At 56.1% G+C, this 56,886-nt stretch carries 51 protein-coding genes, 2 tRNA genes and 1 pseudogene (2 of these 54 running past the window's edge); 26 read left to right on the forward strand and 28 right to left on the reverse strand.

The genetic code is table 11. The features are described 5' to 3' along the window. Positions 1 to 487: the 3' portion of a mevalonate-3-kinase gene (locus tag IEW66_RS01205; protein ID WP_188679623.1), read on the forward strand. It extends 470 nt beyond the left edge of the window; only the last 487 of its 957 coding nucleotides appear in the window; the start codon falls outside the window, past its left edge; its stop codon occupies positions 485 to 487. Here the strand turns inward: IEW66_RS01205 and IEW66_RS01210 are convergent. Continuing rightward, positions 471 to 1,280, reverse strand: a complete 810-nt coding sequence (locus IEW66_RS01210) for a S26 family signal peptidase (RefSeq protein ID WP_188679625.1) — start codon at positions 1,278 to 1,280, stop codon at positions 471 to 473. The two genes, IEW66_RS01205 and IEW66_RS01210, sit on opposite strands and share 17 nt — an antisense overlap. 78 nt (positions 1,281 to 1,358) lie before the next feature. Here IEW66_RS01210 and purH point away from each other — a divergent pair, with 78 nt between their 5' ends. After that, positions 1,359 to 2,828 (forward strand): bifunctional phosphoribosylaminoimidazolecarboxamide formyltransferase/IMP cyclohydrolase, encoded by a 1,470-nt coding sequence (purH, locus tag IEW66_RS01215; protein WP_188679627.1) that lies wholly within the window; start codon positions 1,359 to 1,361, stop codon positions 2,826 to 2,828. Here purH and IEW66_RS01220 read toward each other — a convergent pair whose 3' ends face one another. After that, a complete protein-coding gene (locus tag IEW66_RS01220; protein ID WP_229657410.1) occupies positions 2,829 to 3,701 on the reverse strand; it encodes a presenilin family intramembrane aspartyl protease PSH in 873 nt (290 codons plus the stop codon). It abuts the gene before it with no gap. Continuing rightward, positions 3,682 to 5,976, reverse strand: a complete 2,295-nt coding sequence (locus tag IEW66_RS01225) for a DNA topoisomerase I (protein WP_188679629.1) — start codon at positions 5,974 to 5,976, stop codon at positions 3,682 to 3,684. Before IEW66_RS01225 ends, IEW66_RS01220 begins: the two co-directional genes overlap by 20 nt. 149 nt (positions 5,977 to 6,125) lie before the next feature. Between IEW66_RS01225 and IEW66_RS01230 the strand changes: the two genes are divergently transcribed. From IEW66_RS01230 to IEW66_RS01240, 3 genes are read left to right on the forward strand one after another with little or no spacing between them, the layout of a single operon-like run. After that, complete coding sequence (locus tag IEW66_RS01230) at positions 6,126 to 6,692, forward strand: HemK2/MTQ2 family protein methyltransferase (protein WP_188679631.1); 567 nt, start codon at positions 6,126 to 6,128, stop codon at positions 6,690 to 6,692. Next, positions 6,679 to 7,767, forward strand: a complete 1,089-nt coding sequence (locus tag IEW66_RS01235; protein WP_188679633.1) for an OBG GTPase family GTP-binding protein — start codon at positions 6,679 to 6,681, stop codon at positions 7,765 to 7,767. The genes IEW66_RS01230 and IEW66_RS01235 overlap by 14 nt, the downstream gene beginning before the upstream one ends. Next, positions 7,767 to 8,042, forward strand: a complete 276-nt coding sequence (locus tag IEW66_RS01240; RefSeq protein WP_188679635.1) for an acylphosphatase — start codon at positions 7,767 to 7,769, stop codon at positions 8,040 to 8,042. The genes IEW66_RS01235 and IEW66_RS01240 overlap by 1 nt, the downstream gene beginning before the upstream one ends. On the opposite strand, the gene ilvA is transcribed toward IEW66_RS01240, so the two are convergent. Genes ilvA through ftcD form a run of 4 tightly spaced genes read right to left on the reverse strand, consistent with a single transcriptional unit; the run spans position 8,037 to position 12,149 of the window. Continuing rightward, positions 8,037 to 9,260: a threonine ammonia-lyase gene (ilvA, locus tag IEW66_RS01245; protein ID WP_188679637.1), complete on the reverse strand. Its 1,224-nt coding sequence runs from the start codon at positions 9,258 to 9,260 to the stop codon at positions 8,037 to 8,039. The genes IEW66_RS01240 and ilvA overlap by 6 nt on opposite strands. A 16-nt stretch (positions 9,261 to 9,276) precedes the next feature. Next, positions 9,277 to 10,587 (reverse strand): amidase, encoded by a 1,311-nt coding sequence (locus IEW66_RS01250; RefSeq protein WP_188679639.1) that lies wholly within the window; start codon positions 10,585 to 10,587, stop codon positions 9,277 to 9,279. 48 nt (positions 10,588 to 10,635) lie between these two features. Next, on the reverse strand, positions 10,636 to 11,247 hold the full coding sequence (locus IEW66_RS01255; RefSeq protein ID WP_188679642.1) for a cyclodeaminase/cyclohydrolase family protein: 612 nt from the start codon (positions 11,245 to 11,247) through the stop codon (positions 10,636 to 10,638). 5 nt (positions 11,248 to 11,252) lie between these two features. Next, positions 11,253 to 12,149, reverse strand: a complete 897-nt coding sequence (ftcD, locus tag IEW66_RS01260) for a glutamate formimidoyltransferase (protein WP_188679644.1) — start codon at positions 12,147 to 12,149, stop codon at positions 11,253 to 11,255. 332 nt (positions 12,150 to 12,481) lie between these two features. On the opposite strand from ftcD, the gene IEW66_RS01265 reads away from it, so the two are divergent. The 4 genes and pseudogenes from IEW66_RS01265 to IEW66_RS01280 all read left to right on the forward strand — a co-directional run bounded on the left by IEW66_RS01265 (position 12,482) and on the right by IEW66_RS01280 (position 17,392). Then, positions 12,482 to 15,118, forward strand: a complete 2,637-nt coding sequence (locus IEW66_RS01265) for a ribonucleoside-diphosphate reductase subunit alpha (protein WP_229657412.1) — start codon at positions 12,482 to 12,484, stop codon at positions 15,116 to 15,118. A gap of 13 nt (positions 15,119 to 15,131) precedes the next feature. After that, positions 15,132 to 16,184 carry a ribonucleotide-diphosphate reductase subunit beta gene (locus IEW66_RS01270; RefSeq protein ID WP_188681136.1) on the forward strand — a complete coding sequence of 351 codons (1,053 nt, stop codon included), beginning with the start codon at positions 15,132 to 15,134 and terminating at the stop codon, positions 16,182 to 16,184. A 208-nt stretch (positions 16,185 to 16,392) separates the two neighbouring features. Then, positions 16,393 to 16,752 (forward strand): annotated as a pseudogene (locus IEW66_RS08735) (DNA methyltransferase); the annotation flags it as partial. Between the two features lie 555 nt (positions 16,753 to 17,307). Next, positions 17,308 to 17,392 (forward strand) — tRNA-Leu (locus tag IEW66_RS01280). A gap of 136 nt (positions 17,393 to 17,528) precedes the next feature. Here the strand turns inward: IEW66_RS01280 and IEW66_RS01285 are convergent. Continuing rightward, positions 17,529 to 20,531, reverse strand: a complete 3,003-nt coding sequence (locus IEW66_RS01285) for an alpha-mannosidase (protein WP_188679645.1) — start codon at positions 20,529 to 20,531, stop codon at positions 17,529 to 17,531. 301 nt (positions 20,532 to 20,832) lie between these two features. Here IEW66_RS01285 and IEW66_RS01290 point away from each other — a divergent pair, with 301 nt between their 5' ends. Next, positions 20,833 to 21,846 carry a CPBP family glutamic-type intramembrane protease gene (locus IEW66_RS01290; protein ID WP_188679646.1) on the forward strand — a complete coding sequence of 338 codons (1,014 nt, stop codon included), beginning with the start codon at positions 20,833 to 20,835 and terminating at the stop codon, positions 21,844 to 21,846. Here IEW66_RS01290 and purN read toward each other — a convergent pair. After that, complete coding sequence (gene purN / locus IEW66_RS01295) at positions 21,833 to 22,441, reverse strand: phosphoribosylglycinamide formyltransferase (protein ID WP_188679647.1); 609 nt, start codon at positions 22,439 to 22,441, stop codon at positions 21,833 to 21,835. The two genes, IEW66_RS01290 and purN, sit on opposite strands and share 14 nt — an antisense overlap. A 92-nt stretch (positions 22,442 to 22,533) precedes the next feature. On the opposite strand from purN, the gene IEW66_RS01300 reads away from it, so the two are divergent. Beyond that, positions 22,534 to 23,490: a replication factor C small subunit gene (locus tag IEW66_RS01300; protein ID WP_188679648.1), complete on the forward strand. Its 957-nt coding sequence runs from the start codon at positions 22,534 to 22,536 to the stop codon at positions 23,488 to 23,490. Here the strand turns inward: IEW66_RS01300 and IEW66_RS01305 are convergent. Both IEW66_RS01305 and IEW66_RS01310 read right to left on the reverse strand, forming a co-directional pair. After that, positions 23,483 to 25,024 carry a helicase-related protein gene (locus IEW66_RS01305; RefSeq protein ID WP_229657414.1) on the reverse strand — a complete coding sequence of 514 codons (1,542 nt, stop codon included), beginning with the start codon at positions 25,022 to 25,024 and terminating at the stop codon, positions 23,483 to 23,485. The genes IEW66_RS01300 and IEW66_RS01305 overlap by 8 nt on opposite strands. 34 nt (positions 25,025 to 25,058) lie before the next feature. Further along, positions 25,059 to 26,027, reverse strand: a complete 969-nt coding sequence (locus tag IEW66_RS01310) for a hypothetical protein (protein ID WP_188679651.1) — start codon at positions 26,025 to 26,027, stop codon at positions 25,059 to 25,061. A 111-nt stretch (positions 26,028 to 26,138) separates the two neighbouring features. Here IEW66_RS01310 and IEW66_RS01315 point away from each other — a divergent pair, with 111 nt between their 5' ends. Next, positions 26,139 to 26,750, forward strand: coding sequence for a helix-turn-helix domain-containing protein (locus IEW66_RS01315; protein WP_188679653.1), 612 nt, complete (start codon positions 26,139 to 26,141; stop codon positions 26,748 to 26,750). Here the strand turns inward: IEW66_RS01315 and IEW66_RS01320 are convergent. Beyond that, entirely contained in the window at positions 26,723 to 27,586 is an 864-nt protein-coding gene (locus IEW66_RS01320; RefSeq protein ID WP_188679655.1) for an Mrp/NBP35 family ATP-binding protein, read from the reverse strand. The two genes, IEW66_RS01315 and IEW66_RS01320, sit on opposite strands and share 28 nt — an antisense overlap. Before the next feature lie 94 nt (positions 27,587 to 27,680). On the opposite strand from IEW66_RS01320, the gene metG reads away from it, so the two are divergent. Further along, positions 27,681 to 29,786 carry a methionine--tRNA ligase gene (metG, locus tag IEW66_RS01325; protein WP_188679657.1) on the forward strand — a complete coding sequence of 702 codons (2,106 nt, stop codon included), beginning with the start codon at positions 27,681 to 27,683 and terminating at the stop codon, positions 29,784 to 29,786. Here the strand turns inward: metG and lysS are convergent. From lysS to IEW66_RS01340, 3 genes are all read right to left on the reverse strand, one after another. Continuing rightward, positions 29,779 to 31,293: a lysine--tRNA ligase gene (lysS, locus tag IEW66_RS01330; RefSeq protein ID WP_188679659.1), complete on the reverse strand. Its 1,515-nt coding sequence runs from the start codon at positions 31,291 to 31,293 to the stop codon at positions 29,779 to 29,781. The two genes, metG and lysS, sit on opposite strands and share 8 nt — an antisense overlap. Before the next feature lie 9 nt (positions 31,294 to 31,302). After that, entirely contained in the window at positions 31,303 to 31,905 is a 603-nt protein-coding gene (locus IEW66_RS01335) for an orotate phosphoribosyltransferase-like protein (RefSeq protein ID WP_229657415.1), read from the reverse strand. Between the two features lie 289 nt (positions 31,906 to 32,194). Further along, positions 32,195 to 32,668 carry an HIT family protein gene (locus IEW66_RS01340; RefSeq protein WP_188679663.1) on the reverse strand — a complete coding sequence of 158 codons (474 nt, stop codon included), beginning with the start codon at positions 32,666 to 32,668 and terminating at the stop codon, positions 32,195 to 32,197. A 134-nt stretch (positions 32,669 to 32,802) separates the two neighbouring features. On the opposite strand from IEW66_RS01340, the gene IEW66_RS01345 reads away from it, so the two are divergent. Both IEW66_RS01345 and IEW66_RS01350 read left to right on the forward strand, forming a co-directional pair. Continuing rightward, positions 32,803 to 33,363 (forward strand): GNAT family N-acetyltransferase, encoded by a 561-nt coding sequence (locus tag IEW66_RS01345; protein ID WP_188679665.1) that lies wholly within the window; start codon positions 32,803 to 32,805, stop codon positions 33,361 to 33,363. Positions 33,364 to 33,390: 27 nt separating this feature from the next. Continuing rightward, positions 33,391 to 34,323 carry a radical SAM protein gene (locus IEW66_RS01350; RefSeq protein WP_229657416.1) on the forward strand — a complete coding sequence of 311 codons (933 nt, stop codon included), beginning with the start codon at positions 33,391 to 33,393 and terminating at the stop codon, positions 34,321 to 34,323. A 4-nt stretch (positions 34,324 to 34,327) separates the two neighbouring features. Here the strand turns inward: IEW66_RS01350 and IEW66_RS01355 are convergent, their stop codons facing one another. From IEW66_RS01355 to IEW66_RS01370, 4 genes are read right to left on the reverse strand one after another with little or no spacing between them, the layout of a single operon-like run. After that, on the reverse strand, positions 34,328 to 34,525 hold the full coding sequence (locus tag IEW66_RS01355; RefSeq protein WP_075057162.1) for a hypothetical protein: 198 nt from the start codon (positions 34,523 to 34,525) through the stop codon (positions 34,328 to 34,330). Next, positions 34,522 to 34,674, reverse strand: coding sequence for a hypothetical protein (locus IEW66_RS01360; RefSeq protein WP_229657417.1), 153 nt, complete (start codon positions 34,672 to 34,674; stop codon positions 34,522 to 34,524). The genes IEW66_RS01355 and IEW66_RS01360 overlap by 4 nt, the downstream gene beginning before the upstream one ends. 34 nt (positions 34,675 to 34,708) lie before the next feature. Further along, the gene (locus IEW66_RS01365) at positions 34,709 to 35,554 is read right to left on the reverse strand and encodes a thiamine pyrophosphate-dependent enzyme (RefSeq protein WP_188679667.1); all 846 of its coding nucleotides are present in this window, start codon (positions 35,552 to 35,554) and stop codon (positions 34,709 to 34,711) included. Between the two features lie 5 nt (positions 35,555 to 35,559). Beyond that, positions 35,560 to 37,317, reverse strand: a complete 1,758-nt coding sequence (locus IEW66_RS01370; RefSeq protein WP_188679669.1) for a 2-oxoacid:acceptor oxidoreductase subunit alpha — start codon at positions 37,315 to 37,317, stop codon at positions 35,560 to 35,562. A gap of 216 nt (positions 37,318 to 37,533) precedes the next feature. Here IEW66_RS01370 and IEW66_RS01375 point away from each other — a divergent pair, with 216 nt between their 5' ends. Continuing rightward, positions 37,534 to 38,907: an aspartate ammonia-lyase gene (locus tag IEW66_RS01375; RefSeq protein ID WP_188679671.1), complete on the forward strand. Its 1,374-nt coding sequence runs from the start codon at positions 37,534 to 37,536 to the stop codon at positions 38,905 to 38,907. A gap of 181 nt (positions 38,908 to 39,088) precedes the next feature. Here IEW66_RS01375 and IEW66_RS01380 read toward each other — a convergent pair whose 3' ends face one another. Continuing rightward, a complete protein-coding gene (locus IEW66_RS01380) occupies positions 39,089 to 39,622 on the reverse strand; it encodes an Lrp/AsnC family transcriptional regulator (RefSeq protein WP_188679673.1) in 534 nt (177 codons plus the stop codon). Positions 39,623 to 39,710: 88 nt separating this feature from the next. Here IEW66_RS01380 and IEW66_RS01385 point away from each other — a divergent pair, with 88 nt between their 5' ends. Continuing rightward, positions 39,711 to 40,916, forward strand: coding sequence for a tRNA (N(6)-L-threonylcarbamoyladenosine(37)-C(2))-methylthiotransferase (locus tag IEW66_RS01385; protein WP_188679675.1), 1,206 nt, complete (start codon positions 39,711 to 39,713; stop codon positions 40,914 to 40,916). Here IEW66_RS01385 and IEW66_RS01390 read toward each other — a convergent pair. Further along, on the reverse strand, positions 40,909 to 41,430 hold the full coding sequence (locus tag IEW66_RS01390) for a DUF977 family protein (RefSeq protein WP_188679677.1): 522 nt from the start codon (positions 41,428 to 41,430) through the stop codon (positions 40,909 to 40,911). The genes IEW66_RS01385 and IEW66_RS01390 overlap by 8 nt on opposite strands. A 76-nt stretch (positions 41,431 to 41,506) precedes the next feature. Between IEW66_RS01390 and IEW66_RS01395 the strand changes: the two genes are divergently transcribed. After that, positions 41,507 to 41,653, forward strand: a complete 147-nt coding sequence (locus IEW66_RS01395; protein ID WP_188679679.1) for a YHS domain-containing protein — start codon at positions 41,507 to 41,509, stop codon at positions 41,651 to 41,653. Between the two features lie 3 nt (positions 41,654 to 41,656). After that, positions 41,657 to 43,693, forward strand: coding sequence for a heavy metal translocating P-type ATPase (locus IEW66_RS01400; RefSeq protein ID WP_188679681.1), 2,037 nt, complete (start codon positions 41,657 to 41,659; stop codon positions 43,691 to 43,693). On the opposite strand, the gene dph2 is transcribed toward IEW66_RS01400, so the two are convergent. The 6 genes from dph2 to IEW66_RS01430 form a co-directional block, all read right to left on the reverse strand. Continuing rightward, entirely contained in the window at positions 43,687 to 44,694 is a 1,008-nt protein-coding gene (dph2, locus tag IEW66_RS01405) for a diphthamide biosynthesis enzyme Dph2 (protein WP_229657418.1), read from the reverse strand. The two genes, IEW66_RS01400 and dph2, sit on opposite strands and share 7 nt — an antisense overlap. A 39-nt stretch (positions 44,695 to 44,733) precedes the next feature. Then, positions 44,734 to 45,984, reverse strand: a complete 1,251-nt coding sequence (gene hutI / locus IEW66_RS01410; protein WP_188679683.1) for an imidazolonepropionase — start codon at positions 45,982 to 45,984, stop codon at positions 44,734 to 44,736. A 40-nt stretch (positions 45,985 to 46,024) separates the two neighbouring features. Then, on the reverse strand, positions 46,025 to 47,173 hold the full coding sequence (locus IEW66_RS01415; RefSeq protein WP_188679685.1) for an MFS transporter: 1,149 nt from the start codon (positions 47,171 to 47,173) through the stop codon (positions 46,025 to 46,027). Positions 47,174 to 47,360: 187 nt separating this feature from the next. Next, a complete protein-coding gene (locus IEW66_RS01420; protein WP_188679687.1) occupies positions 47,361 to 48,080 on the reverse strand; it encodes a hypothetical protein in 720 nt (239 codons plus the stop codon). 63 nt (positions 48,081 to 48,143) lie between these two features. Continuing rightward, a complete protein-coding gene (locus IEW66_RS01425) occupies positions 48,144 to 49,022 on the reverse strand; it encodes an NAD(P)-dependent oxidoreductase (RefSeq protein WP_188679689.1) in 879 nt (292 codons plus the stop codon). A 27-nt stretch (positions 49,023 to 49,049) separates the two neighbouring features. Further along, positions 49,050 to 49,814: an MBL fold metallo-hydrolase gene (locus tag IEW66_RS01430; RefSeq protein WP_188679691.1), complete on the reverse strand. Its 765-nt coding sequence runs from the start codon at positions 49,812 to 49,814 to the stop codon at positions 49,050 to 49,052. A 100-nt stretch (positions 49,815 to 49,914) separates the two neighbouring features. Here IEW66_RS01430 and IEW66_RS01435 point away from each other — a divergent pair, with 100 nt between their 5' ends. From IEW66_RS01435 to IEW66_RS01465, 7 genes are all read left to right on the forward strand, one after another. Beyond that, positions 49,915 to 50,712, forward strand: coding sequence for a dioxygenase family protein (locus IEW66_RS01435; protein ID WP_188679693.1), 798 nt, complete (start codon positions 49,915 to 49,917; stop codon positions 50,710 to 50,712). Between the two features lie 268 nt (positions 50,713 to 50,980). Further along, a tRNA-Ala gene (locus IEW66_RS01440) sits at positions 50,981 to 51,052 on the forward strand. A 270-nt stretch (positions 51,053 to 51,322) separates the two neighbouring features. Continuing rightward, a complete protein-coding gene (locus IEW66_RS01445) occupies positions 51,323 to 52,393 on the forward strand; it encodes a site-specific integrase (protein WP_229657419.1) in 1,071 nt (356 codons plus the stop codon). 4 nt (positions 52,394 to 52,397) lie between these two features. Next, on the forward strand, positions 52,398 to 53,027 hold the full coding sequence (locus IEW66_RS01450; RefSeq protein WP_075057145.1) for a hypothetical protein: 630 nt from the start codon (positions 52,398 to 52,400) through the stop codon (positions 53,025 to 53,027). 33 nt (positions 53,028 to 53,060) lie between these two features. Further along, positions 53,061 to 53,243 (forward strand): hypothetical protein, encoded by a 183-nt coding sequence (locus IEW66_RS01455; protein ID WP_075057144.1) that lies wholly within the window; start codon positions 53,061 to 53,063, stop codon positions 53,241 to 53,243. Further along, on the forward strand, positions 53,230 to 53,571 hold the full coding sequence (locus tag IEW66_RS01460; RefSeq protein WP_162509550.1) for a hypothetical protein: 342 nt from the start codon (positions 53,230 to 53,232) through the stop codon (positions 53,569 to 53,571). Before IEW66_RS01455 ends, IEW66_RS01460 begins: the two co-directional genes overlap by 14 nt. 3 nt (positions 53,572 to 53,574) lie before the next feature. Then, positions 53,575 to 56,148 (forward strand): DEAD/DEAH box helicase, encoded by a 2,574-nt coding sequence (locus tag IEW66_RS01465; protein ID WP_229657420.1) that lies wholly within the window; start codon positions 53,575 to 53,577, stop codon positions 56,146 to 56,148. A 489-nt stretch (positions 56,149 to 56,637) separates the two neighbouring features. Here the strand turns inward: IEW66_RS01465 and IEW66_RS01470 are convergent, their stop codons facing one another. Continuing rightward, positions 56,638 to 56,886, reverse strand: the final stretch of a protein-coding gene (locus IEW66_RS01470) for a hypothetical protein (protein ID WP_188679695.1). The gene runs 291 nt beyond the window's last position; the window shows 249 of its 540 coding nt (coding positions 292–540); its start codon lies beyond the right edge, outside the window; it ends in the stop codon at positions 56,638 to 56,640.

The raw sequence follows: 56,886 nt of genomic DNA on the forward strand, positions 1-56,886 counted from the left end.
CAAAGGCCTGCGGACGGAGAGGCTCCTGGACGCCCGGGACTTCTCACAGTACAGGATAATTGCCTGCAGGTTCAGCGAGAAGAGGAACCCTTCGGACGCCATTCACAGCAGCGTTGTGCGGAACAGCGGCTATCAGAAGAGGGTCGAGAGCACCAGGGAAAAGGGCAGAACGCTGAGGGAACTGGCCGCCTCAAGGGACATAGAGGGGATCTTCGAGCTCGCGATGGGCGACACAGATGAGTACCACAGGCTAGTCGAAGCGTCTGGCGTACACGTCATCACGGACGGCATGAGGGCCCTGATGTCCAGGGTAAGGGAGCTGAGGAGAGAGGTGTGGTGCACTTACATAGTTACGGGCGGTACGAATGTCTTCGTGCCCGCCAGGAAGGGGGATGTGCCCGAACTCGTGTCTGCGCTTGAGCCCATGTGCAGCGGCGTGGAGGTCCTCAGGGTGGCTGGCCCGCCGCACTTCAGTGGCCCTTCCTGACCCTCCTGGCCACACCCCTGTAGGGGAAGACCAGAGCCACCACTATGGCGGCAAGGGATATCCCCAGGTCCCTGTAAGAGCCCTTTGGCACCTCGTTGTAGTATGGCCAGTCCCCCTGTAGCCTCATCAGGTTGAGCTTGATGAGCCCAAACCACGGTATCTGGCCAAACGCTATGCCCACAACATCGGATGCCTTCACCGGCGGGAAGCCGAAGCCGGCCGGCGGGGGCGACTGGTCCGCTGCGTCGTATGCGTCCAGGGTTGCATTGTAGACCGGAGATACCGCAAAGTTGTGGTCACCCATGGTTATGAAGCCCGTCTCGTTCCTGACCGGTGCCAGGGGGAAGTAGAAGTTCCTGTGGGAGTAACCAACATCCTTTATGAGGACGTAATTATCGGTAACCACAAGCCAGCTCTGTCCGTGGTAGCCAACCACGTATGGAGTGCCATTGTGCCATTCGAGCAGGAACATGGCCCTGTGGATTATGACCTCGCCGCTGGGTGCCCTGTAGAGTATGACATCGCCGTACTCACCGTAGGTCCTTATGCCCTCCTCCCTGCCCACCACATACGTGACGACGGATGAATACGGATCCGGGGTCCTCTTCACAAAGACCATGTCGCCAGTGTTTATGACGCCGGGCATCCAGTAGCTGCCGTGCTGCATGCTCCCCGATTCGACAACGGAGACAGGTGGCCAGATGCCGCAGTATGCCGTTGTGCCGCCTATGACTGCAACTATCACAACTACAGCGATGAACGCTGATGACCTGTACCACCGGGACATGGCCATGCGGCATGTGAACCGGTTCTGATAAAAGTTGCCCGGGCCCGCTTGATAGTGTTTTAAGCCCGGTCGGCATTCACACCCATGAATATACTGGCCAGCACCTACGACAAGAGTGGCCTCGATAAGTTCATAAGGCAGTTCACGGAGAGGGGTGCCAGGGTATACGCAACAGGCGGCACCTGGTCCTTCCTCAGCGAAAACGGCATAGACGCTATCGAGCTCTCGGAGATCACCGGCTTCTCGACGAGGGCGGATGGCCGCGTGAAGACCCTGCACCCTGACGTCTTCAGCGCGATCCTGTCCAGGGGCGGGGATGACTTCCTCTTCGACATGGTGGTGGTGAACCTGTACCCCTTCCAGAAGTACGCAGATGCTGACCTCAAGGACATGGTGGAGAACATAGACATCGGCGGCGTTGCACTCATAAGGGCTGCCGCCAAGAACTTCCAGAGGGTAACCGTGGTCTGCGACCCGGCGGACTACGAGAGGGTGGCAAGGGAATATAAGGAGGGGGGAGAGATACCTTACAGCACAAGGGCGGAAATGGCGGTGAAGGCCTTCTCCATCACAGCCTCCTACGACATACTGATCAGGGAATCGCTTGACAGGGCCCTTGGCACGGGCAACAGGGACTTCCTGCTGGTATCGTCCAGGCTCAGGCAGGCCCTGAGGTACGGGGAGAACCCACACCAGAGGGGGTACCTCTACCATGACGGGTCGGGCAGGGGCATACCCGGTGCAGAGCAGCTACAGGGTAAGGAGCTCTCCTACAACAATATCATGGACGCTGATGCCGCTCTCTCCGCCGTGGCCGAGTTCCAGGAGCCTGCGGCCGTCATCGTGAAGCACGGCACTCCCTGCGGTGCCGCAACCGCAGGCAACCTGAAGGATGCATTCCTCAGGGCGCTGGATGCGGACCGGGAGAGCGCGTACGGCTCAATAGTGGCTCTCAACAGGGAGGTTGATGTGGATGCCGCCAGGGCCATGTCCGAACTCTTCATGGAGGTGCTTGTGGCCCCATCATATACGGAGGAGGCACTGAGGCTGCTATCCAGGAAGAAGAACCTCCGGGTTCTCAGGTGCAGCGTAGAGAGGGAGAGCGGGGTGCGTGTGAGGTCGGTGATGCACGGCTTCCTTGTCCAGGATGCAATGGATGTGGAGCCTCAAAGGCTGGAGCGTGTTGCTGGGCCAGAGGCAGACCAGGGGACGGTCAGTGACCTGCTATTCGCCTGGAGGGTTGTTGCCCACTGCAGGAGCAACGCTGTGGTGCTGGCCAAGGACGGTGCCACTGTGGCAATAGGGCAGGGGCAGACGTCAAGGGTGGAGGCCGTGAGGATCGCGCTTTCAAAGGCAGGGGAGAGGGCCCGGGGGGCGGTCATGGCATCCGATGCCTTCTTCCCGTTCCAGGACAGCATAGAGATCGCTGCGCAGCACGGGGTTTCCGCCATAATAGAGCCCGGTGGCTCAATAAGGGACAGAGAAGTCATGGAGGCTGCGGAGAAGGGTGGGATATCGCTCTACTTCACCGGTAAGAGGGTATTCCTGCACTGATCACGGCCTCAGGGGAAAGTACATGAAGAAGGCTATGAGGAAACCGAGGATGGCGCCCGTGTTTATGTATGGCAGGCCGGGCGCTGGCCTGTTCTTGTTGAAGAAGAAGAGGAACGCCATGCCTGCAAGTGCACCGGCCAGTGGCAGCCCTATGAACGGAAGTGGGTGGGAGATGCCGTAAACGGCGGAAGAGACAACGAGTATGCTTGGCAGCGCTACGTCCCCGAAGCCCAGCATGAGCACCTCCTGCTCCCCCCTGTTGTCGAAGGTCAGGTCCCTCATGGTGAAGTTCCTCCGCGACGGAGATACGAAGAGCAGCGGTATCGATTCGTCCACTGCAACCCTGGCCAGGCTCACCATGTGCTTGGTCTTGTAGACCGCTATGTAGTCGTAGATGGCAAAGGCGACCAGGAAGACCACAGCGGCCCAGATGCCAATCTCCACTCCCCACACCGCCGAGACGCCTGCGGAGAGGAAGAAGCCCGCTAGGTCTATGACGTACCACTCATTGCTCACCAGCAGGAAAACCAGGATCACAACAGGTATGGCAAAGGTTATCACATAGTACTCGACGATGTTCACGGAAACGATGGCAGCCAGGATCGAGGAGACGAAGAAGGTAACATACGCTATCAGGACGTAGAAGACGTACCTGAGGATGCTGATCCTGCGCCGCCTGGCCACGAAGAGTATCACGAATGTGAAGGCTATGGCAACAGCGATGTAGACGAACACTATTGATATGCCACTAGTCGAGCTTGTGCTCTTTATGCCAGGGCTTATCTCTATCAGTGCCTCTGCAAGGTACACTGCGAACAGCGACGAAGCCACGAATATGGCCATAGTGAATATCTCAGGAAGCCGGTTCCTCATCCCCCCTCCTCCTGTTGAACTGGCAATCCATCTTGGGGCAGAACCTCCACCTCCTCCTGCCCCGGATGGAGAGGAGGATTGGTGCACCGCAGTACTGGCACACCTGCCCTGTGGGCTCCACGGTGCCCATCTGCGGAAGGGGGTAGCTGACGGTGCACTTCGGGTAGTTGGAGCAGCTCAGGAACCTCTTTCCGTTCCTCGACTGCCTCACCACAAGGTCACCGCCGTCCGACGGGCACTTCCCCATCCTGGAGCGTTCCACGTTGAACGCACACGCAGGGTCTATGCACCTGAGCTCCGGGGACTGGCCCTTCCTTATGACCTTTATGAGAGGTTTCGAGCAGGCGCTGCACCTCTCGTCCGTCTTCTTGATCGAGCCCCTGGCATAGAGCCTGTAATTGATAGGGCACCCTTCCACGGTGCACCTGATCTCGTAGTGGTCCCTCTTCTTGATCGCAATGACCTCCCTTGAATGCACGGGGCAGAGGCCGACGGTCTCACCGCTGTTCTCTGCCTCCTTTATCTTTCCGTTTATTATGTCCTCCTTCTCCCTGAAGTCCTCGAGCACGGAGCTGAGCATCTTCCTGGACTGGTTCACCACACTCTCCTTGTCCACCTTGTTCTCTGCTATCCTGTCCATGTCCACTTCCAGTTCCGCGGTCATCTCCGGCTCCGAGATCTTCGATTCAACAGTAAGTATCGAGTCGATGAGTGACATGCCCAGGGGCGTGGGCCTCACGGGGTTCCCCTCTATGAAGCCCCGCTTCTGCAGCTTCTCTATGATGTCGTGCCTGGTGCTCTTGGTGCCAAGGTTAAGTTCCTCCATCTTCCTCAGTAGGGAGGACATGTCGTACCTGGGCGGGGGCTTCGTCTCGTCCTCCTCCTCGTACCAGTCTATGGCCTTCACCTCCTCGCCACTGTGCAGGTCAGGCAGGAAGGCCTCTGCCTGCCTGTGGTAAGTATATATGGAGAGCCACCCAGGCTCCGTCACCCTGACACCCCTCGCCCTGAACTCCTCGCCCGAGACCTCGATTGTGGCCTCCCTGACCTCCCTGGTGCCGTCTGTGTAAAGTGTGGCCAGGAAGCGCCTCACAACGAGCTCGTATATCTTCGCATAGTCCCCTGTCAGCTCGCCCTTCTTAGCCGCGGAGGCCGGGTATATGGGGGGGTGGTCTGTTGCCTCCGTCCTGCCCCTGGAGGGCCTCACGCTGTCCAGGGAGAGCACCATGTTAGCCTCCCTGCTGAACTGTGTCTCAGCCAGCGATTCCACTATCTTCCTGAGGGGGAGAGACCGGTTGTACACGGTGTTGTCCGTCCTCGGGTAGCTTATGTAGCCCCTGTTGTAGAGCGATTCCGCTATCCTCATGGCGTTTGCAGGTGATATGCCTATCCTGGATGCCTCCCTCAGGAACTCGTTGGTGTTGAAGGGTGCCGGCCTCCTTATGGGCTCCTCCCACCTCTCGAATGACCTGACTCTGCCGTCCTTCCCCCTCACCTTGGAGAGGATCTCCTCCACCCTCCTGTGATCCTTTATGTTCCCCTCCACGTGCTCCGCCCTGAAGGTACCGCCCTTATCGAATGATACAAACACTCTCCAGAACTTCTCCGGCACGAAGGACAGGATCTCCCTCTCCCTCTTCACTATCAGGGCCAGGGTGGGCGTCTGCACCCTGCCGATTGAGAGGAAGTCCCTGCCCCATCGCCCAGTGGCGTTGGAGAAGAACCTCGTGAGCACCGCACCCCACAGGAGGTCTATGACCTCCCTGGCCTCGGCAGAGTCCGCCATTGCCTTGTTCACGTCTATAAGGTTGCTGAAGGCCTCCGTGACCTCCTGCCTCGTGAGGGCGCTGAACTTGGCCCTCTTTATGTCAGGCATGCCCAGATGCCTCCGCTGCCTCTCCTCTAGGACTATGTTGAGGGCCTCCATGCCTATGAGCTCCCCCTCCCTGTCGTAGTCCGTTGCTATGATTATCTGGTCTGCATCAGCGGCTATGTCTTTCAGGGTGCTGTAGGCGGACCTGTTCTTTACCTCGATTACCGTCTCGCTCTCCACCAGCTTCCTCAAATCCACGGACTTCCAGTCCTTCATGGATGGCGGGAAGTTTATCTCCACTATGTGGCCGCTCAGCGGTACGACGACGTAGGTGTTCCCGTCCTTCTCGAACTCTATGTAGTTGTGGCCCTTCGAGCGCTTTGACTTCGCCTTACCTTCGGAGAGGAAGAACGATATCCTCCTTGCAACATCGGCCTTCTCGGTTATTATGGCACACTTCAAGGCGATCCCCGCCTCCCAGGGAGTACCTGAATGCCTGCATCACGCTTTAACATGACTGCTTGAGCCCCCCATGGCCATGACTGTGTGGTTTTCTCTGGCCGCATGATCCGCAAATCAAACATATCTAGCATTAATAAATATACCGCTGGATGACCATCCACTCCATGTCCGGGGTGATGTACAGGTGCTGCCCCGGTGTTTACGAGCCTGCGGAGGACACGGAGATGATGCTCCAGGCGCCTGAAGTAATGGGGCCTATCCTGGAAGTGGGTTGCGGTACCGGCGTGGTCTCCATATACCACGCTCTCCGGGGCCTCAGTGTGACCGCCACTGACATAAACCCAGTGGCCATTGAATGCGCAAGGAGGAACGCGGAGCTAAACGGAGTCTGCATCGATCTTGTCCTCACAGACCTCTTCCCAGACGGGAGGTTCAGGACGGTCCTCTTCAACCCCCCTTACCTGCCGGCAGAGGAGTGGGAACCCCCGGAGTGGAACGGCGGCAGTGACGGCCTGGTGGTCGTCAGGCGCTTCCTGGAAAGGCTCCCTGAACACCTCATGAAGGGGGGTCAGGCTTATATCATACTCTCCGATCTCAGCCCCAGGGAGGAGCTCTTTTCCCGTTTCGACCGTTATGAGTTTACAGAGGTCTCGAGAAGGGTGTTCGAGTTTGAAGCGATCTTCCTCTACGTGGTGAGGGTGGATGGGGAGCATTGAGGACAGGATCAGGGAGATAGAGGAGGAGCTCAGGAGGACGGAGTACAACAAGGCGACGGAGAAGCACATAGGGCTCCTGAAGGCAAAGCTGGCGAGGCTGCAGATGGAGGCCGAGAGCCACAGGAAGGGTGGCGGAACCGGCTTCGCCATACCGAAGTCCGGGGACGCAACCGTGGCCCTGGTGGGCTTCCCCAACGTGGGAAAAAGCACGCTCCTCAACAGGCTCACCAACTCCAGGAGCGAGACAGGTAACTTCGCGTTCACAACACTCCGTGTTGTGCCCGGTACCCTGGAATACAAGGGCGCCAGGATACAGATACTGGACCTTCCCGGCATCATAGAGAATGCCTCCAGGGGCGCTGGACGGGGCAGAGAGGTCCTCAGCATGGTCAGGAACGCTGACCTTGTCCTCCTGGTCACGGACACCAGCGTGGAGGGCCTGGACAAGATAAGGTCAGAACTGTACAGTGCAGGCATTGTACTGGACAGGGAGAGGAAGAACATCTCTGTGAAGAAGACGAACAGTGGCGGCATAAGGATACACAGGCCCAGGAAGCTGTCGATGAGCGACGAGGACATCAGGGACATACTGAAGGAGTTCAGGATAGTCAACGCGGAGGTGTTCCTGAGGGAGGACATCACGCAGGACGACCTGGTGGAATACCTCAGGGGCAACGCAGTCTACGTGCCCTCGCTCACAGTGGTGAACAAGGTGGACATGCCGCACAGCAGGGAAGAGCTTATGGAGAGGCTGCGAGGGGTGAAGAACTACGTGCTCGTCTCCGCAGCCAGCGGCCTGGGCATAGAGGAACTGAAGGAGAGGATCTTCTCTTCCCTGTCTCTGGTCAGGATATACCTGAGGGATAAGTCAGGCAGGATCGACTACGAGCGCCCCCTGGTGCTGAGGAAGGGGGTCAGGATAGAGGACGTCTGCAGGCACATAAGCAGGGAGATGCTATCGTCCTTCAGGTACGCCATAGTCTCAGGCCCGTCAAGGAGGATAGGGGAGCAGAGGGTGGGCCTGGATCATGAGGTATATGACGGCGATGTCGTTACGATAATAAGCAGGAACTGATGGGCATGAAGAGTTACAGGGTGCGTTTTTTCGGCAGGGTACAGGGCGTGAACTTCAGGAGGTCCACAGCAGACATGGCCAGGAGGCTTGGTGTGAGGGGCTGGGTGATGAACATGCCCGACGGCTCAGTCGAGGCTCTCCTGCAGGGCCCTGAGGAAAGGGTCAGGGAACTTGTGGACTACTGCCGCACGTCCATAAGGCTGGCATCGGTCACAAGGGTCCAGTTGGAGGAGGTGGAGGCTGAGGAGTTCATGGACTTCACAGTGCGCCTATGAGACCACCTGGAAGGAGAAGCCCAGTGTCTTCAGCTTCTCCACGAGTGCAGCCGCGTGCTCTGAATCCCTGACGTTCACTGTGAACCTCACAGACTGGTAGCCCACAGGGGTGTCCCTGGCCAGGTTGTCCACCTCCGCGTGGTATATGTTCCCGCCCACGCTGGATATCGCGTTGGATATCCTCCACAGCGTGCCCGGCCTGTCTGGGATCTTGAAATCTATTCTCACCAGCCTCTCCTCTATCTCCAGCGACTTGTAGATTATCTTGGAAAGCAGGAGGAGGTTGGCGTTTCCGCCAGAGAGGACTATGCCAACGTTCCTGCCGCTGACGTCGACCTTGCCCTCCATGACCGCAGCGAGGCCCGCTGCGCCCGAGGGCTCGACAAGGGTCTTCTTCCTCTCGAGCAGCTTGAACAGCGCCAGGGCTATGGTCTCGTCCGACACTGTCACTATCTCGTCGACATACTTCCTGCAGACCTGCAGGGTGAGGTCACCGGGGTACTTCACCGCTATGCCGTCCGCGATGGTGAAGCCTGTGGTGTGCTCCACGATTATTCCCTTTTCTAATGACACCTTCATGGAGTCCGCGTTCTCCGACTGGACGCCTATGACCCTCACGTCCGGCTTCAGGGACTTCACTGCAGTGGCTATGCCCGATATCAGGCCGCCACCGCCAACGGGCACGAGCACGGTGTCCATCTCCGGGAAGTCCTGGAGCATCTCCAGGCCTATGGTGCCCTGGCCAGCTATAACGTAGGGGTCGTTGAAGGCCTCTATGAAGGTCATGTCCTCCTTTGCCGCTATCTCGCCTGCCTTTGCCCTGGCCTCGCTGTAGTCCTGGCCGTAGAGGACCACCTCGGCACCATAGCCCTTCACCGCAGACACCTTCGCCGGGGTGGTGTATTCCGGCATCACTATCTTTGCCCTGATTCCGCTGGCCCTGGCCGCGTAGGCGACGCCCTGTGCATGGTTGCCTGCGCTCGCGGTGACGACGCCTTTCCCTGCCTCCTCCCTGGGTATCTTGGATATCCTGAAGAGGGCTCCCCTGATCTTGAAAGAGCCTGTCTTCTGCATGTTCTCCATCTTGAACATGATCCTGCAGCCGAACTGTTCGCTGAACGTTGCGCTGCCGACCATCGGCGTCCTGACTATCCTGCCCTTAAGGAATTCCTGGGCCTCCCTGATCAGGTCAATGCCCGGTAGAACGGAAGAGACCATGGTGCGTGATCCCTAACTACCTCTCATTTTTTCCCATCACCGCACCCTCCATGGAGATGCCCAGGGAGAGGAGGGGTATGTCACCGCCCCTCCTCCCTGCCACCTGCAGGCCCACCGGCAGGCCCCCGCCGTTACCTATGGGTATTGAGAGGGCCGGCTGGCCGGTGAGGTTGAAGATGTGCGTGAACGCGTTGAGCCTTGAGTGGACCTCCATGCCTGCTTCACCGATGCGGGGTGCCTCCACAGGGACTGTGGGCGATATGAAGGCATCTATGCCGTCCATGAGCCTGTCAACCTGCCTTGCCAGCACGATGCGCTCCATCTGTGCCCCCACGTACTCCGTGGCCCTCTCCTCCATGCCGGGCGCCAGTTTGGCAAGGATCTCGCCAGAATACATGCCGGACCTGTCCCTGTAACGTGAGTGGAAGTGGGCCGCCTCTGCGCCCCTGATCCTCCCGTACAGGCCCTGAGTGTCCACATGCGGTAGCCTTACCCCGCGCACCGTGGCGCCAGACGCCCTCAGGGCCTCCACTGCCCTCTCGAACGCCCTCCTCACGTGGCTGTCTGATGCTTCCACATAGTCCTCCAGGACGCCCAGGGTGCAGCCCTCCACGCCTGGCGTGTACCTCCTATCTGGTGGGAAGAGCCTCAGGGCAGCCCCTTCGGTGTCGAGGAGGGCATCCAGCAAGATCTGCGCGTCCTGTACGCTCCTTGTGAGGAAGCCCACATGGTCCAGGGAGTATGAGAGAGGTATCACCCCTCCTGTGTTTATGTACCCTATGGTTGGTTTGTAACCGACCACCCCGCACAGTGCCGCGGGTATCCTCACTGATCCACCCGTGTCGGTGCCTATGGCGAACACGCTCATGCCGGATGCCACTGCAACAGCTGACCCGCCGCTGCTGCCACCGCTTATCCTCTCCGTATCGTGGGGGTTCCTGGCAGGCCCGTACCAAGGGTTCACGTTGGTGGGCCCGAATGCGAACTCGTGCGTGTTAGTCTTTCCAACCATGGCAGCCCCCAGCGACTTCAGTTTCCTGACGACCTGTGCGTCCTCACCTGGCACGTTATCAGCCAGGACCCTTGAACCGGCCGTTGTCCTGATGCCCTCCGTGTCCACGATGTCCTTGACGGCATATGGTATGTATGCGAACGGCCCTGAACAGGCCCTTGGTTCATCCAGGAGCGTTATGAATGCATTCAGCAGTGGGTTGGCATCCCTGGCCCTTTCAAAGGCCCCGTGCATAACCTCTCTCCTCTCCTCCTCTCCCATGGCCAGCATGGACGCCAGGTTGAATCCGGGGTCAGAGTATACAGAAGAGGACATGGTTGGGTATCCCTGGAATGTATAGAAAACTTGAGATCCCTGGTGAACCTACATGCGCCCGCCCACTGTTTCCATCACCTTCCTGTGCCTCGACTCCATGTCCTCGAGGAAGAGCCTGGTCTTTATCTCCTCGTCCTCCCTCTCCCCATCACTTAGGTTCTGCGCGTTCACCCTGACGTTGAGGAGGACCGCCCTTGCGGCGGACAGGGCGAACTCCGCGGCGCTGCCTGCATCTGTAACCGCGCTCTTGAGCCCGTCCCTGGCCACCTGAGCTGCCATGTCCATTATGTCGGAGGAGACGAGGGCGATCTTCCACGGTACCGATATGGCGTACCTGGACGCCTCCCGGAGTGCCTGCGCCCTCCTGGCCTTTTCCTCTTCCGTTGCCTTCGGCATCTTCCAGGCCTGGACGACCCTGTTGAAGGCCCTCTCGTCCTCCTCGATGAGGTGCCTGAGCGATTCCGATGCCGCCAGGGACCTGGAGGATATCCGGGCCATCTCCTCCCTCCTGTCCTCGTATCCCTTCTTCTCCATTGTGATCTTAGAGACCATGGTGATGAGGGAGGCCGCTGTCAGGGCCACCAGTGCGCTGGCAGCTCCACCCCCAGGTGCAGGGCTTGGTGAGGCCAGGCGCTCCATGAAACTGTCAAGTGATTCCACCGGCCTCACCCCCAGAGCTTCTTTTCCAGCACCTGGCTGTTCTTGAAGCCGTTGAGCTGGAGGTAGAACTTCGCACTCTCCAGGAGGGCATCAAGCGGGACGAGGCCGACTATCTCGGACTCCACCACGTTCACGCCGTACCTTGATGCCTCCAGCTTCACGAGCTCGAATGCCCTGTATATGGGCGTCTTGTTGAAGTTTGTTAGGTTCATCGAGATCTGCACCATCTTCTTGTCCTCAAGGTAGAATGAGAGCGCCTTGACAAATGTCAGGCCACCGTCCCTTGCCCTCAGGGCCTTAGCTATCTTCTTGCCTATGTTCAGGTTAGAGGTGTTCAGGTTCACGTTGTAGGCGATGAGGAAGTCCCTGGCCCCTATTATAGTGGCGCCGGCCTTGCCGACAGATGAGGGGCCAAAATCAGGCTTCCACCTCTCCTCCGCTATTGCAGTCTTCAGCTGCTCGTACTGGAAGCCCTGGGACCTGATGTTCTCCAGGCTCCTCCTCTCCTCCCTCATCGCTGCCTCGCCGTAGAGGAACACGGGTATCTGCAGCTCTTCGCCGACCCTCTTCCCGAGCTCCCTGGCAAGAGCGACGCATTCATCCATCGTTACGCCACTCAGAGGCACGAAGGGCACAACGTCTGCGGCCCCGAATCTTGGGTGCGCACCCGTGTGCCTATCCAGGTCGATCAGCTCTGATGCCTTCTTTATCCCCCTGAATGCTGCCTCAACGGCCCTGTCAATGGGGCAAACGAAGGTGATCACAGACCTGTTGTGGTTCTCGTCCATCTCTATATCCAGTATCCTGACGCCTTCCACGGATGATATTGATGAGGCTATCTCGTCCACCCTTGCCTTCACCCTGCCCTCACTGAAGTTGGGCACGCACTCCACGAGCTTCATAAGCCCGGTGAGCCCTATGTGCTAAAAAACCTTAGCCTGTGCAGCCACAGGGGCAGACCTGGGGCATGACAGGCACCTGTGTTCGCGAGCCTGGGTGTGCCGCTTCACGGCCTGCCCCCAACGCCCAGGGCCGGGCCAGGGCACACACGAAAAGGGCACATTGTAGTTTTTCACGTGTGGATAGGATTAAATGCTGTTATGCGGATATTCTAGAGGCAGGTGATCCATATTGATCACATCCATGTGATCATAGGGTCACACACAAGGAAATAAGGGAGCCATGCAGATGGCATGATTTACCCGTAGGAAAGAGAGGCAGAGAGGGATAACAGATGAAGGATTCAATAATCAAGAGGGACGGTACAGTCGTTCCGTTTGACAGGACAAAGATCACGAGGGCAATATTCAAGGCGATGCAGTCAACAGGCCACGGGACGTGGGCTGACGCCGAGGACGTGACAGACCACGTGCTCCTCGAGCTAGAGAGGGTTGAGGGCACACCGCACGTCGAACAGATACAGGACATGGTGGAGAAGGCGCTCATGACGTTCTCAAGCAACGGCGAGAGCTTTGCGGATGTGGCAGAGGCCTACATACTCTACAGGAAGCAGAGGGAGATCATAAGGGAGGAGAAGAAGAGGATAGGCGTGCTCCAGCCAAAGAGGGTGAGCGTGGATTCTGGAAACTCGGTGCAGGTGGAGCTCAAGCTGAAGCCCAGGACCGTGACGAACAGGTCAGGGCAGAAGGAGCCCATAGACATAACAAAGATCAGGGAGGTCATAGAGAAGGCATGTGAGGGTCTCTCCGGGGTAGACCCCATAGAGCTCGAGCTTGACTCGCAGATCCACTTCTTCGACGGCATATCCACCAAGGCCATACAGGAAACGCTCATAAGGGTTGCAAACGAGAAGGCGAGCGTTGAGAGGCCAAACTGGACGTTCGTCGCGGCCAGGCTCCTCCTCCATGACCTCTACAAGGAGGCCAGGAGGAACAGGCACATGGACGGCAACGTCTACGGCCACTTCCCGGAGCTTGTGAGATACCTCACATCTATCGGCAGGTACGACCCGAGAGTCCTGGAGGAATACGGGGAAGAGGGCCTCAGGGTCCTTGGGTCGTACATAAAGCCGGAGAGGGACCTCCTGTTCAACTACCCGGGGCTAAAGCACCTTAGCGACAGGTACGCCATAAGGGGTGTGGACAACGAGGTTCTGGAGCTCCCGCAGGAGGTCTTCATGGGCATATCCGCCTACCTGGCCCTGGCTGAAAAGAAAGAGGATAGGATATCATGGGCCAGGAAGTTCTACGACGTCCTCTCGACCCTCTCTATAACGATGGCCACTCCCACCTTCGCGAACGCGAGGAGGCCAAACGGGCAGCTCAGCTCATGCTTCGTGGACACCCCTGACGACTCGATCAACGGGATCTTCGATGGCCTCACGACGTTCGCCAAGGTATCACAGAACGGTGGCGGCATGGGAGTATACATAGGAAAGCTGAGGGCGCTGGGCAGCGACATCAGGGGTTACAAGAACGCGGGCAGCGGGGTGATACCCTGGGTCAGGCTCTACAACGACACTGCTGTATCGGTGAACCAGCTGGGGCAAAGGGCAGGTGCGGTGAGCATATGGCTCGACATCTGGCACAAGGACATCATAGACTTCCTTGACATAAAGACCAACAACGGTGACGAGAGGAGGAAGGCACACGACATATTCCCTGGGATATGCGTGCCTGACAGGTTCTACAGGTCCCTGGAGAAGAACGAGACCTGGTACCTGTTCGACCCCCACGAGATACTGCAGAAGAAGGGTTGGGCCCTTGAGGACTCCTGGGGAGAGGAGTGGGAGAGGAGGTACGAGGAGTGCATAAGGGACCAGAGCATTTCGAGGAAGGAGATACCTGCACTTGACCTGATGGCACTGATCCTCAAGAGCCTCTACGAGACCGGGGGGCCATTCATATTCAACAGGGACACAGTCAACAGGATGAACCCCAACAAGCACGCAGGCATGATATATTCATCAAACCTGTGCACGGAGATATGCCAGAACCAGTCCCCCACCGTCAGGATAAGCAGCGAGGAGGAGGACGGGCAGATCGTGTACAGGTTCCAGCCCGGGGACCTGGTGGTCTGCAACCTTTCGTCGATAAACCTCGGCAGGACGGACACTGTGGAGAAGCTCAGGGAGGTCATACCGGTGCAGGTGAGGATGCTGGACAACGTGATAACGATGAACCACCTGCCGCTTCCGCAGGCCGTGAGGACAAACATGCGCTACAGGGCCATAGGCATAGGTATATCGGGCTACCACCAGCACCTAGCCAAGAAGGGCATAGACTGGGAATCGGAGGAGCACGTGCGCTACGCGGACTGGCTCTTTGAAGAAATTAACTACATCGCCATAAAGGCGAGCATGGAGCTTGCCAAGGAGAGGGGGGCCTACCCACTCTTCAAGGGCAGCGACTGGGAGACAGGGGAGTACTTCAGGCTCAGGGGGTATACAGACGAGAGGTGGAGGCAGCTTGCCGAGGACGTAAGGAAGCACGGGATCAGGAACGGGTACCTCTTCGCAATAGCGCCCACTGGGTCCACCTCAGTCATAGCGGGTTCCACCGCAGGCGTTGACCCGATATTCAAACCCGTTTACACAGAAGAGAAGAAGGGGTTCCTGATAAAGGAGGTGGCACCAGACCTGTCCCCTGAGACGCTCAGGTTCTACAAGAGCGCCCACCAGATTGACCAGATGTGGTCCCTCAGGGCCGCGGCTGCAAGGCAGAGGCACATAGACCAGAGTCAGTCCATAAACCTCTACGCCACCCCTGACATGGACGAGCAGAAGTTCCTGGATCTCTACTACACGGCCTGGAAGCTGGGCATCAAGACCCTCTATTACTTCAGGAACTTCACGCCTGAGGAGGAGAAGATATCGCAGGCAGCACCCGTATGCGAGTCCTGCAGCTCGTGAGGTGATCTACATGATGCAGATGAAGAGGCTCTTCAACCCCGATGGCTCCAGGGACCTGTCCCAGCAGAGCCTAATAGGGGGCAACACGACCAACCTCCTTGAGTTTGCACACTGCAAGTACCCATGGGCTGAGGCCCTTTACAAGAAGATGCGTGGCTTCTTCTGGATACCCGACGAGGTGCCCCTGGGAGACGACAAGAAGCAGTTCCCTAACCTGACAGAGGCTGAACAGGAGGCCTACAAGAAGACCCTTTCCTTCCTGATATTCCTGGACAGCATACAGATCGACAACCTCGGGGCGCTGGCGTCATACATAACGGCGCCGGAGGTGACGGCATGCCTGAAGGCACAGGCGTTCTTCGAAACCATACACGCACAGAGCTACGACTACCTGCTGACATCCGTTGTCGATTCCCTCACTAGGGAAGAGGTCTACACGATGTGGAAGGATGACGAGCACCTGCTCAGGAGGAACAAGTTCATAACCGACCTCTACGAGGAGTTCATCTTCAACCCCACGGAGGAGAACTTCGTCAAGTCATGCATGGCAGATTTCCTGCTTGAGGGCGTGTACTTCTACAGCGGCTTTGCGTTCTTCTACGCCCTCGGGAGGCAGGACAAGATGGGCGGCACGGTGAGCCTCATAAGGCTGATACAGAGGGACGAGAACACCCACCTTGCCCTGTTCACAAACATCATAAGGACGCTGAGGGAGGAGAGGCCGGAGCTGTTCGATGAAAGGATGGTAAGGGAGCTGCTGGGCATGGTCACCACGGCGGTGAGCCACGAGATAGCCTGGGGACAGTACGTGACGCACAACCAGATACTGGGCCTGACGGATGCCCTCATAGACAGGTACATAAAGTACCTGGGCAACATAAGGTGCAGGTCCATAGACCTGCCGGAGCCGTACCCCGAGGTCAAGGAGCACCCCATGCCCTGGGTGGACACCTTCGCGTCCATGAACATGACGAAGACAGACTTCTTCGAGAGGAGGGTCACCAACTACGTGAAGTCCGGCAGCTCGCTCAACTTCAACAGGCTGAGGCCGCCCGGTGAGGGCTGAACATATTTTTAACAACTCATAATCCCTGGACATGGGCGACGAGGACCTCTTCTACCCCACCGAGGCTTTCCTGTCCGCTCTCAGGGACGCCATGTCCTGCACCGGCCTGCAGGGCGTGAGGGACAGGATCAAAGGTGCCCTGGCAACAATGGACGTGCCAGGCGATGCCCGGGGAAAGCCCAGGAAGAGGCCTGCCCTGCTCCTGGAAATGAAGAAGGCACTGCAGGCACGGACTGAGGAGAGGGCAAAGCACTATGTGAAAAAGATCCTGGAGTCCTTCCTTGAGGAGAAGAGCAACGGCATAAGCGATATAGACCTGACCAGGTGGAGGGACTACGACGAGGTCATCACCGACAGCCTCTGGATATTCCAGAGGCGTGACAGGAGTGGCTCACACTCCGCCTGGTACTGGGGTAACTTCGTCCCACAGATCCCCAGGCAGCTGATGCTCATGTTCACGAAGAAGGGGGACTGGGTACTTGACCCCTTCGTGGGGAGTGGCACGACACTCATAGAGTGCAAGAGGCTCGGCCGCAACGGCATCGGTATTGACATCGACGGGAAGGTTCTTGAAGCCGCCAGATCGTCCATAGAGTCCGAGCCGAACCCGTTCGGCGCCACGGTCATGACATTCCGGGGTGATAGCAGGACCTTCAGGCTCAGCGACGTCGTCCCTGAGGGTGGGATCTCCCTGGCAGTACTGCACCCACCGTACCATGACATAATAAGGTTCAACGGCATTGAAGGTGACCTCTCCGGAATTGGGAGCCTTGATGATTTCATTGAGGCACTTGGCCAGGTGTTCGAGAACACGATTGGTGTCCTGAGGCCCGGAGGGCACATGGCGCTGGTTATAGGAGATAAGTTCAGCAGGGGACAGTGGTACCCGGTCGGATTCCTGGCCATGCAGAGGGCATTGGCCTGCGGGTTCAGCCTCAAGAGCATAGTGGTCAAGAACTTCACCGAGACCAAGGGAAAGAGGGGGCAGAGTGACCTCTGGAGGTACAGGGCGATGGCAGGTGCCTACTATGTCTTCAGGCATGAGTACATATTCATTTTCAGGAAGCCCTCGGGCAGGAGACCAAAATTAATAAGCGATCAAAAATTCCCGTCTGCAGAGCGGGCAGGGGTTGTCGAGACTGGTCAAAGGCGCCAGATTGAGGGTCTGGTTCCGTAGGGATACGAGGGTTCAAATCCCTCCCCCTGCACTCTGGGATGCGGGAGATCACTCCAGTTTTCTTGTCCCAGGCTGGTTCGCAGCAAGAAGCCACAGGTGACAGCAGGTGAGCGGAAAGAACCTGTGGAGCACCATGGCATTATGCCCTGGGAATACAGATCCTGAGGCTATGTTCCTGCCTGGAACGGAACGAATAGCGTCTTGATCTCGAACTTCTTGAAATGCACCTCACTTCCCTGTATCGCTGGCCCATCGTCTTCTGTGATATTGCTCTCGGACATGTCCCTGATCCATGGCGCCGTTATCCTGACTGCGGCTGGGGAGTCGAGGGAGTAGGCCCTTATCACGATCCCTTTCCCCGATTCGGCTGGCTTCACTGATTCGACTTCAACCCCTTCGCCCTCCACACTCATAATCTCCCCGCTGTTGTCCGCATTACCTCCACCCCATGTCCTGCAGAGGATTGGTGGGTATAGGACGAAGTTGCACTTCCTGTAGACCTCCCTGTAGTCACTGTCAGGCAGTATGTAGAACTTGTTCGATACCCCGTCCGCATCGGAGAACGGGTTGGGGTAGAGAGGGAACTTTGCAAGCGATATGCCGAGTTCGCCCCCAACGAAGCTGTAGCCGTGTATCTCCCTGGAGACTATGGAGAAGCCGGAGGACCCATCGGACCAGTTGACGAACCGAAGGGCGGGGAACTCGAACCTCGGGTCCATGCCCTTGTTTCCGAAATCGCGCTCCACCACGCCGAATGGCACCTCGCATGTCAGCTTACTGCTCCCTATGCCAGAACGGAGGAATGTCTTGACGAGTTTCTCCCTGCCAGCGGGCCTTATGCTGTTCTCCACGCCTATGACCTCACTCCTGGCGTCGAGGGTGAACTTCTGCTCTACCACTGAACCGTCCTCGTAGGCCGTCCTGGACCCCAGTGTGAGGATCCTTCCCCTGCGCTCGGCCCATACCCTGACGTCCACCCTCTTGAGGGTGTGCCTCTCGCTGATGGTATCGTGGTCTATGTTCCATGCATCGAACTTCGCCGGGAGGTCCTCCAGTACCTCCGTGCTTGCCCTCTGTATAAGTGCATTTCCACCCCTTGACAGGCTGAACGAGCCATCCTGGTGGAGTGAGAACTCGTATTGCCTTGTGGCAACGCGGATTTCACCGCCGGACTGCTCGATTGTGAAGCCAGGGCCCTGATCCCCAGCATCTTCAGCGCGCTGGATGCTTCCGAGCACAGTAAGGGAGAGTGGGGAGGCATTGATCACCATGTGCCCTCCCAGGGCCTCGCCTGTGAGGTTTATTAGGTCGCTCGATGCGTCCAGCACAGCGCTGATGCCGTACCTGCTCCTGTTGAGCACTATGTAACCACCTGCCAGGCCACGCCTACCGGAGAAATCGCTGACCTGATCCGCTATGAATTTCGACACCCTGTCCAATGATTTTCCGAGGTCGGCGAAGGCCTCCGAGTATGCGAAATAGTTCGCAGAGCCCGGTATAACATCATGGAACTGGGCGGTAAGCAGGGCTTCCCAATCATCCCTCAGTGTATCCACACCAGCCCTTTGGCCACCTATGGTCTGCAGTGATGCCACAAAATCCGCCGCTAGGAGGAGGTCCTCTAGCCTGGAGACCATCTTCTTTACCCTGCTGTTGGTCGTGTATGTGCCCCTGTGGTTCTCCACGTAGAGTTCCCCATGGACCTCTTCCGCTGAGCCGGAGGATTGAAGAACGTCACAGAGCATCTCTTCCTCTGAGAAGATGGTGTGAGCGCCTCCCGCTATCTCATGCACGTACCTGAGGAGCTCGAGCATCTCCACGCTCGGACCCCCTCCACCGTCACCGTGACCGAAGAGGTATGCGTAAGGCACCTCCCTTTCCCTGACCCCGGAGACTGCCCTCGCTATCTCACCGTAATCCATGCTCCCATTATAAGTATCGTTCACCAGCATGGCCGGAATGCGGGAACCGTCGATGCCAACCCAGACGAAGAAGTTGTGAGGGAACTTTGTGGTGTCGTTCCACCTTAGCTTGTGGGTCACGAAGGCCCCTATGCCACTCTTCCCCATGATCTGCGGGAGCTGGGCGCTGAAGCCGAAGGTATCCGGGAGCCACCCTATCCTGGCACGCCTCCCGAGCCTCTGCTCGAAGTACCTCTGCCCGAACAGGAACTGCCTTGCCAGGGACTCGCCAAGGATCAGGTTCGTGTCCGATTCCACCCACATCCCGCCAACGGGGAGCCACAGTCCACTCCTCACGAGCCTCCCTATCTCCGTGAAGAGGTCGCTGTCCATGAGCTCCAGCCACCTGTAGTAAAGGGCAGAGCTCTGCGCATAGACGAAAGAATAGCCATCCCTGTAGAGCTTGACCACGTTCAGGAAGGAGCGCTCCACCTTCCTCCTTGTCTCACTGTAGGGCCAGAGCCAGGCGGCATCTATATGGCAGTGGCCAATGAAGTAGATGCATGCATTGAGCTTCACAGCCGGGGCCCCCAGTGGTGCGTCTATTGCCGCTAGGGCGTATGTGCCCGGCTCCAGGTCACTGATGGCGGACTGGCTGACCGGACTGGAGTAGAAGTCCACCACCTCCTCATAGCTCCTGTACGTCAGGTGCCCCATGAGGCGAGTGGCGGCCAGCTGCATCACATTCGGCGTGCCGTGCACCGAGTAGAGGCCATCAAGTACCGAGGAGAGCGATGCCATGTCACCGTTCTGGGCGAAGTACTTCGTGAGGCCCCTCAGGCGCAAAGCCCTCGAGAACTTCTCCCAGTGGGTCTTTGTTATCATGACTTCGTTCACGGCAAACCTCCACATGTTGCTTCCAAAGAGGGATGTGGGTGTGGCCTTCACACAGATCCCGTGTGGCCTCTCCTTCAGGACCACGTACCTGTGCCCCGGATCTATGGCCTGGTTCTTCATGCCGTCCGTGTAAACTGTCCCTATGCCGCTCATATCCACCAGGAGCAGGTAAACCTCCCCTTCCGCCAGGCCCGGCAGGGAGACATCGAGGCGGATATCGAAAACTGTGTCCGGGTCCGCAGGCACTGAAAACGGCATGGCCACATCCCGCCCGTTGAGCGTGATGCTGCTCAGCCTTTCTACATAAGTGTGACTCATTGATATTATGTCGTCAATCTTTCTTGAGACCTTTAATTCAACTGACGACCACATATGAAACAATTGGTGTAGCCAATATAAGGGTTGCCCTGAGCTGCTCCGTAGCGACCACCAGGATCGCCTCTCTCCCAGTATCTGGGCTTCAGGGGTCTCCAATGGCATACTCTGTGGCCACCTGGGGGGTTGGCTCCATCCCATACACCCTGGCCCCCCTGGGTTTCCCTGTGAGGGCCTGGCTGCAGCCGGGGGCGTGCCCGTTGCTGGCCTTTTGAGGGAACTGAGGTGGGGCAAGAAACCGCATGGGCCATCCGGTGGGGCCAAAAACTAATAATAGCTGCGAAGACATCTTAAACATATGGAGGGAGCATCTGGCCCTGAGGCCCACGGGCTGGCCCAGCAGGACGTGGGGCCTGGAAGGCCACAGGGCAGGATCGGTGCCCTGAACGTCCTCGCGTACATAGTGCTTGCCATCTCACTCTCGTTCTTCATCGCTTCTATTGCCCTTGTCTTCAGCCCCACATGGTTTCCGCACCTGTCCACGGCCATATCGCCTTACATCTTCGTGCTCCTGCTGGCGTTTTACCTGCCAACCTCCAGTGCACTGGCAGTCTCCATCGCGGTGTTCGTGGTATATTCGTGCCTCTTCGCAGCTATGGTATATATGTCACGCAGGCAGGCCAGTAGCGTCCTGGATACGCCTGTGGGGTACTTCACCCTTGTGAGCAGCTCCCTTTACCTCATAGTGTACGTGGTATCCCTGGCGGAGATCTCGTCAGGAGTGAGCATAGGCGGATCGAGCATCAGCAACGAGCTCACACAGCACCCTCTGCTCGGCTTCCTCTCGCTGATATACGCGCCGTTTGCAGAGGAGATAGGGTTCAGGATCATACCCCTGGGCATCCTCACCCTCGTCCTCGTCCTGAGGGCCGCTTCCGGAAGGGGCAGCGCCAGGGACGTTGTCCTGAGCTTCGTGTCACCCGGCACGGTGCGGAGGAAGTACGGGATCAGGTTCGGTACTGCCGACTACGCAATGATAGTGTTCACAGCCGCTGTCTGGGCCTACGCGCACATATTCTTCGGTGCATGGAGCTGGGGCAAGTTCCTGCCCGTGTTCATAGCGGGCATAGCCATAGCTGTGGGCTTCCTGAAGTTCGGCATCTACGTTGACATACCGATGCACTGGTTCTTCAACGGCTTCTTCACAGTATACGTGCTCAATTCCTCACTCCTGGCCGCCTCCAGCATAGCCCTGGTCTTCATACTCATAGTGGGAGTGGTGGGCATAGTGGCCGTGATACTCTACCTATCGAGCTACTTCAGGAGGCCGCAGAGGCCCGTGGCGGAGGAGCAGCAGGTCAACCAGACCTGAATATGACCCTGTTGCCCCTTATAACGTAGCCCATGGAGCACATGGACGCCAGGGCCTCCACTATGGCCTCATGCTCCAGGGGGTGTATCTTTTCCTCCAGCGTCTCCTCAGTGTCGTCGGGAGAGACCTCGACCACCTTCTGCAATATTATGGGCCCCCTGTCAACATCAGGCGTGACCAGGTGCACCGTGCAACCGGAGAACATGGCCCCGCTGTCTATCACTGCCCTGTGCACCCTGCGCCCGTAGAACCCGGGGCCGCCGAAGCAGGGCAGGAGGGAAGGGTGTATGTTGACCATCACGTACTTCGATACAAGCCACCCGGGCAGTATCCTCATGAAGCCTGCCAGCACGACTATGTCAGGAGAGTGTGACTCCAGAGCCCTGTCCACGGCATTCTCGAAGCCATCACCGTGCTTCACGTAAATTGCCTCTATGCCACTGCGCCTCGCCCTCTCCAGTGCGTAGGCGCCCCTCCTGTCGCTGATTACGCACACCACCCTCCCATTTATCCTCCCCGAGGACGTTGCGTCGATTATTGCCTGCAGGTTTGTGCCGGAGCCTGATGCGAGCACAGCGATCCTTTTCTGTTCCATCTCTCGGGTATCCCTTCCGGTACATTTATTCTCTCCGGGCGGCCTGCCTGAAAAACAATTTAAGCCAAGAGTGTATGCTTTCCGGAGCGCCGATGATAGACATCTGGATCGAGAAGTACAGGCCGAAGTCGCTTGACGAGATAAGCGGGCAGGCCGAGATCGTTGAGAAGCTGAAGGCCTTTGTCAGGGCCAGGGAGATCCCGCACCTCATATTCGCAGGCCCAGCAGGCACAGGGAAGACCTCAGCGGCGCTCGCACTTGCGGCGGAGCTCTTCGGGGAGGACTGGAAGATGAGCTTCCTGGAGCTGAACGCCTCAAACGAAAGGGGCATAGATGTCATAAGGGAGCAGGTTAAGGACTTCGCCAGGATAAGGCCATCGAACAGCCTGGGCTTCAAGATAATATTCATGGACGAGGCGGATCAGCTGACTTCAGAGGCACAGGCTGCGCTGAGGAGGACAATGGAGATGTATTCAGAGACGACGAGGTTCATCTTTTCGTGCAACTACTCCTCGCAGATCATACCGCCAATACAGTCGAGGACAGTCGTGCTAAGGTTCAGGCCCCTATCAAAGGAAGACGTGGTGAAGCGCCTCAAGTACATAGCGGAGCAGGAGAAGGTGGACCTTTCCGACGATTCTGCTGAAGCCATATACGAGGCCTCTGAGGGTGACATGAGGAAGGCCCTGAACATATTCCAGGCTGTGGCCTCCTCCGGCAACACGAGCCCGTCTAGGATATTCGAGATGGTGGGGAAGACGAGCAGGAAGGAGTACGAGAAGCTCCTCAGGATATCACTTGAGGGCCTGTTCGAGGACGCAAGGAACGAGCTGGACAGGATGCTAATACAGCAGGGAATGTCCGGGATCGACATAATCAGGGGCCTCCATTCAGCCGTTCGTTCCTCCCAGATCGAGCCCAGGAAGAAGGCGGAGGTCATAATGGCCCTGGGTGAGGCGGAGTTCCGCATCGTGGAGGGGGGGAGCGACAACATACAGCTGGACGCCCTCATAGCCAGGCTATCCTACATAGGTGGAAGGCTCAGCTGAAGTCGTCCAGTTTCGGGTCCCTCTTCACCCCCACGCTCCCCTCCATGTTCCTCTGCATCCTCCTCTCCTTTCTCAGGCTGGAGAAGTAGTAGCCCCTGTCCCTGCTACCCTCGTACAGGAGGATCTTCACCTGCCCCGTCCTTGTCCTCCCTGTCCTGCCCCGTCTCTGTATGGACCTTATCTCGCTTGGCACTGGCTCGTAGAATATGACCATGTCCGTTGAGGGTATATCGAGCCCTTCCTCCGCCACGCTTGTGGCCACCAGGACATTGAAATCGCCATCCCTGAACCTCTGTATGATCTCTTCCTGTTCCCTCTGGCTCATGCCCTCGTCGCTACCCCTGCTCGACTGCCCCACGAACCTCACGGCCCTTATGGCTGCGGAGTGCTCGTTCAGGTACCTGGTGAGCGTCTCCGAGGTCTTCCTGAAGTGGGTGAACACTATTATCCTGGAAGCGGGGTTTTCCGCTATCTTCTGCTCGCACAGCCTCAGGGCCACCTCCATCTTCGGGTTCTCCACACCCTCCCGGCACACCCTCCCGAGGTTCAACAAGAGATCAGTGTAGCCGGGCAGCGAGTGCAGGATCTTCACGGTCCTCTGCACAGAGGGGTCCTCGCTCCCTTCCAGGGACTGCAGGTACTCGTATGCGATCTCGGGGCCCTGGCTCTCCATGTACTCTATGGCATAGTCAAGCCTGATGGTGGCCGTCAGGTACGGGATGACCTTGAAGAGTGCCCTGTTGCCAGACCTCGCCTTCTCCACAAGTTCCTGGATCTTCACGGCCAGGGCCTTCCTGTTTATGGCGGTCTTCGAGAGTTCCGGGTTGTCCCTGTACTTCGATATGAGGTCGTTGTAAATGGACCGCATGTCGTAGAGGATCTGCCTTGCCCTTGAGGGCAGGGCCACGGTGATGGTCTCCACTTCGATCTCCTTGACATACGGTGCAACGTCCGGGTCACTCTCTCCCTTGATTATAACCCTCTCTATGCCGAGGTTCCTCTTCACCTCCTCTACCTTCTCCCTGTCGCCCCCGGGACTGGCGGTCATTGCGAGGACAAGCCTTCTTCTGGCTTCGAGGAAGCTTGAGGCTATTGAAACATAGGCATAGTTGCCGACGGCCCTGTGGGCCTCGTCGAAGACGAGGAGGGAGAACCTGGAGATGTCAGCGTCCCCGGAGCGGATGTCGTTGGCGACGACCTGGGGTGTGGATACTATCAGGCGGCTGAGCACCCACCTCTCCCTCCTGTCACCCGTGTCCACCTCACCTGTGAAGTAGGAGCACTCCCTCTCTGAAAGGCCCAGCAGCTGCGAGAGGGACCTGTAATGCTGCTGGACAAGTGGCCTCGTCGGTGCCATGAAGAGGACTCGGCCACCCTCCTCCAGGACCCTGGCAGCCACCATGGCCGCTATGACGGTCTTGCCGAGACCTGTGGGGAGGACGATGAGAGTGTTCTGCCTCAGCGCTTCCCTGAACACGTTCACCTGGTACTCCCTGACCTCTATCTTGCCCTGCAGAAGCGAAGGTATCAACATGGGAAAATGCTCTGCACATTTAAAAAGTGAGGGGTCAAGCGGCGTTGGATGCCTGCTGCCTGTTCCCGAATACAGGCGCCCTGCCCCCCATGACGGATACCGCTGCGAAGAGTGCCAGCGGGAGAGCTATGTTCGGGTCGGTGCCGAAGCCCGTGAACATGCCCCCAAAGTCCTGGAAGAGCACCCAGAACGCTATCATTAGGGGAATGGTGAAGTAAACTGCAGTGTTCGGCCTCAGGGCCCAGAGGACAGCTGCAGCGGCCAGTGATGCCACCACTATGGAGTTCACCACCACCGGCTCTGCCACTTCGAGCGAAGTCATGAACGCCATGAGGGAGGTGAGCGCGTGCGGCTGGTAGGCTGTGTAGAGCATGTAGTTGTTCTCAGCCAGGCCTTTCCAGCTCCAGAAGCCGTCCACGGGTAGTGCCTGCCACAGCAGGGAGATGGCGAATATGGACACCATTGAGTACCTGATGAACTTCCCGGGGCTAACGCGCGTGACCAGCGGCACAGACATCAGGCCATATAACAGTGCTGCACCCGGCGAGCCAGAGAGAATGGATGAGCCCTGGAATATGGGCATCGTTTCCCCGAACACCCAGACCACCACTGACCATGCTATGCTGCCCACAGCAGCTGCCCTGAAGAGCCCACCCTCTGAGCGGAGGAGGAGGGTGAGGCCCAGCATGACCTGTATGCCGCCTGCAAGTGTGTTGAACACTATCGGGTCAGTGTTCCAGATGGCGAGTGCCCCTGAATCTATGTGGCTCAGGAAGGGTGGCCACGATGGCACGCTCACGGTCTCTGTGAAGAAGAAGGAAAGGAAGGGCTGGAGCTGGAGAGCACCGTCCAGCAGCCACAGCGAGCCTAAGACGGTGCGGATACCCCTGATTGCCCCTGAATCCCTTAGGATGGGCCTGGAGATGAGGAAGAACAGGTAAACGACTGTGATTGCCACCAGTGAGAGCGTAGAGACATAATAGGTGTCCATCGGTGACATCATATTCCAACCATCGCCTCGGTGCAGATATACGGATCAGCTAACATGTGAGCTGTAGGGAAAGGTTTAGGTTATCCAGAGCATATAAACTGTCGGAAACCAGCGGTGCCGGGAATGACAAGGTTTGTTGAGGCCCTCATAGAGGTCAAGAGGAGCGACTGCAAGGTCACGAACGCAGTGTATTCTGTGTCCCCTGGCATATCCGTGAAGAGGCTCAGGATAGGCTCGGAAAGGTCTCTTCACATTGTCAGCTGCCGCGGCCACATGGATGAGGTGAAGGAGGAGGCCTGCAAGATAAAGGGTGCCAACGTGTGGAGCAGCGGCAAAGACCTGCTCATGGTGGATGCCCCCAGCTGCTCCGCCTGCAGGGCAGTGTCCGGGATAGACGCCGCGGTCACTGCGAGCAAGAGCGTGGGGCAGCACCATATAGTGTTCAGGTTCCTCTTCCGCTCGAACTCACACATGAAGAACGTCATAAAGATCCTTGCGGATAATGGCCTTGAGCCCAGGGTTGTGGAGGTACAGAAGCCAATGGACCTCACGGAGAGGGAGAAGGAGATACTCCTGGAGGCCTACAGGCAGGGGTACTTCGAGCCTGACAGGAGGGTATCGATGACTGAGCTGGCCAGGCAGATGAACATATCCACACCAACACTGTCCGAGGAGATGAGGAGGATAATGAAGAAACTTGTCAGGAACTACATTGAGGAATCCGTGCCGGAATGAGGCTTCTTCTCCACCTGCTCCCTGACCTTCCTCGCTATCTCGTCGAATATTTTCCTCATCTCCTCAGAGTAGACAACAGCCGGTATCCCCTGGTCTGACTTCTCGACCAGTTCAGCGACCAGTGGTATGCGGCCGAGGAACGGGACGCCGTAGGCCTCAGCTGCCTTCTCCCCTCCTCCCCTCTTGAATATATCCACAGTCTGCCCGCAGTGAGGGCATATGAAGCCGCTCATGTTCTCGACTATGCCAAGGACAGGCACCTTGAGCTGGTTTGCGAAGTTTATGGCCTTTTTCGCGTCCAGGAGCGCTATGTCCTGGGGTGTCACCACTATGACGACCCCGTCAGCATCGATCAGCTGTGATACGCTGAGGGCCTCGTCCCCTGTGCCGGGGGGCATGTCGATGATCACGTAGTCCCTCTCCCCCCACATCACGTCCTCAAGGAACTGCTGTATGGCCTTGTGCCTCAGTGCACCCCTCCATATGACAGCAGTGTCCTCGGTCGGCAGGATGAAGCCCATTGAAACCAGGTCAACACCGTACCTTGTCTTCACGGGCAGTATCTTGTCACCCTGAGCGTAGAGCTTCTCGTTGTCAGCGCCAAGCATCTTCGGGTCGTCAGGGCCGTTTATGTCAGCATCGATCAGCCCGGTTTTCAGGGACTGGTTGGCCAGCGTGACCGCAAGGTTCACGGACACAGTGGACTTGCCCACCCCGCCCTTGCCGCTCATAACCATTATCGTGTGCTTCACGCCCTTATACTTCTGCGACTTCGGCGGCGGCCCTATAATTGGCTGCGGTGGCGGGTTGTTGATCTTAATTGTCCCCTTTGGCATCGGAAGAGTATCTGTTGGCACTATTTTACCTTCTTGAGTGCATTGTGCATCACCCTTATGTCCAGATTACGCATCCACCACCAGGGTGTGTCTCTTGAAGATCCTTGTCAACTGTGCCCTCCCATACGCAAACGGCCCACTGCACCTGGGCCACATAGCTGGAGCTTACCTGGGCGCCGACATATTCGTGCGCTACCACAGGATGGTCGGGGACGATGTCCTCTTCATAAGCGGGAGCGACGAGTACGGCACCCCGATAACGATAACGGCGGACAAGCTCAAGAAGAGCCCCCAGGAGGTGGCTGACTTCTACCACCAGGACCACGAGGAGACATTCAGGGCCCTGGGCATAGAGTTCGACATATTCTCCAGAACGACCTACCCGGAGCACCATGCCACAGTGGCAGAGTTCCTCGACGAGTTCCAGAGGAAGGGCTACCTCTCAGAGGGCACTATGGTCTCAGCGTATTGCCCTGTGGACCAGAGGTTCCTGCCAGACAGGTACGTCCACGGCACGTGCCCGTACTGCGGCTTCAAGGACGCCAGGGGGGACCAGTGCGATGAGTGCGGCAGGACACTGGACCCGAAGGACCTCCTGGAGCCCAGGTGTAGCATATGCGGCACAGCGCCGGAGTTCAGGGAGAGCAGGCACCTCTTCTTCCGCCTGGACCTGTTCGCAGACAGGCTCATGGAGTGGCTAGACTCGAAGGGCTTCTGGAAGCCAAACGTTCTCGCCTTTACCAGGAACTTCATAGGATCCGGCCTCAGGGAGAGGCCGATAACCAGGGACATAAACTGGGGCGTCCCCGTGAGGCTCAGGGGCTTCGAGGACAAGAAGGTCTATGTGTGGTTCGAGGCCCTGATAGGCTACATCTCCGCCGCGAGGATACTGTCGGAGAGGAGGGGCAAGCCTGACCTGTGGAAGGAGTACTACATGGACCCGGAGGCCAGGGTGTACTATTTCATCGGCAAGGACAACATACCGTTCCACACAATAATCTGGCCCGCGATGCTGATGGCAAAGGGCGGCATAAACCTGCCATACGATGTGCCTGCCAACGAGTACCTGAGGTTCAGGGGCCAGCAGTTTTCCAAGAGCAGGGGCATAGGCTTCACGGTGCACGAGGCCCTGAGCGCGGTGCCCAGGGACTACCTGAGGTTCTACATGGCAATGACGCTGCCTGAGAGCGCAGATAGTGACTTCGTCCCTGAAGACCTGGTGGAGAAGGTCAACAGCGAGCTCATAGACAAGTACGGCAACCTGGTGCACCGTGTCGTCTCCCTCTGCAGGAACAACTCCATCGAAAGCCTGGGGCCTCAGGACGGCCTGGACGGGAGGGTGAAGGAAGAGGTGCAGAGGGGCCTTGCAGATTACAGGGACGCACTGGAGCACATCCAGGTCAGGAGGGCGGTGAACAGTTTCCTCTCACTCTCGAAGTTCATCAACGGCTATGTGAACGAGAGCCAGCCCTGGAGGCTACTGAAGGAGGACAGGGAAAGGGGGAGGATGGTGCTGCACACCTGCCTCTACGCCCTGCAGGCCCTGACGGCGATGCTCTACCCTGTGGTGCCTGATGCCGCCAGGAAGGTCTGGGGCATCATAAACCCGGACCGGGAGATCTCGCTGGACGTGAGCGAAGCAACGGTCTTCAGGCCAGCCGGTGGCGAGATACCGTTCAGGAAGATCGACCTGTCATCCATGAACCCGAACTCCCTGGACCTGAGGGTGGCAAGGGTCGTGGATGTGAGGGATCACCCTTCCGCGGACAGGCTCTACCTGTTATCCCTTGACCTGGGCGGCGAGGCCAGGCAGATAGTTGCGGGCCTGAGGAACCACTACAGGCCCGAGCAGCTCAGGGGCAGGAAGATCATAGTTGTCAGGAACCTGAAGAAGAGCAAGATAAGGGGCGAGGTATCTGAGGGCATGATGCTCGCTGCAGACGATGGCCACGGCGTGCACTTCCTGACAGTGGATTCCGATGTGGAGCCAGGCACGCCAGTGTCCCTGGGAGACCTGAACTATAACGGGTCCGGGTCAATAGATGTGGAGGAACTGTCCAGGTTCAACCTAAGGGCCCTGCAGAACGGCGGGAAGAAATACGTGGTTGCCACCGTGGACGGCAGGGAAAAGAGGCTCATGGCCGGAGATGTGCCTGTTGTCTTCGATGGAGACATAGGTGGAGAGGCAAGAGTCAGGTGATGCAGGCCCTTATCCTCTCCTCCACGAACTCCCTGCTCAGGTTGGAGAGGAAGTAGCCCAGCCTGGGGCCAGTATCCTTTCCTATGAGTATCCTGTAGAACGAGGCGAATGCCTTTGAAGGGGCTATCCCCAGGCCCTTGGCTATCCCGTGGACCCTGTTGTGTATCTCCTCCGCGTCCCACCTTATATCCGGTATGGCCCTAAGGAAAGCCTCCAGCACAGCCTTCTCATCGCCGTCCACGACCACCTTCTCCCCCCTGGGCAGGAGCGTGAACTTCACCTGCTCGGGGGCGTATTTTGAAAGCCAGTTCTTCACCACTGATATCTCGAACTCCAGGCCGCCGTCTCCACTGCCCTCCCTGTAACCACTGCGCCTCAGCGCCGCCATGAGGCTATCCCTGTCCTGGTAGATCTGGACAAGCGTCACCAGGTGCCTGAACCTTATGCCGTCTGGCCCGTGTGGGAGATTCCTGATGTACGAAAGCTCGTAGATTGTCCTGAAGTCCTCGTCCTTCAGCGTGTCCAGGCCGTAGTAGGCGTTCTCGTACTTCTCGAACTCATCTATGAGGGAGAGGAGGCCCATGCCCGGGTCGAAGTCTATGTGCCTGGCCGGGTTGGTCTTGGCTATAAGGAACCTGAGTATCTGGGGCGGTGCGAACTCGATCATCTCCGATGCTGCGATGGCCAGGCCCGTGGATGAGTGCATGGCCCCCTTGCCCTTGAGCAGGATCCTCTCGTACATGAGTGGGACGGGTGCCCTTATGCCGAATACCTCCTCCGCTATGCGCTTGCCAGTGTCGTAGGAGCCGCCCGCTGCCCCGTGGTCCTTCCCGAAGGGCTCTATGGTCACGCCCAGGGCGTACCACTTTGCCGGCCACTCTACCCTCCAGGGCATCTTGCCCTCGGCCCTCCTTATATCGGCCCTCCCGCTGTGGCCGCATGTGCATGTGTAATAGACATAGGGCCTCTGGTAGCCGGTTACCCTCGTTGTGTTTATCTTGCCGCAGGCAGAGCATATGGGAGAGTAAGGGTACCAGTCCCCCTCGATCTCCCTCCCGGAGACCTCCTCCAGTATTGCCCTTACCTTCTCCCTGGCGTTGATGACCCGGTCTATGGCGTCCTCGAAGACCCCGCTGCCGTACAGGCCTGAGGTCCTTATGACGCGTGCGCCGACCTCGAGGACTTCCATCACGTGGATGAACGGTGCCAGGAAGTGCTCAGAATAAGTACCGTTGCCGTCAGGTGACGGTATCTTGAAAAGCGGCTTTCCAACGTGCTCCTGGTAGCCCTGGGGAAGGAAGGGATAGACCTTCCGTAAGGGGTCCATGTCATCGCACAGGTATATGAAGTCGCTCCTCAGGCCCTTCTTCAGCAGCGCCCTGTGTATCATGTCGCCGGTGAGGATCTCCCTCATGTTCCCGACGTGTATGGGGCCAGATGGCGATATACCCGTGGAGACCCTGTGGTCTCCCGTGAGGTCCTTGACCAGAGCGTCCGACCAGTGCATGCCTACGACCTATCCTTCCGGGCCCACCAGGCGTGTCCTCAGTATGGATCGGATCTTCACGCCATCTATCTCGTCCACAGGCAGCTTCGAGGCCAGAAGGACTGCCAGCACGACCTTGCCGCCCTCGTCCCTCACGTCCTTGAAAGTCCTCCGGAGTGTCTCGCCGGTGCTCGCAACGTCGTCAATGACCACTATGTTCTTGCCCCTGACGCCTGCGTAGTTGCTGCTGAACAGGCCCTCCTTCCTTGCCGGGTGCGGCCTGTAGACTATGAGCTCCCTGTCCATGATGTAGGATACCATGGTGGCGAAGGGTATGCCGTTTATGGTTATGCCCAGGATAGAGTCGACCTCGAACTGGGACAGCCTTGATTCCTCCTCTATTATGTCCGCCATTATCTCTGCCACGTGGGCGATCCTACCCCCATAGACCCCGAGGCTCCTCCACCCGATCTTGACGTCCTGTACGACCTTCTCCTTCAGGAATTCCTTGCTCAGTAACCACGTGACCGTGTTCACGGAGAGGTGGAGTTCCGTAGATATCTCCTTATCGGACATGCCCTTGTTCTTAAGCTCCAGCGCCCTCTTGTAGAGCTCCTCAAGACTCTTCATCATACACCACCCTGCTGACCGTCCAGAGCCCCGGACTATGAAGGCCCGGAAGCGTTCCCATTCCCTGTGATGTCCATTACCTCCGTTATCCCGGAGACCTCGGGCCACGCCATCCTGCAGGTCCGGTGCGGCAGACCGGCACCCACTCCAGGTGATCCAGGCCCATGGGGCCTCACCCCAGCCTTTAAGCCCTGGCTCAGCGGTTGTTATTTTCTTGAAAATAAAAACATTTCCATAGGGAAGCGCTAGCCGGTCCGTGGAACTCTGGGGCGCACTGACAGTGTGGCCTGCCCTATTCCAGCACTATGTCCTCCACCACGTGGTCACCCCAGTCCCTGTGGAGCTGTTCCCTTATCTTATCCGCCGTCTCCCTGAGCTCCTCCAGCATGACCCTCCTCCTCCCCCACTGCAGCTGCCTGTCACACCACCTGGGGATCACGTGCAGGTGGTAATGCATCACGACCTGGTTGGCACATGGGCCGTTGTTCTGCCCTATGTTCACGGCGTCGGCACCCATGGCCACCATGGCGGACCTGGCAAGCTTCTTGGCCACGCTCTGCACCTTGAGGAAAGCGAGCATGTCTATATCGAATATGTTCTCGAAGTGGCCCTCCGGGACCACCAGGAGATGCCCTGGCTCCACGGGAGCATGGTCCATGAACGCAACGACGCCATCCTCCTTCAGGATCACCGCTGCCTCCTGCTCTCCCTTTGATATCCTGCAGAAGACGCAGTCACTCCTCTGGAACACGGAGAAGCTGCTCATCCAACCACTCTCTTGACCGTGATCGGCGGACACGAAGGCCCACCAGTCAAGATTGTAACACAGCGTTTAAATTTTATTTCACCGACGAGGGGTGCAAAAGTATATCTAATATGCATGAAATAATACGTGGCCGGATGTTCTGGAAGAGCAAGGCACAGAACGAGGACGAGATAATAGTGAGGCAGGCCAACCCTTCCGATGCGAGGGGGATAATAAGCTGCATGCAGAGCGTTATGGATGAGAGGAAGTACCTGGTCAGCGAGTATTACCTGCTAACAGAGAGGGGTGAGCAGGAGAGGATAAGGAATCCGGATGACCTGACCCTTGTGTGCGAGCACAGGAAGGAGATTGTTGGTGTCCTCACGGTGCAGAGGGGCATGTACAGGAAGAACAGGCACGTGGGGACCATGGGCATAGCGATAAAGGCCGGCTACAGGCACAGGGGCCTCGGCACCAGGATGATCACTGAGGCCATAGAGTGGTGCAGGAAGCAGGGCATACTCAAGCTCAACCTCGAGGTGTTCTCATCGAACACGAACGCCATTAGCCTCTACGAGAAGATAGGCTTCGAGAGGGAGGGCGTCAGGAGGAAACAGTTCATAATAGACGGCGAATATGTGGACGATATCCTAATGACGTACTGGACCATGCCCGAGGTACTCAATGGCGGCGTTGAAGGGCAACAAAAACAATAAATGTCAGTTTTTACTGCATGGCTTGTTATGAAGACGATGATCTGGAACATCGACTACTTCTGCAACCTCAGGTGCAAGAGCTGCAACGCCTGGCAGGGCAGGATATTCTTCCCTGAGGAACTCATAGACAAGCACATTTCAGAGATGAAGGCCAACGGCATCAAGATCGTTTCCCTCACTGGCGGTGAGCCAACCCTAAACAGGTCGGTCGAGACCATAGCAAGGAAGCTGAAGGAGAACGGTTTCCTGACGCACATAGCCACAAACGGCACGAACCCCTACGTCCTGCGCAAGCTCTACCCTTACCTCGACGGTATAACGATATCACTTGACAGCAACGTGCCGGAGGAACACAACGCCTACAGAGGGCTCAAGATATTCGATACGGTGGTGAAGACGATCAAGGAGGCGAGGAAGAAGGTAAAGATACTCACCGTCAACATGCTTGTCACCAACTTCAACTACTTCAAGGTTGGCGAAATGGCAGAGTTTGCAAACAACGAGCTGGGCGCCCCGCTCTCCATGTGCTTCCCCGATCAGAGTGCATACTACTTCCAGGACTTCCAGGTCACCAACGACATGATCAGGCAGGCGTTCCTCTACGCCTACGAGAACTATGACAGGCACGTGTTCGGCAACACGAGGAGCTACTACAAGGAGGCTGTGGACTACATAGACGGAAAGCCCGTGACCAGGTGCAGGGCCGGCGAGGTTGTCATGTACACAGACTACATGGGCAGGGTGCACCCGTGCTTCACGCACGTTGAGGTGGTGCAGAACAAGAAGCCAAAGTGGGAGACTTACGAGAACAACTGCAACGAGTGCTTCACCCAGTGCTTCAGGGAGCCCTCCATGGGCAGGTTCTGGGAGGACGCAAAGCTCGTCTCGAGGATATGGTGGTACAACCACGTGAAGATGCGTGAGATACCTGCGCAGCTCGTTGCTGCGGCAACCTCGTAAAGGCCTATTTTTTCAAATATGTTTCAAAAAGGTAGTCTATAAGCCTGTTGACTTCCTCATCTTTTTTCCCAAGGCTCCTCTCATACATTGACCTGAGGCCCACTAGCCTCAGGCTCTCCCTGAAGACTGTGTCCCTCAGATCGACGATCTCGAGGTTCAGCCTGGAAATTGAGGAACTGAGGCCAAGGGCCTCCAGCATCATCCTTGTTCTAGCCTGAGAGCGTCCCTGAGCCTCCTCTGGGCCTCCCTTATCCTCTCCAGGTCCGCCTGAAGACGTCTGACCTCATCCTCCAGAGAAGCCTTCCTCCTCTTCAGCTCCTGTAGCAGTGCTTCCTGCTCGGCATCGCTCATTGAGGACAGCCCGGAGAGGTCCATTGGGAGCCTCTCAGAGGAACTCCTCCAGGACATCCTGCGGTATTGGCCTCACTTCCCTCTCTATGGGCGGCTTCTCGCTGAGCACCGGATCGAGCTCCTCGTACCTCTTGTCCGTGTTCTCGTATATTATGCCGATTGGTATCCTGTCACCCCACTCCAGGGCGAGCCTGTAGGCCTCCTCGAAGTTTGATGTGTCATGCTGCGGCTTGTAGACCCTCTTCCTGAAGAAGTCGTAGGTGTTGATCTTGTTGTATGTGACGCAGGGGCTCATCACGTCTATGAAGGCAAAGCCCTTGTGCTGTATGCCCTTCTTTATGACCTCCTTCAGGTGCAGGGCATCTCCGGAAAAGGCTCTGGCAACAAACGTCGCGCCTGCGGCCAGTGCAAAGGTCAGCGGGTTCACCGGCTTCTCCACGTTGCCGTCAGGTGTGGACTTCGTCACCATGCCTATCTGCGACGTGGGCGACGCCTGGCCTGTTGTGAGGCCGAATATCTGGTTGTCCGACACTATGTATGTTATGTCCACGTTCCTCTTCGCTGTGTGGTAGAAGTGCTGCGTTCCCTCGAAGAACCCGTCACCGTCCCCACCGTAGGCTATGACCGTCAGCTTCGGGTTCGCCCACTTTATGGCAGAGGCAACGGGCAGCAGCCTTCCATGGATGCCGTGGAAGCCGTACCAGTTGGCGTACTCCGGCAGGTTGCTGGAGCAGCCTATTCCAGACACGACCACTGCGTCCTTCGGCTCGATGCCCAGCTCGACAAGCGCGCCCTGGATTGCCGAGAGCTGCGCGAAGTTGCCGCAGCCAGGGCACCAGTCAGGCCTGACCCTCCCCTTGTAGTCGTTGAGTGTGACCATTACCATCACCTCTTCACCGTAACCGTGACGGCTATCTTCTTCTCGATCTCATCTGCAAGGGCCCCTGGGTAGAAGCTCTCTCCGTCATACTTCGTTACGAGCTCCGTCTGGACCAGGAACTCCGACCTCAGGAGCCTTGCGAACTGGCCAGAGAAGTTGTTCTCTACCACTATTATCTTCTTCTTTCCCCTGAGGAGATCGCCTATGTCAGGGTTCAGCGGGAATACGTGGTTGACCTCTATGGCACCGACCTTTATGCCCCTCTCCCTGAGTATGTCTATCGCCTCTTCAACGACACCTCTGGTGCCGCCCCACTGGACCACGGCGTACTCCGCGTCCTCGTACCTGTAGGTCTCTGTGGGCGGTATCTCCTTGAGGTAGGTCTGCAGCTTCCTCATCCTCTTCTCCATCTGTTCCCTCCTCGGGGTCGGATCGGTTACTGCATCGCTCACCACGTCGCCGTACTCGTTGTGCTCATCTGAATCCTCATTGTGCATGAGGCCACTCATACCAGGTATTGCCCTGGGAGATATGCCGTCGTCGGTCAGCGCGTACCTCTTGTAGTCTGGCGTGTTCTCCTCGGCGTACTTGCCCCTCTCAATGCGCACACTTGTGTCCAGGTTCTCCACTGTCTCATAGTGCTCAGCTATGTAGAGGTCTGACATGAGTATGACCGGCGTCTGGTATTTCTCAGCCAGGTTCAGCGCCTCCCTGGCGAGGTCATATGCGTCCTTCACGTCCCTGGCAGCCAGCACGATCCTGGGGAAGTCGCCCTGTGATGCCCCGAGGACCAGGTTCAGGTCGCCCTGCTCTGTCTTTGTTGGAAGGCCTGTCGATGGGCCTGCCCTCTGTGCCTCGTAGACAACGAGAGGCACCTCCATCATGCCAGCCATTCCCAGGGCCTCAACCATCAGTGAGAAACCACCGCCAGATGATCCGGTCATGGCCCTCACGCCAGCGTAGTTGGCGCCTATGGCCATGTTTATGGCGGATATCTCGTCCTCCGGGATCTTCACAAAGACGCCGAACTTCTTGGCATGCGATGCGAGGAAGTGCAGCGCAGAAGAGGCGGGCGTCATGGGGTAGCCGAAGTACATTTTCAGGCCTGCGCTCACCGCACCTAGGCCCACTGCCTCTCCACCGCTTATCAGGTAGTACCTCTTGTTCGAGGTCTTCAGCTTCTTGTTGAGCTTCTTGAAGTTCTTCAGGTAATACTCGTAGCCCTCCTTCGCCGCGTTCACGTTCTGCTCTGCCACCTCCCCCTTGTTGCCAAACTGGTCCCGGATCACTCCGGCGAGGACCTCAAAGTCCATCCCGATTGATGCCATGGCAGCGCCTATGGCAACCGTGTTCTTCATGAGGGCGTTCCTGCTGTACTTCGACGCTATTGAGGTAAGCGGCATGGAGACGTAGTTGACCTTCTCCTGCTTGTACCCCTTGATGGAGTCGTCGAAGATCGCGATCCCGTCCTCGGAGAGTGGCGACGCACCACCCTCGTTTATGTTGGGGTTTGTGTGTCTCTCAAGCGCGTCCTTGTTGAGTGCAATGAGGATATCTAAACCATCGCCCTGTGACTTGACCTTCCTGTCTGAGGCCCTGACCTGGTACCAACTGTACCCTCCCCTGATGATGCTCTGATAGTAATTGTAAGTGTTCACGTGGAGGCCACTTCTGGAAAAGGTTTTGGCCAGTATGAGACCGGCAGACTGGACACCATCACCGGCAGCTCCGCCCACCCTTATTATAACCTCATCCGGTTTCATTCGATCACCTGTTAGCCCGAATCTCCTTGAAGGCTCACTTGCTGTCCTTCGTATTGTTCCTTGCTATTTAACTGTTTTTTGATTTTTTTCAAATAAAAGTGCAAAAATGAGCTCCGCCCGCAGACAGTCCTCCGGAAACGGCCGCTGGTGTTGTGAAAATATCTATCCCGGGCCGGAAAATCGCCATCGATTTATACGTTCATTCTATGACAGTGCATGAAGAGGATAGAGAGGGACGTTCTGGGAGAAGTGGAGATAGACGACAGCTGCTACTACGGTGTCAACACCGCACGTGCAGTAGACAATTTCCGCATCTCTGGCCTAAGGGCAGACGCGGATCACATAATCTCAATGGTGACAATTAAGGAGGCCGCCGCCATCGCGAACTGGAAGGGCGGCCGCCTGAGCGAGGATAGGAAGGACGCCATAGTGAAGGCCTGCGAGAGGATCAGGGCAGGCGAGCTCCATGACCAGTTTGTGATCGATGTATACCAGGCGGGTGCCGGAACATCGTTCAACATGAATGCAAATGAGGTGATAGCGAACCTTGCCCTCACCATAGCCGGAAGGAAGAAGGGCGAGTATGAGTACATCCATCCCAACGACCACGTGAACATGAGCCAGTCCACAAACGACGCTTTCCCGACCATGATGAGGATTACGGCTGTGAAGAAGGCCCACAGGCTCAGGGACGAGGTGGAGATGCTCATCGATTCGTTCAAGAAAAAGGCACAGGAGTTCAAGGACGTTGTGAAGCCGGGCAGGACGCACCTGCAGGACGCAGCGCCAGTGACACTCGGTCTGGAATTCTCGGCATGGGCCTACACGATGGAGAAGAACATGAGGGAACTGGACAGCGCCATAGACTACCTGATGGAGCTCAACATAGGTGGTACCGCAGTGGGCACAGGCATAAACACTTCCCCGAACTACAAGCACAACGTGGTGGCAGAGATATCCAGGATAACTGGCTACAACTTCCGGGAGAGCGATAACCTGCCGGGCATAATGGAGTTCATGACCGACTTCTCGAGGCTAATGAACGCTGTCACTAACATGGCACTGGACATAAACAAGATATCCAACGACATAAGGCTCCTCTACTCCGGCCCGGGCGCCGGGCTGCACGAGATAACGATACCCGCTGTGCAGCAGGGCTCCTCCATAATGCCTGGCAAGGTCAACCCCTCCATTGCGGAAGCGATGAACATGATATGCCACTCTGTGATCGGAGCGCAGCAGGCGGTTAACTTTTCGGTTCAGGCGGGGCAGCTGGAACTTAACGTGATGATGCCTAACATAGACTACGAGCTGTCGAGGTCCCTGGACATAATGCGCAACGGCCTCAGGATGTTCCGCACAAAGCTCATAGACGGCATACAGGCCAACAGGGAGGCCTGCAAGGAACACCTCTCCAAGAGCTTCGGCTCAGCCGCTCTCCTTAACCCGTACCTCGGCTACGACAGCGTGGCCAAGATTGTCATGGAATCCCTGCACACAGGGAAGTCAATAAAGGAGCTCGCACTGGCAACTGGGAAGATCACGGAGAAGCAATTCGACGAGATCATGAGCAGCGGGATCCCAAAGTGACCACCACATCATTTCTGTCCCTGTGCTCCGGAGACATGCCGGAGCAGCCCTGATTTTTAATGGCCGGAGAGGGCCTCATAATGTTGAGGCATATCCTTTCCTGCCTTAGTTACTGGGACTGCCACCGGCCCAGGAGCGCAGAAAAATGTAGGTTGCCCCCTCAGTGGCCTCCTCAGGTCCCCTATATGCCGACCCACGGGTTTTTCCTGTAGGCCTTGGTCACCATATCGGTCTCGAATCCCTCCACGCCGTCCATCCTCTTGAGGGAGTCCTCGAACTCCTGGAGGCTCTCTATGTTCAGGAAGAGGGCCTCGAGTATGAGGATTCCGTTCTCCCTTGTCCTGTAGAGGCTCAGTATGCTTGAGTTCAGCAGGAGCTTACGCGCAAGCTCGTCCATATTCTCCTGCCTCACCCTTATTTTCATATAGACCTTTATGCTGTTCTCCACAGCCCTTAGGTTCACCAGGGCGGAGAAACCTATTATGATGCCCTTCTCCACCAGGGCCGATATCCTCCTCCTGACCGTTGCCTCGCTGGTGCGCAGCGTCTTTGCGAGCTCGGCGTTTGACATCCTCGCGTTGTACCTCAAGAGGCATATGATCTCCTTGTCAAGCTCGTCCACCGGCAGAAGTGAGGGGTTCAGCTTCGCCCACCTCAGCGCAATGTCGCAGCTGTAGCCCTCGAGGTAGTCCTCCTTTACCTCACTCCCCTCCATGCTGGATGTATCGCTATATCTTATCTAACCTTCGCTCCCCATCCACCTGCCATGGCACTTTATAAGGGTGCTTGGCATCCTCAGTAGGATGCGAATCTACGTGGAATCCTACGGCTGCACCCTCAACAGGGCCGAGACCGGGCTCTATGTGAACAGGCTGCTCTCAGAGGGTGCCGAGCTGGTCCAGAGGCCGGAGGAAGCGGATATAGGCGTAATAGGCACGTGTGTGGTCATAAGGCACACGGAGGAGAAGATGCTCAGGCGCATAGAAGAGCTGAGCAGTAAGGTCAGGGTAAAGGTCACAGGATGCCTCCCCGCAGTGTCAGCGGGCCAGCTCGAGGGTGGGGCTGTTGAAGTCTTGAAGCCCAGGGAGGCCAGGTCACTCTACACAGGTTACCTTGACGACGTGGAGATAAGGGAGGCGTCCATCTTTGAGGGGATACCCATAAACCAGGGGTGCACCGGGAGCTGCAGCTACTGCATATCCAGGGTCTCCAGGGGAAAGCTCCTCTCAAGGCCTGTGGAGAAGATAGTGAAGCAGGTGGAGATGCAGCTGGAGAGGGGGATCAGGGAGATAAGGCTGACCAGCCTGGACACGGCCGCCTACGGAAAGGATACCGGCCACAGGCTCCCCGAACTGGTCGCCGCAATTCTCAGGATACCGAAGGACTTCAGGCTCCGCGTGGGCATGATGGAGCCCAAGAACGCCGGGGAGATTGCGGAGGAACTGTTCCGCACCTATTCAGACCCGAGGGTCTTCAGGTTCCTCCACCTGCCTGTGCAGAGCGGCGATGACAGGGTTCTGAGGGACATGAACAGGGAATACACGGTCTCGGACTTCGAGAGGATCGTCAGGATGTTCAGGGAGAGGTTCCCTGATTCCACACTTTCGACAGACATAATATGCGGCTACCACAGCGACGATGAGGAGAGCTTCGAGAACACAGTGAGGCTCATAGAGAGGACAGAGCCGGAGATAATCAACATAACGAGGTTCTCACCCAGGCCCTTCACGAAGGACTTCGGGTCGAAAACGCCACCATCCAACGTGATGGGCAGGTGGAGCAGGGCGCTGACGGAACTGCACAGGGAGATCTCGGCCAGGAAGATGGCTTCTCTGGTTGGAAGGACGGAGGCCATAATCTTCGCAGAGAGGGGGAAGCAGGGCACCACGGTTGGCAGGGACAGTGCCTACAGGCCCGTCGTCGTGCCCGGAGAGTATCCACTTTACGGCGAGGCACAGGTAGAGGTCGTGGACAGCACAGAGACCTACCTGGTCGGGAGGGTCATCTGACCTCCACGCCCTCCACCCTCCTCCTCAGGTCCCTTTCGCAGTTCGTGCAGCACGCGTAGAGCGTCCTGCCCATGAACTCCACCTCTATGGGCTTTCCATCTATGAACTTCCCGCAGTAGTCACACTTCACACCCCTTACAGGCGAGAAGGAATACACGTATCTCTTCTTCACATATTCTATGGCCAGATGGCCCTGGCCGCTCAGCTCCCTGAGGCACTCAGGCCTGATCAGTACCAGGCTCTCCTCACCCAGCAGATCCAGGCGCTCCACCACGCAAGAATCTGGAACGCTCTCTGGATCCCTGGTCCTAAGGAGCACCATGTCGCCCTCGTCCATGTCGGTGATCACAGTAAACCTCCTAATACGCCCCTTTTCAAGTAGAGACCTGAGGACCTTCGATGCGGTGACCCTGGTCACGCCCAGCCTCTCCGAGAGATCAGTGAGGCTCATCCGTGCGTCCCTCTGTAGAAGTGTGATCATCATGCTCTCGATGTCTGCCCTATCGCTCACCATGGTGTCACAATCATACTGTGTGTAATATACATTCTGATCGAGTCATGGTAATGTAACCCCACGTGATGCACGGCATATGAAGAAGTACGAGGATGTGGTGTGCGGCATGAAGGTGGGTGAGGACACCCCTTACACGAGCGAGTACGGGGGGAAGAAGTACTACTTCTGCTGCGGGCACTGCAAGGAGCAGTTTGACGCAAACCCCCTGAAGTACGTGAGGTGACACATGCCCACGGACCCTGTCTGTGGCATGTTCGTGCCGGAGGATTCGCCGCTACACGTGGACAGGGGCGGGCAGAGGTACTACTTCTGCAGTAAGGGGTGCATGGAACAGTTCACGTCCCCGGAGAGGCAGGTTGCATCTGTCAAGAGGCGTCTGGTGCTTGCCTGGGCACTTGCCGTGCCTGTGATATCCATAACATACCTCACCCATTTCCATTTCAGGGACTATGTACTGCTTGCCCTCTCCGCGCCTGTACAGTTCTACTCCGGCCTAGAGTTCTACCGCGGGGCATACTCCTCCATATCATCGAGGATGGCCAACATGGACCTCCTCGTTGCCCTCGGCTCAACCACTGCCTTTGCCTTTTCAACAGCTGTAACGATCTTCCACAGCTTCCTCCACTATTCTGGCGTCTACTTCGATGCCTCCACAGCGATCATAGCGCTAATACTGACGGGGAGCTACGTGGAGCAGAAGGCCAAGGAAAGGGCCCAGAGGGATGCGGAGGCCCTGATCAAGTCGTTGCCCGAAACAGCGAAGAAGATCGTTGATGGGAGAGTTGTCGAGGTGCCCAGGGATACACTGGTGCCCGGAGACATTATAATCCTGGCCCGGGGAGACACCGTGCCCGCGGACGGGGAGGTCGTTGATGGGAGCATGGATGTCGACGCCTCGAACATAACTGGTGAGCAGGAACCTGTCACGCTATCACAGGGCGACCATGTCTTCTCTGGCTCCGTCGTGTTGACAGGCGGGGCATCAGTCAGGCTTGAGAGGGGGCCTGCGGACAGCACCCTGATGAGGGTCTACGAGGCCGTCAGGAGGGCAAGCATGGGGAGGGTCAGGATGCAGAGGGTCGCGGACATCTTCTCCTCGGTCTTCGTGCCGGTGATCCTTGCTGTGGCCGCCTTCTCCTTTGCCTTCTGGTTCCTGAGGCTTGGCACTGATGCCTACGCACTGCAGTATGCGGTGCTTGCGGCTGTCTCTGTCCTCGTCATAGCATGCCCGTGCGCCATAGGCCTCGCGGGCCCGATCAGCTTCCTGATAGCCTCATCTGCATCTTACAGGAGGGGCATACTCATAAGGAACCCCGGGGCACTGGACAGGGCCAGGAAGGTGACCAGGGTGGTATTCGACAAGACGGGCACCCTCACAGAGGAGGAGGGCACTGTTTCATCTTACCATATCGCTGATGGCTTTCCGGATGCCCTCGATGTGCTCTACAGCGTGGAATCTCTTTCACGGCACCCGGTGGCGAGGGCACTCTGCAGGTTTGCCAGGTCAAACGGTGCAAGAGTCTATCCCGCAAGTTCATTCAGGGAAGAGCCTGGCCTGGGCGCACGTGCAACGGTGAGGGGCCATGATGTGTTTGTCGGCAGGGAAGGCGGGGACACTGTATTGAAGATCGACGGAAGGGTTGCCGGGAGGTTCAGCATAGAGTACAGGGTCAGGGAGAGCGCTGCCAGGGCCATACAGATGCTCAGGGAGAGGGGCATATCCATATCCATGGTAACAGGCGACAGGGGTGACCGTGCTGAAGCGGTCGCATCTTACCTTGGCATAGGGGACGTCCACCACTCGGCCGGACCTGAGGAAAAGGAAAGGATCGTAAAGGAGATGCAGCAGTCCGGCGAATACGTGGCCTTCGTTGGCGACGGCGTGAACGATGCGGTGGCAGTAAGCGTTTCCGACGTCGGCATAGTCATCGGTGGCAGGGACAGGTCGATGGCTGAACTGGGCGACATCGTGATCATGAACGGTGACCTTAGGGGCATCGTGGAGATATTCGATATAGCGGAGAGCACGCTCAGGAAGGTCCGCCAGAACCTGGCCTGGGCCATCGTATACAACAGCATCCTTGTGCCAGTGGCAGCCGGTGCACTTGTCCCGCTGCTGGGCCTCGGTGTCTACGGTTACCTGCCCATGTTCTCCGCCCTGGCCATGGGCATGAGCTCCACCTCGGTTGTGCTCAACACACTGCGCCTCAGGTCGAGGATAGCTCACCCCAGGCCCCTCTACAAGGCATCTCCCGCTCACTGAGTATCGACGGCCACGATCTCGTCCAGGACGTACCGCCCTTTCTTTATCCCCAGGGCCATCTGGAACTCCTGCGGCGTGAGCACAGGCATGCTGAACTTCCCGCCATCGTCTATGGGCACCCTTGGGCAGCCTGTGAAGACAACGGCATCACACATCAGGTTCTCGTAGTCCCTGGGGTTTGCCTCGTCGGTGGCCAGGGTCACGACCTCCTTGCCACTCTCCCTGGCCTGCCTCTCGACCACTGCAGCCAGTGATGGCCTGTACTGACCTATCTTTGTATCGATAACTATGCAGACCTTCCTGGCACCCGCTGCCCTGGATATTGCCGCGAACCTCTGCCTGAGGAACCTGTCCGCCTCCTCCCTCATGCTCCTGAGGCTGCCTTCGGAGACGTCGTATATGAAGACCTCCTTTTCCGTGGAGAGCTGCGCACCGAGGGCATGGAAGGTGCCTGTGCTCACGACGACTATGCTGTCCACCATGGCCTGGACGCTGTGTATGGCCGAGAAGTTGCAGCCCAGCACCTGGCCAGGGTACTTCATCCTCCCGTCAACGCCGCCGACCAGCACCCTGAGGCCCAAGGCCTCCAGGGCCTCCCTCACGCCCTCTGCGACCTGCCTGTACTGCACAGAGAACGCCAGGCCCACGGTGGAGTACCCCCTTGACCTGAGGATCTGGAAGGCGGATGCCTCGATCCTGGCATCCCTTTCGTACAGGTGCTCTATGAAAATGATCGGCTTCGGGTACCTAAGGTTCGGGATCTCAGTGTGGCCCAGCTGCACTATGCAGTCCACCCTGGAGTAGGTGTCCATGCTCCCCACATCGCAGGCCCCGTAGAACGACTGCGAACTGATCACCACGGAGAAGTGCTTTGAAAGTTCAGAGAATATTCCGAAGGCCCTGGGCTTCAGGCCGTCCGGCAGCTGGAGTAGCACCTTAGATGCTCCAAGGTCCTTTGCCCTCTGTATCGCTTCCTGGACGTTGCTTGCACTTACTATCAATGTGGGTGAATGCCTAACCCCGATATAATGGTATATAAATCACAGTGAGAAATAGCCGTGCCTCATTATGGGCTCTCCCATGACAAAGACACTGTCGACCAGGCTGGAGGAGTACTGGTATGGTATCTTCCTGTAGTCGTCCACATTCAGTATGAGGATGTCAGCGTCCTTGCCCGGCTCTATGGTTGCCTTCCTCCCCAGGACGTCCAGGGAGTATGCTGCGTTCACCGTAGCGGCGTTTATGGCCTCCTCAACGGTCATGCCACAGAACCTCACCGCCAGGTATATGGCGAATGGCATACTTATGTTGTACGAAACGGGTGAGCAGTCCGTGCCTATGGCAACCGGTATACCGGCGTCTATGAACTTCCTGGCGTCGGGGAACCTGATCCTGTCCAGGGAGAAGCCCGTTATGGGCAGCAGTGTCGCCACAGACCCGCCCTGCAATATCTTTTTCAGGCCCGCATCCCCCGTCTCGAGGAGGTGGTCCACGCTGTGGAGCCTGTACTTCAGGCAGAGGTCCAGGCAGCCTATGTCCTCTATCTCGTCCGCGTGGAGCCTCATCTTCAGGCCCTTCCTTGAGGAGGCTGCGAAGAAGAGGTCTGTGGACTGTGGCGAGAAGGCCCCCCTGTCACAGAACGCATCGACGAAGTCCACCCTTTCTGAGAACCTCTCGAGCATCCTGCCCATTACCTCTGCGGTGTACGAATCCTCCGTCATCCCAGGGGGCACAGCGTGCATTCCGAGGAACGTCTTGACGACGTTGACTATGCCCAGGGATGCGATCCTGTCCATGACCCTGAGCATCTTCATCTCGCTCTCCAGGTCAAGCCCGTAGCCCGTCTTGATTTCAAGAGTCGTTGTGCCACACCTCACAGCGTCCTGGACCCGCTGGAGGCTCTGCCTGTATATCTCCTCCTCGGATGCGGCCCTGGTCTCCCTTACGGTCCTGTTTATACCGTTACCGCTCTGCAGTAGCTCGAGGTAGGTCTTCCCCTTCAGCTTCATGTAGAACTCCTCTTCCCTAGTGCCTGCGAAGACTACGTGTGTGTGGGGGTCAACGAAGCCCGGCATCACCACCCTCTGCCTTGCGTCTATCTTCTCACCCTCGTAACGGCCCACTGATTCCTCGTCAATGACGGACGAAATCCTGCCGTTATCGATCACGATAGCCGCACCCTTCACGACCCTGAGCCTAGACTGCGCCGCACCCCTCAGCGGTTCCCATCCGGCCCCTTCGTTGGTGACGAGCTGTGATATGTTGTGCACAACGAACCTGCCGTTCACCATCCCCCATCGATCCTATAACTCAATTGTAAATGTTTTCCCCTCAGGTCACCCCACGGGTGCCGGTCTTGCCAAGGCTGCCAGAGATACCGGCAATGTAGACGGCGATGAGCAGGGCCAAGGATACAGTCCCGACTGTGAGGAACGGTATGCTGAAGGAGTGGGTGCTCGCAACCATGGCCCCGATCAGGAACGGCGATACGCTCCCGCCCAGCTGGGAGCTGAAGTTCACGAAACCGCTGGCAGAGCCCAGTGCGTCCTCGCCAGCTGAGACCTCCGTGGCCAGGCCCATGGACGGCCCGGAATAGAGGCCGTAGAAGAAGCCAGACAAGGAAGCCGTCAGCAGCGCCCAGGCACCGGGGAGCAGGCCAGTCGCCACAACAGAGAGTGCCAGGGCCATGGATGCCGCCACCGCGACGGTGAACTTGTACCTTGTGATGCCACGCGATACCACACCGCCCAGGGGCGAGCCTGCAATGCCCAGGAAAATTGGCACCCATGCGAACCTGTAGGTGCTGTCCGCAGAAGTTATTCCCCTGAAGACGATGAACGCTGCGAACAGTGAGGAGAAGCCGAGGTAGGTGAAGCCAGAGGCGAACCTGATGGCCGCAACGTAGGCCAGTTCCCTCCTGACTGTGCCCCTGCTCCTCCCCTTCCTCTCAGGGTTACTGAGGAGGGCAAAGTTCAGCATGCAGGCAGCAAGCATGAGAGGCATGAAGGCAAGCACGGATGCCCTGAAAGATATGCCCAGGAGCCTGACGGAGAGTATCTCAGCCACCGATGCGCCCACAAAAAAGGCGGTCTGGTATATGCCGACGGCGTGCGCCCGCCTGGATGGTTCTGACACCCTCTGGATTAGAGAGACGTCGGAGATGTAGACCAGCGAAGACGAGGCGCCCAGGAGGAGCTGGATCGCCAGTAGCCCAGCAAAGCTGTGAAGGGCAAGGAAGCAGGAGAATAGCGCGGTCATGGCCAGGAATGAGGCCTTGTTAACGGTGGCCTGGCCGAAGCGGTCGGAGATGAAGCCCGATGGGATCTGCATGGCAGTGTACGTTGACCAGTATGCAGTGACGAGGAGAGAGGCCTTCACGATCGAGATGCCGTCCAGCTCCTCTATGACAGGAAGTAACGATGGGATGAAGTACCTGACCAGCGAGTTCATGAAGAACGAGAAAGTGCCAACAGCAACCACTGCCCTGCCGCTCTTCGTCCACTGTGTACCGGTACATGCCTTATAAAAATGGGGGTCGGATGCGCGTGTGGCCCGGTGTGGCGGTGCAGCTAAGGTGGTGTCCATGGACCCAGGGTGTTACAGCGTGCAGGAGCAGCACCGTGTTCCCATTTGAGTGTGCAGTCGCATTTCTCCGGATGCTGTGCCATCACCTCACCAGCAACACGGGCCAGGCCCCGAACAGGGCGGTGGCAATGGAGCCGATGAGTATCGGCACTATGAATGGCACCTTGTAGATGCGGAGCCTCCTGCCGGAGAGATCCCTCTCGCTGAACTTCCTTGGGTCTTCACCGTCAGGTACCGTAAGGAACCACGCGAAGTCGAACTGCCCTCCTCTCACCGCGTTCCTTATGGCCAGGTACGGGAAGAAGAGGATGGATGAGAGGCCGGCGTTGATGACGAGCATGATCGCTGAAGGCACTATGGAGAGCAGCTGCCCCTCCTGCACCATCACCGGCGTGAGTGGAAGGAGGGCTGAGAGCGATATCATGGCTGATACCATGGCCTTTATGTCGCCTATGCCGAAGACCACTTCCCTGTACCCGGCGAGCAGCACAATGGAGATGAGGAGGAGCTGCAGGCCGTAGGTGGGCTCAATTGTGACGAAGTACGTGGAAACGCCAAGCATAGAGGCTGCCAGCGCCGGGTAAAGGAGGATGTCCGTTCTCACGAAGGCCAGGATGAAAGATATGCCTGACAGCACCAGGAAGAAGAGAGGTTCGTGCACGTAGGCCCCGTAGGCCAGGCCCGCTATGGCCACAGGCAGGAAGAGGAAGGAGTTCACAGCCCTCCTCCTGACATCCGAGGCGCTCCCCCACGCGAGGAAGGCAAATGTTACAGATAGATCCAGGAGGTAGGGGAGGAGCATGCATGGGTCAGCCGATGCATAGGATATAAAACTTAGTCCACAGCCGCATGCACACAAGCCGTCCTACATTTTCCCGCCCAGCATCCTGAAGGCCCTCAGGACGGATGAGAAGTCGAGGTTGCCGAGGCCAATGGAAGCTGCCGAGGCGTACATCTGCGACGACACAGATGTGACCGGCATGGGCCAGTTCACCGATGCCGCCAGGTCCATGGCATACCTGCTGTCCTTCAGCATGTGGGAGAGCAGGAACTGCGGCTCCGTGGCCTCGCCCAGGAGGTACGGCCTCTTCATCTGCAGCACCCTTGAATCCGCACCACCGCTGGACAGTATATCGAGCATCTCGCTCCTGCTCAGGCCGAGCCTCTCGGCCAGTGCAAGGGCCTCACAGACCGCTGCCATGTTGATTGCCATCACTGAGTTGTTCACCAGCTTCGCCTTTATTCCGTTTCCTACCTGGCCCAGGTAGAATATGCGGGAGCAGAATGTGGAGCACACCTCCCTGACCTCCTCGAATGCCTTCTGGTCGCCACCAGCAACCATGGTGAGCGTACCCTCCCTGGCCTGTGGCACGCTGCCTATCACTGGGGCATCGATGTACCTTGCACCCCTCGAGGCGCACGCCTCGCTCTCCCTAAGGGTTTCCTCCAGAGAGACAGTGCTCATGTTGACCACAGTCTGCCCCTGCCTGAGGTTGCCCAGGATGCCCTCCGGGCCATCGAACACCCTGGCACTCACCTGTGAGTCAGAGACCATGACGAAGATGGTGTCGCAGTAGTACGCGAGATCGTAGGGCGTTCTGAAGACCCTGACAGCCTCTCCGTCTATGGCTATGGCCTTCTCAGGCGTCCTGTTGTACACTCCGGTCAGGTGGAACTTCGTGTTGATCCTGGAGGCTATGTGTATGCCCATCTTGCCGAGGCCTATGAAACCCATGCGGGGCATACGCACAGATCGCACTGCGCAATAAAATCATGACTCGTCCAGCGTCAGCACTGAGCTCCCCCTGTCCTGGGACGCACACTCCAGTGAGGCGTACCTGACATCCCTGTTGGCAAGGTACTGCGAAACCGTTGAGTATGCTATGTCTGGCCTGTTGTTCTCCTGGCTAAGGTGAGTTAGGACAACATGCGTCTCAGGCTTCACTATCCTTGCGATGGCCTCCGCCGCCTGCTCGTTTGACAGGTGGCCGTGGTCGCTGAGTATCCTGGCCTTCAGGGGCGGTGAATAGGGCCCTGTCCTGAGCATCTCCACGTCGTGGTTCGACTCGAATGCGAGTATGTCACAGCCCCTGAGCTCATCTATGAGGTACCGGTCCACCCTGCCAAGGTCTGACACAATACCTATCCTGTACCTCCCATACCTGACCCTGAAGGCCACAGGGTCCACGGCGTCATGCGAGACACTTATTGCCTTGACCTCGAAGTTTCCTATCACCACCGTATCCCTTATCGGAAATGCATCGTCGAGGCCTATGGCCTCTGCTGTCCTTGGCCTCGTGTAAACGTCTGCCCTGGCCCGCCTGTGGAGCGCCCTTATGCCTGAACTGTGGTCTGAGTGCTCGTGTGATATGAATGCCGACACCTGGAGGCCCCTGAGGCCCAGGAGGGACATCCTCCCCTGGAGGCGGGAAAGGGAGATTCCCATGTCGAATACCAGGAGGTCGCTGTCATCCCACAGGATTGTGGAGTTCCCCTTGCTCCCGCTGGAGACTATGTTGAAGCCGAGGAGGTGCATTGGCAGAATAAGTTTAACGCATCTAATGTTTTTTGCGCAGGAACGTAACCGCGCATGGGCGCTATAAAAAGGGTTATAACCACATTGATGGTACTCAACTGTGCTGGTATGCGCAGCCTTCATGCCAAACACGCCGACGCTGGTCGGCGACCTAGGTGTCCGCCATGACAAGACCGTTGAGGCACTGCGGTCGCTGGGCAGGCAGCTGAAGGTGAAGCCCAGGGCAGTCGTTGTCCTTTCGCCACACTTCGTAACGGGGGGAGGGGTCGCAGTGGTGGCACAGAGGGAGCTCAGGCAGATATATGACTTCTACGGCTTCCCTGACAAGTTCTATTCCGTCAGGTACAGACCTCATGGCGACCCTGAGCTCGCGGAGGTTATCGCCAGGAAGATAAACTCCTTCGGGGTGCCATGCACCACAACGGAGGAGTGGGGCCTGGACCACGGCGCCTGGTCGCCACTGATGCACGTTTTCCCCAACGCCGACGTCCCCGTGATACCCTTATCCCTGTGCGATGAAATAGAGGAGATATCTTACAGGGATGTGGGACGGGCTGTGAGGGCCGTGGCTGAGGAGACAGACCTGTTCGTCTGCGCAACCGGCTCGATCATACACAGGCTTGACCTTTACGGTAGGGATAACAGTTCAGTGCCGGAAGTGGCCAACAGGTACCTCGGCCTCGTGACGATGGCACTCATAAACGGAGAGTGGGACAAGATATGGAGTGCACCCGTATCCTGGATGAGGGAAGCATCGCCTGAGGGTGGCCTGGTGCCCCTGAGGTTCCTGAGCGGCGTTGTTGGAAACAGGTTCATGGGCCACCTCCTGGCAAACGAGATAGAGTTCAATGCCGCATCACTGACAACTGTTAAGCTGGATGAGGTCAGGGAAATATAGCGACCTGCACTATCATAAAGCTCTGCAATTCCCGCTGCCTGGCCGCACTTGGAGTGCATGGGGAGGTGTGCCAGTCCGGACACCCGGTTGACGCCTTCTGGGAAGATGTTTATATTTTGACTGTCCATACCGTAACCAAAAGGTGCACCGGTAACGGTGGGCCGGGCAGCACATCTAATCTGGTTCGCACGCCCGCTGCCACTGTCAGGTACAGGTGCACTCCGGTTGCATCGCTGGGCAGGCCACGGGTCGTGGGCGCGGTGCCAGAGGGCCGGTAGATCAGCGGTAGATCGCCTGCTTCGCAAGCAGGAGGCCTCGGGTTCAAATCCCGACCGGTCCATTTAATCTATTAATCGAATACTTTTTATCCTGTTACTCGTTATGCTATCATGACCATTCAGCCCAAGTATCAGGATCTTCTTCTGGATGAAGATGTGCGAAGATGGTTTGAGAATTTAAGGGCAAAATCCGTTCTAACGGCAACAGTGGCATTGCGAAACTTAGGTCACTATTGCGAATTAACAAAAACAACACCAAAGCAGATACTTGAAAAGGCAAAAAAAACAACGAAAAGGATTTCCGCTATGAATTCGCAGATTTTGTAAGGGACATGGAAAGCAAAGGAAAGGCAGGATCATACATTGCAAGGTTCAAGAAGGTTATTCTCTCTTGGCTGAAGTTTAACGGTATCCGTTTACAGTTAGCCGTTAACATATCCGGAGAGAACGAAACGCCTACAATAGCAAACGAGAGAGTACCAAGCAAGGAAGAACTGGCAAGGATATTGAGAAAAGCAACATCGCGAGGAAGGGTTATCATAGCGTTAATGGCATTTTCGGGTTTACGACCTGAATCACTTGGCAATTACGAAGGAACAGACGGATTGAAACTTGGAGATATCAAGGAGCTGAAGTTATCAGACGAGATAGAATTTGACAAGATTCCTGTTACGGTAATGGTTAGGAGCAGGTTAAGCAAGGCAAGGCACCAGTATTTTTCTTTCATAGGAGAAGAAGGGGCAACATATATCAAGGAATACCTTGAGGAGAGGAGAAAACAAGGCGAGGAATTATCCTACGATTCTCCATTATTGCAGTTTGATGTCCGTGGAATAAAGAAAAACGCATTTCTCAGGACAACCCTAGTCACAAGGGACGTCCGCGATGCCATCAACGGCGCAGGCTTGAAGATGAGACCCTATGTTTTAAGGGCATATTTCAGCACAGCATTAGACATAGCAGAATCAAAGGGATTAATATCACATCCATGGAGGCAGTTCATAATGGGGCACAAGGGCGATATCGAAGCAAGGTATTCAACGAACAAGAGACTGCCTCCGGACATGATAGAGGAGATGCGCGAATCATACAAAAAATGCTTAAAGTACCTGGAAACAAGGGTAACAGAGCCATCGGAGAGCGATGCAAAGCTGTACCTTCAGCAACAGCTTTTACTTGCAGTGGGCTACAGGCAGGATGAGATCGATCGAATGAACCTTGCAGAGATGGACAACGAGGCATTCCAGAAACTGCTCAGGGATAAGGTCGCAGGCGCTATGTCAGGCAACGGATCAAAGCAGAGGCTCGTGCCTGTAGATGAAATAGAAAAATTCCTGAGCGAAGGGTACGAATTTCAGGCGGTATTGCCCAACGGAAGGGCTATAATGAAAATGCCTTTTTAAATCTATGATTTTTGACACCCCAGTGGATTATAAGTATCCTCCGGACAGGAGAGCGGAAGCTGTTCTCAGAGCCATCCAGGACAGAGAACGCAAATTCCAGCACACGTTCACAAGCGATCTATACATAGCATTATCAGGCATTCCCAGGGACAGGATTCGCTCCTCGAACCAGCTCAAGCACGAGTGGATTGACAGGAGAATAGATATGCTCTCAAAAATGAAATTCGTTGAAAGGCTCAGCGACGATAAGGACAAAAGAAGGACAGAGCTCAGGACAATGCCGGAGGAAATCTATACCTACATGATTGGTAGAGATCCTATGCTTTTCTGGAATCTTATTGAGAATGGTTATTTCTATTTCGTCATCAGATTCGCGGAATCAGGAAGAAAGGTTTTATGCCAGAAGTGCCAGAGGGAATCGGATATATCAATCGATTCCGCTAAGAAAAAGACCGCCAGATACCCTATCAGCGATGACATGCACATAGATGTGATATTTACCCATCTGATCATATCGTTCAATTGCGAGTGCAGTTATTCATACAGGGAAGAAATAGACATTGTCGATCCCTCTACCATGGAGGATTTCCTAAGGCTTATGGATGCTTCCAATAACCGTCGTAATCCCCGCTAAATCGACGTATTACCCATTGCGCAATATTATATCGTGGAAAAGGCAGGTTTTGACATAGCGAATGTAAAAATAAAATTCGCCGCTAAATTCCCAGAGCACCCGTTAACTAAAATACTGCTTTCCGAACCAAATGTGCTTACAAAAGACGAATTTATAGCTAAGACACAGACGTGGCTTGCCTTTTTCAACGGAGATGAAGAAGATGGAAAGAACTGAAAGGATTGTTTTGAAAGGGAGAGAAGAAGAGCCGCAGGTAATAAGGTATGTCATGGCAGACCCGCAGAAGAAGGGCACGCTCGAAAGACTTCAGGAAACGGTTATCGAGAAAACGGTTAACCAGTACGAACTTGAGGATCGCAGGCAGATCGACTCTGTGATGAGGTTCATGGAGAGGAATCCGGACATCAGCTACGTTGAATATGAATCGAATCCTGTTTTCAGGATAGATCTGACCATAACAAGGCGCGGCCTCATATTCAGGCGCGAGGAGGCAACCATATCTGCAACGATAACGCCAAACAGAAGGTTCAGGGCTCAGAGGTAAAGCATGGAAGAAGACACGCTAAAAATAGTATTTTTAATATCGGCGCCAGCCTTCTTTATCTCAAGCTTAATCTGGAACGGCCTTTTCCTGCATTTTATCTCAATGCTAGAATCAGGCAATATACTATACGAAGTGCTTGGCTTCTTGGGCATAGCTTACGCCGCCATAGGAGGCATCATTCTCAATGAGGATCATATAATAAACAATGAGAAATTTGAGTTCTGGTATGCCCAGAGGGAATCCATAGAGACTCTAATCTATGTTTATGAGGTCATGAAGAAGAGGAGATTTTTAGATCTCGCTAAAGAGTTCGGTGAAGGGCCACAATTTTTCGATCCTAATGTTGATATTTATCCTCTCTACGGGTTTAAAATGGCCACTGGATCAGGAAAGACCTATGTTATGGCATTATCTATTGTATGGCAGTACTTTAACCATAAGTTCGAAAATGGCGACGATTACACCTCCAAGTTTCTTTTAATAGCTGGAGAAAAGAATGTAATTTACGATCGTTTAAAAAGGGGCTATCAGGATGGGAAAATATTCCATGAGATACCATTAATTCCACCAGAATGGTCAGATAAATTCGATCTGAAAGTCATTTTGAAGGAGGACCCAATAAATAACATCCCTGACTCTATTCTATTTTTAACAAATGTACAGCAACTCCAGGATAAGGCAAACAGGAAAAAGGAAGCTGATAAATTTGTTGATGACGTTCTGGATTTAAAGGAGGTAAACAGAACAAATATTGCACAGGAGAATAGAATAAAAGAGGTCTTGGAAAAAATACCGAACATAATGATATTAAAGGATGAGGCACACCACATATACAATTATGAAAAAAGATGGAAGCAGATTCTTATAGACCTTCACAAATCCTTGGAGTCAAAATACGGCAAAGGTTTCAATTCTGAACTGGATTTTTCAGCCACACCCCGTGGCGAGAATGGAGCACTATTTCCATGGCTGATTGTAGATTTTACGCTAAAGGAAGCAATTGAGATGAATATAGTGAAAAGGCCATTGAAGGGTATAGTGCAAAGTGCCACTGAAATAACATCTACGAACGTTGTTGAACGTTACAGGGCTTGGATCGAAGCAGGCATTAAGAGATGGCAGGAGTATAAGGACGCTCTGGCAAAGCTAAACAAGAAGCCCATACTCTTTTTCCAGTGTCCGGATAACAAGCAGGCTGATCAGTTAAAAAAATATCTGGAGACACTACCACAGCTCTCAGGTAAAATTTTGTTAATACACACGGACAGTACAGGAGAGGTAGCAAAATCAGATATTGAAGAAGCGAGAAAATTCGCTCAAACGGTTGACAGCGAGGAGAATACCTACGAGGCCATAGTGAGCACAATGATGCTGAACGAGGGATGGGACGTAAGAAACGTGAATGTAATAGTGGGATTGAGATCGTATACATCCGAGAGGAATGTGCTTCCTGAACAGGTCATTGGAAGAGGTCTAAGAAAGATGTTTCCAGATGAGAACGCCAGTGTAAAAGATTTTGTGAATATACTGGAGGTAATTGGACCACCCGGCTTAATGCAGATTATAGAAGAATTGGAGAGGAATGAAAACATAACGTTTGGCACGGCAAATCTTGGTAACCAGATCAATGTAACAACAATATTCGTTGATATGGATAAGAAGGAATTCGATTTAGAAATTCCCATACTTACGCCAGCAATTATCGTTAGAGAATTTGAAATCGATGAGAATACACTGGACAAAATACCACCGCTCAACATAGGGTTGGAAAACAAGGTATTCAAGACTACCTACAAGGCAGTTGATATGGTCACCGGTGCAGTTCAGGTTGAAAGAAATTGGGATCTGCCTGTACCGCAGGATGTAAAAAGTGTTATTGCATATTATACTGGTAGAATCCTCAAGGAGCTTAACCTAGCCAACATGTTCGCAGACCTATATCCAATTGTAAAGGAATACATAGAGAAAAAACTCTTTGATCAGAAAGTTGACTTAGAGGATCCTAGAGTTCTTTTCCAGATAAGCGAGCCGGAATTACAGGAGAAACTGATAAAGGTCTTTGTGGATAACTTAAAAGACCTGGCATTCACAGACAGTCAAGTAACCATACTTGACAGAATTAAGATATCCGATACACAGCCCTTTGTCTGGACAAAGAAGGTTTATCAAGCCAATAAATGCATCTTCAATTACGTTCCCTGTGATAATGATCTTGAGGTTAACTTTGCAAGATTTCTGGACTCGGTTGATGATGTGAAGGCATTTTCAAAGCTTGCTCAGAAAATAGGATTCTTTATAGAATATAGGGATTCAAGCGGAAACCTGAGGTACTATTATCCAGATTTTATCATAAAACTTGAAGATAAGTACGTGATTGCTGAAACAAAAGGAGAAGAGGATGTAGATGTAAAGTTCAAGGATAAGAGAGCCAAGTTGTGGTGCGAGGACGCCGAAAGAGTTACGGGAGACAAATGGATCTACGTCAGAGTTAACGAGGATGAATTTTACAAATATCACTTTGAAAGTTTTGAAAAGTTGATCCAATTTTTCAACCCCGAAGATCATAATAGCAAATAATTCAAATGAACTTGAACAGCTCCGGCTCAAATTCACCCCGACTTCGCTTCGCTCAGCCACCCCTCTTTGAGCCTCCGCTATTTACTATGTGCCCTCCGCTCGCCTGCACGCCGAGCACAGGACCCCATGCTTCGCCTCCAATCAAAATTCACCCCGTCTTGCTTCGCAATCCACCCCTCTTTTGATTTACGGCTCGCACTCTTTCTCCGAAAGAGCCCCTTCTTCGCTACGCTCATCCGGGGTGGTGTCCTGTGCTCGCCACTCGTGGTGTATGTGTGGTGCTACACACCTTCGCTTCGCTTGGTGTTCCACACCACCCACCGCTAACGCTTACACCACTCGGTCCTGCTCCGCAGGACTTCCGGCTCGCTTCGGGCACATTATTCTCTCCTGCGGAGTGCAATTCAGGGGAGGGGGCTTGAATGGCTTAAGGGGATGCTTGACCGCACAATGCCGCTTCGCTTAGTGCGGAATTAAACAAATATGAAATCATGATGCTATGCCATATACTCTAACCAGAAAAACACTAGGAGCACTGTATTCCTTTATGAACTTCCCAAGCTCTCCATTGTAAACTATCGTAACATTTTGCAAGACCAAATCCACACCTTCCGGTATAACCAACCTTGTCTGAAGATTAATTGGATTTGCGTTGCTGGGCATTTTGTTCTGGAATTTAACATTATAGAAATAGAGCCTGGATCCTTTGGGAATCTCAAAGAACGGTCTTACATCCCC

The sequence above is a fragment of the Thermogymnomonas acidicola genome (assembly GCF_014646795.1).
Lineage (GTDB): Archaea > Thermoplasmatota > Thermoplasmata > Thermoplasmatales > Thermoplasmataceae > Thermogymnomonas > Thermogymnomonas acidicola.

Excerpts from the sequence above, each read along its gene's own strand:
- IEW66_RS01210 (WP_188679625.1), bottom strand. The coding sequence starts at position 1,280 with ATGGCCATGTCCCGGTGGTACAGGTCATCAGCGTTCATCGCTGTAGTT.
- purH (WP_188679627.1), top strand. The coding sequence starts at position 1,359 with ATGAATATACTGGCCAGCACCTACGACAAGAGTGGCCTCGATAAGTTC.
- IEW66_RS01220 (WP_229657410.1), bottom strand. The coding sequence starts at position 3,701 with ATGAGGAACCGGCTTCCTGAGATATTCACTATGGCCATATTCGTGGCT.
- IEW66_RS01230 (WP_188679631.1), top strand. The coding sequence starts at position 6,126 with ATGACCATCCACTCCATGTCCGGGGTGATGTACAGGTGCTGCCCCGGT.
- IEW66_RS01235 (WP_188679633.1), top strand. The coding sequence starts at position 6,679 with ATGGGGAGCATTGAGGACAGGATCAGGGAGATAGAGGAGGAGCTCAGG.
- IEW66_RS01240 (WP_188679635.1), top strand. The coding sequence starts at position 7,767 with ATGGGCATGAAGAGTTACAGGGTGCGTTTTTTCGGCAGGGTACAGGGC.
- ilvA (WP_188679637.1), bottom strand. The coding sequence starts at position 9,260 with ATGGTCTCTTCCGTTCTACCGGGCATTGACCTGATCAGGGAGGCCCAG.
- IEW66_RS01250 (WP_188679639.1), bottom strand. The coding sequence starts at position 10,587 with ATGTCCTCTTCTGTATACTCTGACCCCGGATTCAACCTGGCGTCCATG.
- ftcD (WP_188679644.1), bottom strand. The coding sequence starts at position 12,149 with ATGAAGCTCGTGGAGTGCGTGCCCAACTTCAGTGAGGGCAGGGTGAAG.
- IEW66_RS01265 (WP_229657412.1), top strand. The coding sequence starts at position 12,482 with ATGAAGGATTCAATAATCAAGAGGGACGGTACAGTCGTTCCGTTTGAC.
- IEW66_RS01270 (WP_188681136.1), top strand. The coding sequence starts at position 15,132 with ATGCAGATGAAGAGGCTCTTCAACCCCGATGGCTCCAGGGACCTGTCC.
- IEW66_RS01285 (WP_188679645.1), bottom strand. The coding sequence starts at position 20,531 with ATGTGGTCGTCAGTTGAATTAAAGGTCTCAAGAAAGATTGACGACATA.
- IEW66_RS01290 (WP_188679646.1), top strand. The coding sequence starts at position 20,833 with ATGGAGGGAGCATCTGGCCCTGAGGCCCACGGGCTGGCCCAGCAGGAC.
- purN (WP_188679647.1), bottom strand. The coding sequence starts at position 22,441 with ATGGAACAGAAAAGGATCGCTGTGCTCGCATCAGGCTCCGGCACAAAC.
- IEW66_RS01300 (WP_188679648.1), top strand. The coding sequence starts at position 22,534 with ATGATAGACATCTGGATCGAGAAGTACAGGCCGAAGTCGCTTGACGAG.
- IEW66_RS01305 (WP_229657414.1), bottom strand. The coding sequence starts at position 25,024 with ATGTTGATACCTTCGCTTCTGCAGGGCAAGATAGAGGTCAGGGAGTAC.
- IEW66_RS01310 (WP_188679651.1), bottom strand. The coding sequence starts at position 26,027 with ATGATGTCACCGATGGACACCTATTATGTCTCTACGCTCTCACTGGTG.
- IEW66_RS01315 (WP_188679653.1), top strand. The coding sequence starts at position 26,139 with ATGACAAGGTTTGTTGAGGCCCTCATAGAGGTCAAGAGGAGCGACTGC.
- IEW66_RS01320 (WP_188679655.1), bottom strand. The coding sequence starts at position 27,586 with ATGCCAAAGGGGACAATTAAGATCAACAACCCGCCACCGCAGCCAATT.
- lysS (WP_188679659.1), bottom strand. The coding sequence starts at position 31,293 with ATGCACTGGTCGGACGCTCTGGTCAAGGACCTCACGGGAGACCACAGG.
- IEW66_RS01335 (WP_229657415.1), bottom strand. The coding sequence starts at position 31,905 with ATGATGAAGAGTCTTGAGGAGCTCTACAAGAGGGCGCTGGAGCTTAAG.
- IEW66_RS01340 (WP_188679663.1), bottom strand. The coding sequence starts at position 32,668 with ATGAGCAGCTTCTCCGTGTTCCAGAGGAGTGACTGCGTCTTCTGCAGG.
- IEW66_RS01345 (WP_188679665.1), top strand. The coding sequence starts at position 32,803 with ATGTTCTGGAAGAGCAAGGCACAGAACGAGGACGAGATAATAGTGAGG.
- IEW66_RS01350 (WP_229657416.1), top strand. The coding sequence starts at position 33,391 with ATGAAGACGATGATCTGGAACATCGACTACTTCTGCAACCTCAGGTGC.
- IEW66_RS01355 (WP_075057162.1), bottom strand. The coding sequence starts at position 34,525 with ATGATGCTGGAGGCCCTTGGCCTCAGTTCCTCAATTTCCAGGCTGAAC.
- IEW66_RS01360 (WP_229657417.1), bottom strand. The coding sequence starts at position 34,674 with ATGAGCGATGCCGAGCAGGAAGCACTGCTACAGGAGCTGAAGAGGAGG.
- IEW66_RS01365 (WP_188679667.1), bottom strand. The coding sequence starts at position 35,554 with ATGGTCACACTCAACGACTACAAGGGGAGGGTCAGGCCTGACTGGTGC.
- IEW66_RS01370 (WP_188679669.1), bottom strand. The coding sequence starts at position 37,317 with ATGAAACCGGATGAGGTTATAATAAGGGTGGGCGGAGCTGCCGGTGAT.
- IEW66_RS01375 (WP_188679671.1), top strand. The coding sequence starts at position 37,534 with ATGAAGAGGATAGAGAGGGACGTTCTGGGAGAAGTGGAGATAGACGAC.
- IEW66_RS01380 (WP_188679673.1), bottom strand. The coding sequence starts at position 39,622 with ATGGAGGGGAGTGAGGTAAAGGAGGACTACCTCGAGGGCTACAGCTGC.
- IEW66_RS01385 (WP_188679675.1), top strand. The coding sequence starts at position 39,711 with ATGCGAATCTACGTGGAATCCTACGGCTGCACCCTCAACAGGGCCGAG.
- IEW66_RS01390 (WP_188679677.1), bottom strand. The coding sequence starts at position 41,430 with ATGGTGAGCGATAGGGCAGACATCGAGAGCATGATGATCACACTTCTA.
- IEW66_RS01395 (WP_188679679.1), top strand. The coding sequence starts at position 41,507 with ATGAAGAAGTACGAGGATGTGGTGTGCGGCATGAAGGTGGGTGAGGAC.
- IEW66_RS01400 (WP_188679681.1), top strand. The coding sequence starts at position 41,657 with ATGCCCACGGACCCTGTCTGTGGCATGTTCGTGCCGGAGGATTCGCCG.
- hutI (WP_188679683.1), bottom strand. The coding sequence starts at position 45,984 with ATGGTGAACGGCAGGTTCGTTGTGCACAACATATCACAGCTCGTCACC.
- IEW66_RS01420 (WP_188679687.1), bottom strand. The coding sequence starts at position 48,080 with ATGCTCCTCCCCTACCTCCTGGATCTATCTGTAACATTTGCCTTCCTC.
- IEW66_RS01425 (WP_188679689.1), bottom strand. The coding sequence starts at position 49,022 with ATGCCCCGCATGGGTTTCATAGGCCTCGGCAAGATGGGCATACACATA.
- IEW66_RS01430 (WP_188679691.1), bottom strand. The coding sequence starts at position 49,814 with ATGCACCTCCTCGGCTTCAACATAGTCTCCAGCGGGAGCAAGGGGAAC.
- IEW66_RS01445 (WP_229657419.1), top strand. The coding sequence starts at position 51,323 with ATGGAAAGCAAAGGAAAGGCAGGATCATACATTGCAAGGTTCAAGAAG.
- IEW66_RS01450 (WP_075057145.1), top strand. The coding sequence starts at position 52,398 with ATGATTTTTGACACCCCAGTGGATTATAAGTATCCTCCGGACAGGAGA.
- IEW66_RS01460 (WP_162509550.1), top strand. The coding sequence starts at position 53,230 with ATGGAAAGAACTGAAAGGATTGTTTTGAAAGGGAGAGAAGAAGAGCCG.
- IEW66_RS01465 (WP_229657420.1), top strand. The coding sequence starts at position 53,575 with ATGGAAGAAGACACGCTAAAAATAGTATTTTTAATATCGGCGCCAGCC.